The 51,900-nt window shown below is 62.9% G+C and carries 66 protein-coding genes (2 of these 66 cut by a window edge); 29 read left to right on the plus strand and 37 right to left on the minus strand.

The window, feature by feature from the left end:
* Positions 1-129 carry the 3' portion of a GNAT family N-acetyltransferase gene (locus KG722_RS02905; protein WP_213269302.1) on the plus strand. It extends 390 nt beyond the left edge of the window, so 129 of the gene's 519 nt are visible here — the last part of the coding sequence; the start codon falls outside the window, past its left edge; it ends in the stop codon at positions 127-129.
* Here KG722_RS02905 and KG722_RS02910 read toward each other — a convergent pair.
* A complete protein-coding gene (locus KG722_RS02910; RefSeq protein WP_213269304.1) occupies positions 111-1,907 on the minus strand; it encodes a bifunctional diguanylate cyclase/phosphodiesterase in 1,797 nt (598 codons plus the stop codon). The two genes, KG722_RS02905 and KG722_RS02910, sit on opposite strands and share 19 nt — an antisense overlap.
* Before the next feature lie 98 nt (positions 1,908-2,005).
* Here KG722_RS02910 and hisB point away from each other — a divergent pair, with 98 nt between their 5' ends.
* Positions 2,006-2,602, plus strand: a complete 597-nt coding sequence (hisB, locus tag KG722_RS02915) for an imidazoleglycerol-phosphate dehydratase HisB (RefSeq protein ID WP_213269306.1) — start codon at positions 2,006-2,008, stop codon at positions 2,600-2,602.
* 20 nt (positions 2,603-2,622) lie between these two features.
* Here hisB and KG722_RS02920 read toward each other — a convergent pair whose 3' ends face one another.
* The gene (locus KG722_RS02920; RefSeq protein WP_213269308.1) at positions 2,623-3,969 is read right to left on the minus strand and encodes a hemolysin family protein; all 1,347 of its coding nucleotides are present in this window, start codon (positions 3,967-3,969) and stop codon (positions 2,623-2,625) included.
* A gap of 60 nt (positions 3,970-4,029) precedes the next feature.
* Here KG722_RS02920 and hisH point away from each other — a divergent pair, with 60 nt between their 5' ends.
* From hisH to KG722_RS02935, 3 genes are read left to right on the plus strand one after another with little or no spacing between them, the layout of a single operon-like run.
* Entirely contained in the window at positions 4,030-4,662 is a 633-nt protein-coding gene (gene hisH, locus KG722_RS02925) for an imidazole glycerol phosphate synthase subunit HisH (RefSeq protein WP_213269310.1), read from the plus strand.
* The gene (gene hisA, locus KG722_RS02930; protein ID WP_213269312.1) at positions 4,659-5,387 is read left to right on the plus strand and encodes a 1-(5-phosphoribosyl)-5-[(5-phosphoribosylamino)methylideneamino]imidazole-4-carboxamide isomerase; all 729 of its coding nucleotides are present in this window, start codon (positions 4,659-4,661) and stop codon (positions 5,385-5,387) included. The genes hisH and hisA overlap by 4 nt, the downstream gene beginning before the upstream one ends.
* A 52-nt stretch (positions 5,388-5,439) precedes the next feature.
* Positions 5,440-5,721 (plus strand): hypothetical protein, encoded by a 282-nt coding sequence (locus KG722_RS02935; protein ID WP_213269314.1) that lies wholly within the window; start codon positions 5,440-5,442, stop codon positions 5,719-5,721.
* A 70-nt stretch (positions 5,722-5,791) separates the two neighbouring features.
* Here the strand turns inward: KG722_RS02935 and KG722_RS02940 are convergent, their stop codons facing one another.
* Entirely contained in the window at positions 5,792-6,553 is a 762-nt protein-coding gene (locus KG722_RS02940) for a GGDEF domain-containing protein (protein WP_213269316.1), read from the minus strand.
* A 100-nt stretch (positions 6,554-6,653) separates the two neighbouring features.
* The gene (locus KG722_RS02945; RefSeq protein WP_213269317.1) at positions 6,654-6,848 is read right to left on the minus strand and encodes a hypothetical protein; all 195 of its coding nucleotides are present in this window, start codon (positions 6,846-6,848) and stop codon (positions 6,654-6,656) included.
* Between the two features lie 151 nt (positions 6,849-6,999).
* Between KG722_RS02945 and hisF the strand changes: the two genes are divergently transcribed.
* Positions 7,000-7,758 carry an imidazole glycerol phosphate synthase subunit HisF gene (gene hisF / locus KG722_RS02950; RefSeq protein ID WP_213269319.1) on the plus strand — a complete coding sequence of 253 codons (759 nt, stop codon included), beginning with the start codon at positions 7,000-7,002 and terminating at the stop codon, positions 7,756-7,758.
* A 5-nt stretch (positions 7,759-7,763) separates the two neighbouring features.
* Here the strand turns inward: hisF and KG722_RS02955 are convergent, their stop codons facing one another.
* Positions 7,764-8,585 (minus strand): crotonase/enoyl-CoA hydratase family protein, encoded by an 822-nt coding sequence (locus tag KG722_RS02955; RefSeq protein WP_213269321.1) that lies wholly within the window; start codon positions 8,583-8,585, stop codon positions 7,764-7,766.
* 101 nt (positions 8,586-8,686) lie between these two features.
* Between KG722_RS02955 and hisE the strand changes: the two genes are divergently transcribed.
* Positions 8,687-9,049 carry a phosphoribosyl-ATP diphosphatase gene (hisE, locus tag KG722_RS02960; RefSeq protein ID WP_213269323.1) on the plus strand — a complete coding sequence of 121 codons (363 nt, stop codon included), beginning with the start codon at positions 8,687-8,689 and terminating at the stop codon, positions 9,047-9,049.
* Between the two features lie 85 nt (positions 9,050-9,134).
* Here the strand turns inward: hisE and KG722_RS02965 are convergent, their stop codons facing one another.
* Entirely contained in the window at positions 9,135-9,869 is a 735-nt protein-coding gene (locus KG722_RS02965; RefSeq protein ID WP_213269325.1) for a DUF6065 family protein, read from the minus strand.
* 62 nt (positions 9,870-9,931) lie between these two features.
* Between KG722_RS02965 and KG722_RS02970 the strand changes: the two genes are divergently transcribed.
* Positions 9,932-10,429 carry a prolyl-tRNA synthetase associated domain-containing protein gene (locus KG722_RS02970; protein ID WP_213269327.1) on the plus strand — a complete coding sequence of 166 codons (498 nt, stop codon included), beginning with the start codon at positions 9,932-9,934 and terminating at the stop codon, positions 10,427-10,429.
* Between the two features lie 70 nt (positions 10,430-10,499).
* On the opposite strand, the gene KG722_RS02975 is transcribed toward KG722_RS02970, so the two are convergent.
* On the minus strand, positions 10,500-11,534 hold the full coding sequence (locus KG722_RS02975) for an aspartate-semialdehyde dehydrogenase (RefSeq protein WP_213269329.1): 1,035 nt from the start codon (positions 11,532-11,534) through the stop codon (positions 10,500-10,502).
* Between the two features lie 125 nt (positions 11,535-11,659).
* Here KG722_RS02975 and KG722_RS02980 point away from each other — a divergent pair, with 125 nt between their 5' ends.
* Positions 11,660-12,031 carry a nuclear transport factor 2 family protein gene (locus KG722_RS02980; RefSeq protein ID WP_213269331.1) on the plus strand — a complete coding sequence of 124 codons (372 nt, stop codon included), beginning with the start codon at positions 11,660-11,662 and terminating at the stop codon, positions 12,029-12,031.
* Here KG722_RS02980 and KG722_RS02985 read toward each other — a convergent pair.
* From KG722_RS02985 to KG722_RS03050, 14 genes are all read right to left on the minus strand, one after another.
* Entirely contained in the window at positions 12,028-13,218 is a 1,191-nt protein-coding gene (locus KG722_RS02985; protein ID WP_213269333.1) for an amidohydrolase family protein, read from the minus strand. The genes KG722_RS02980 and KG722_RS02985 overlap by 4 nt on opposite strands.
* Positions 13,219-13,299: 81 nt before the next feature.
* Entirely contained in the window at positions 13,300-14,352 is a 1,053-nt protein-coding gene (leuB, locus tag KG722_RS02990; RefSeq protein ID WP_213269335.1) for a 3-isopropylmalate dehydrogenase, read from the minus strand.
* Positions 14,353-14,365: 13 nt separating this feature from the next.
* Positions 14,366-14,632, minus strand: coding sequence for a hypothetical protein (locus KG722_RS02995; RefSeq protein ID WP_213269337.1), 267 nt, complete (start codon positions 14,630-14,632; stop codon positions 14,366-14,368).
* A gap of 32 nt (positions 14,633-14,664) precedes the next feature.
* Positions 14,665-14,985: a hypothetical protein gene (locus KG722_RS03000; RefSeq protein WP_213269339.1), complete on the minus strand. Its 321-nt coding sequence runs from the start codon at positions 14,983-14,985 to the stop codon at positions 14,665-14,667.
* Between the two features lie 95 nt (positions 14,986-15,080).
* Entirely contained in the window at positions 15,081-15,401 is a 321-nt protein-coding gene (locus KG722_RS03005; RefSeq protein ID WP_213269341.1) for a hypothetical protein, read from the minus strand.
* A gap of 125 nt (positions 15,402-15,526) precedes the next feature.
* Positions 15,527-16,159, minus strand: coding sequence for a 3-isopropylmalate dehydratase small subunit (leuD, locus tag KG722_RS03010; protein WP_213269343.1), 633 nt, complete (start codon positions 16,157-16,159; stop codon positions 15,527-15,529).
* An 11-nt stretch (positions 16,160-16,170) separates the two neighbouring features.
* Positions 16,171-17,019 (minus strand): VOC family protein, encoded by an 849-nt coding sequence (locus KG722_RS03015; RefSeq protein ID WP_213269345.1) that lies wholly within the window; start codon positions 17,017-17,019, stop codon positions 16,171-16,173.
* A complete protein-coding gene (locus KG722_RS03020) occupies positions 17,016-17,654 on the minus strand; it encodes a glutathione S-transferase family protein (RefSeq protein ID WP_213269347.1) in 639 nt (212 codons plus the stop codon). The genes KG722_RS03015 and KG722_RS03020 overlap by 4 nt, the downstream gene beginning before the upstream one ends.
* Positions 17,655-17,745: 91 nt before the next feature.
* Positions 17,746-18,729 carry a cysteine synthase A gene (gene cysK / locus KG722_RS03025; protein WP_300998203.1) on the minus strand — a complete coding sequence of 328 codons (984 nt, stop codon included), beginning with the start codon at positions 18,727-18,729 and terminating at the stop codon, positions 17,746-17,748.
* A gap of 93 nt (positions 18,730-18,822) precedes the next feature.
* Entirely contained in the window at positions 18,823-19,785 is a 963-nt protein-coding gene (gene bioB / locus KG722_RS03030; RefSeq protein ID WP_213269348.1) for a biotin synthase BioB, read from the minus strand.
* A 27-nt stretch (positions 19,786-19,812) separates the two neighbouring features.
* Positions 19,813-21,210, minus strand: coding sequence for a 3-isopropylmalate dehydratase large subunit (gene leuC, locus KG722_RS03035; RefSeq protein ID WP_213269351.1), 1,398 nt, complete (start codon positions 21,208-21,210; stop codon positions 19,813-19,815).
* 123 nt (positions 21,211-21,333) lie between these two features.
* Positions 21,334-21,879, minus strand: coding sequence for a 50S ribosomal protein L19 (gene rplS, locus KG722_RS15350; RefSeq protein ID WP_213269353.1), 546 nt, complete (start codon positions 21,877-21,879; stop codon positions 21,334-21,336).
* Positions 21,866-22,621: a tRNA (guanosine(37)-N1)-methyltransferase TrmD gene (gene trmD, locus KG722_RS03045; protein WP_213269355.1), complete on the minus strand. Its 756-nt coding sequence runs from the start codon at positions 22,619-22,621 to the stop codon at positions 21,866-21,868. Before trmD ends, rplS begins: the two co-directional genes overlap by 14 nt.
* 31 nt (positions 22,622-22,652) lie before the next feature.
* The gene (locus tag KG722_RS03050; protein ID WP_213269357.1) at positions 22,653-24,458 is read right to left on the minus strand and encodes a monovalent cation:proton antiporter-2 (CPA2) family protein; all 1,806 of its coding nucleotides are present in this window, start codon (positions 24,456-24,458) and stop codon (positions 22,653-22,655) included.
* 154 nt (positions 24,459-24,612) lie between these two features.
* Between KG722_RS03050 and KG722_RS03055 the strand changes: the two genes are divergently transcribed.
* The gene (locus KG722_RS03055; protein WP_213269358.1) at positions 24,613-25,362 is read left to right on the plus strand and encodes a glycosyltransferase family 2 protein; all 750 of its coding nucleotides are present in this window, start codon (positions 24,613-24,615) and stop codon (positions 25,360-25,362) included.
* A gap of 10 nt (positions 25,363-25,372) precedes the next feature.
* On the opposite strand, the gene KG722_RS03060 is transcribed toward KG722_RS03055, so the two are convergent.
* The 9 genes from KG722_RS03060 to KG722_RS03100 all read right to left on the minus strand — a co-directional run bounded on the left by KG722_RS03060 (position 25,373) and on the right by KG722_RS03100 (position 34,667).
* Positions 25,373-26,971 (minus strand): beta/gamma crystallin-related protein, encoded by a 1,599-nt coding sequence (locus tag KG722_RS03060; RefSeq protein ID WP_213269359.1) that lies wholly within the window; start codon positions 26,969-26,971, stop codon positions 25,373-25,375.
* Positions 26,972-27,065: 94 nt separating this feature from the next.
* Complete coding sequence (gene rimM / locus KG722_RS03065) at positions 27,066-27,605, minus strand: ribosome maturation factor RimM (RefSeq protein WP_213269360.1); 540 nt, start codon at positions 27,603-27,605, stop codon at positions 27,066-27,068.
* Positions 27,606-27,615: 10 nt separating this feature from the next.
* Positions 27,616-28,479: a beta/gamma crystallin-related protein gene (locus KG722_RS03070; RefSeq protein WP_213269361.1), complete on the minus strand. Its 864-nt coding sequence runs from the start codon at positions 28,477-28,479 to the stop codon at positions 27,616-27,618.
* Between the two features lie 175 nt (positions 28,480-28,654).
* Positions 28,655-29,068: a 30S ribosomal protein S16 gene (rpsP, locus tag KG722_RS15355; protein WP_213269362.1), complete on the minus strand. Its 414-nt coding sequence runs from the start codon at positions 29,066-29,068 to the stop codon at positions 28,655-28,657.
* A 38-nt stretch (positions 29,069-29,106) separates the two neighbouring features.
* Positions 29,107-29,418 (minus strand): chorismate mutase, encoded by a 312-nt coding sequence (locus KG722_RS03080; protein ID WP_213269363.1) that lies wholly within the window; start codon positions 29,416-29,418, stop codon positions 29,107-29,109.
* Positions 29,415-30,902 carry a signal recognition particle protein gene (gene ffh / locus KG722_RS03085; RefSeq protein ID WP_213269365.1) on the minus strand — a complete coding sequence of 496 codons (1,488 nt, stop codon included), beginning with the start codon at positions 30,900-30,902 and terminating at the stop codon, positions 29,415-29,417. The genes KG722_RS03080 and ffh overlap by 4 nt, the downstream gene beginning before the upstream one ends.
* 172 nt (positions 30,903-31,074) lie before the next feature.
* Positions 31,075-31,671: a GNAT family protein gene (locus KG722_RS03090; RefSeq protein WP_213269366.1), complete on the minus strand. Its 597-nt coding sequence runs from the start codon at positions 31,669-31,671 to the stop codon at positions 31,075-31,077.
* Between the two features lie 103 nt (positions 31,672-31,774).
* Positions 31,775-33,874, minus strand: coding sequence for a prolyl oligopeptidase family serine peptidase (locus KG722_RS03095; protein WP_300998204.1), 2,100 nt, complete (start codon positions 33,872-33,874; stop codon positions 31,775-31,777).
* A 193-nt stretch (positions 33,875-34,067) separates the two neighbouring features.
* Positions 34,068-34,667, minus strand: coding sequence for a hypothetical protein (locus tag KG722_RS03100; protein WP_213269368.1), 600 nt, complete (start codon positions 34,665-34,667; stop codon positions 34,068-34,070).
* A gap of 116 nt (positions 34,668-34,783) precedes the next feature.
* On the opposite strand from KG722_RS03100, the gene KG722_RS03105 reads away from it, so the two are divergent.
* From KG722_RS03105 to KG722_RS03120, 4 genes are all read left to right on the plus strand, one after another.
* Positions 34,784-35,926, plus strand: coding sequence for an AGE family epimerase/isomerase (locus KG722_RS03105; protein WP_213269369.1), 1,143 nt, complete (start codon positions 34,784-34,786; stop codon positions 35,924-35,926).
* Between the two features lie 75 nt (positions 35,927-36,001).
* Entirely contained in the window at positions 36,002-36,715 is a 714-nt protein-coding gene (gpmA, locus tag KG722_RS03110; RefSeq protein ID WP_213269370.1) for a 2,3-diphosphoglycerate-dependent phosphoglycerate mutase, read from the plus strand.
* Positions 36,712-37,161 carry a riboflavin biosynthesis protein RibD gene (locus KG722_RS03115; protein ID WP_366909972.1) on the plus strand — a complete coding sequence of 150 codons (450 nt, stop codon included), beginning with the start codon at positions 36,712-36,714 and terminating at the stop codon, positions 37,159-37,161. Before gpmA ends, KG722_RS03115 begins: the two co-directional genes overlap by 4 nt.
* Positions 37,162-37,290: 129 nt before the next feature.
* Entirely contained in the window at positions 37,291-38,316 is a 1,026-nt protein-coding gene (locus KG722_RS03120; protein ID WP_213269371.1) for a glutathione S-transferase family protein, read from the plus strand.
* Positions 38,317-38,368: 52 nt separating this feature from the next.
* Here KG722_RS03120 and KG722_RS03125 read toward each other — a convergent pair whose 3' ends face one another.
* Positions 38,369-38,854: an Hsp20 family protein gene (locus tag KG722_RS03125; RefSeq protein WP_213269372.1), complete on the minus strand. Its 486-nt coding sequence runs from the start codon at positions 38,852-38,854 to the stop codon at positions 38,369-38,371.
* A 174-nt stretch (positions 38,855-39,028) separates the two neighbouring features.
* Between KG722_RS03125 and KG722_RS03130 the strand changes: the two genes are divergently transcribed.
* Positions 39,029-39,931, plus strand: a complete 903-nt coding sequence (locus KG722_RS03130; protein ID WP_300998205.1) for a hypothetical protein — start codon at positions 39,029-39,031, stop codon at positions 39,929-39,931.
* Between the two features lie 129 nt (positions 39,932-40,060).
* Here KG722_RS03130 and KG722_RS03135 read toward each other — a convergent pair whose 3' ends face one another.
* Positions 40,061-40,231, minus strand: coding sequence for a hypothetical protein (locus KG722_RS03135; protein ID WP_213269373.1), 171 nt, complete (start codon positions 40,229-40,231; stop codon positions 40,061-40,063).
* Between KG722_RS03135 and KG722_RS15360 the strand changes: the two genes are divergently transcribed.
* The 10 genes from KG722_RS15360 to ppa all read left to right on the plus strand — a co-directional run bounded on the left by KG722_RS15360 (position 40,197) and on the right by ppa (position 45,538).
* Complete coding sequence (locus KG722_RS15360; protein ID WP_366909974.1) at positions 40,197-40,319, plus strand: TetR family transcriptional regulator; 123 nt, start codon at positions 40,197-40,199, stop codon at positions 40,317-40,319. The genes KG722_RS03135 and KG722_RS15360 overlap by 35 nt on opposite strands.
* 31 nt (positions 40,320-40,350) lie before the next feature.
* Positions 40,351-40,962 carry a 2OG-Fe(II) oxygenase family protein gene (locus KG722_RS03145; protein ID WP_213269375.1) on the plus strand — a complete coding sequence of 204 codons (612 nt, stop codon included), beginning with the start codon at positions 40,351-40,353 and terminating at the stop codon, positions 40,960-40,962.
* Positions 40,963-41,007: 45 nt separating this feature from the next.
* Positions 41,008-41,361, plus strand: coding sequence for a metalloregulator ArsR/SmtB family transcription factor (locus tag KG722_RS03150; protein WP_213269377.1), 354 nt, complete (start codon positions 41,008-41,010; stop codon positions 41,359-41,361).
* Positions 41,362-41,385: 24 nt separating this feature from the next.
* The gene (locus tag KG722_RS03155) at positions 41,386-41,850 is read left to right on the plus strand and encodes an ArsI/CadI family heavy metal resistance metalloenzyme (RefSeq protein WP_213269379.1); all 465 of its coding nucleotides are present in this window, start codon (positions 41,386-41,388) and stop codon (positions 41,848-41,850) included.
* Between the two features lie 6 nt (positions 41,851-41,856).
* Complete coding sequence (gene arsB, locus KG722_RS03160) at positions 41,857-42,882, plus strand: ACR3 family arsenite efflux transporter (RefSeq protein ID WP_213269381.1); 1,026 nt, start codon at positions 41,857-41,859, stop codon at positions 42,880-42,882.
* Between the two features lie 11 nt (positions 42,883-42,893).
* Positions 42,894-43,307, plus strand: coding sequence for an arsenate reductase ArsC (locus KG722_RS03165; protein ID WP_213269383.1), 414 nt, complete (start codon positions 42,894-42,896; stop codon positions 43,305-43,307).
* 10 nt (positions 43,308-43,317) lie between these two features.
* Entirely contained in the window at positions 43,318-43,746 is a 429-nt protein-coding gene (locus tag KG722_RS03170; RefSeq protein ID WP_213269385.1) for an OsmC family protein, read from the plus strand.
* Positions 43,743-44,162: an arsenate reductase (glutaredoxin) gene (arsC, locus tag KG722_RS03175; RefSeq protein ID WP_213269387.1), complete on the plus strand. Its 420-nt coding sequence runs from the start codon at positions 43,743-43,745 to the stop codon at positions 44,160-44,162. The genes KG722_RS03170 and arsC overlap by 4 nt, the downstream gene beginning before the upstream one ends.
* Positions 44,155-44,877, plus strand: a complete 723-nt coding sequence (gene arsH, locus KG722_RS03180) for an arsenical resistance protein ArsH (protein WP_213269389.1) — start codon at positions 44,155-44,157, stop codon at positions 44,875-44,877. Before arsC ends, arsH begins: the two co-directional genes overlap by 8 nt.
* A gap of 121 nt (positions 44,878-44,998) precedes the next feature.
* Positions 44,999-45,538 carry an inorganic diphosphatase gene (ppa, locus tag KG722_RS03185; protein ID WP_213269390.1) on the plus strand — a complete coding sequence of 180 codons (540 nt, stop codon included), beginning with the start codon at positions 44,999-45,001 and terminating at the stop codon, positions 45,536-45,538.
* Positions 45,539-45,616: 78 nt separating this feature from the next.
* On the opposite strand, the gene KG722_RS03190 is transcribed toward ppa, so the two are convergent.
* On the minus strand, positions 45,617-46,240 hold the full coding sequence (locus KG722_RS03190; protein ID WP_213269391.1) for a carbonic anhydrase: 624 nt from the start codon (positions 46,238-46,240) through the stop codon (positions 45,617-45,619).
* A gap of 154 nt (positions 46,241-46,394) precedes the next feature.
* On the opposite strand from KG722_RS03190, the gene KG722_RS03195 reads away from it, so the two are divergent.
* Both KG722_RS03195 and KG722_RS03200 read left to right on the plus strand, forming a co-directional pair.
* Positions 46,395-47,003 (plus strand): TetR/AcrR family transcriptional regulator, encoded by a 609-nt coding sequence (locus tag KG722_RS03195; protein ID WP_213269392.1) that lies wholly within the window; start codon positions 46,395-46,397, stop codon positions 47,001-47,003.
* Between the two features lie 25 nt (positions 47,004-47,028).
* A complete protein-coding gene (locus tag KG722_RS03200; protein WP_213269393.1) occupies positions 47,029-47,880 on the plus strand; it encodes a hypothetical protein in 852 nt (283 codons plus the stop codon).
* Positions 47,881-47,894: 14 nt separating this feature from the next.
* Here KG722_RS03200 and KG722_RS03205 read toward each other — a convergent pair whose 3' ends face one another.
* Positions 47,895-48,437, minus strand: a complete 543-nt coding sequence (locus KG722_RS03205) for a DUF1465 family protein (protein WP_213269394.1) — start codon at positions 48,435-48,437, stop codon at positions 47,895-47,897.
* Positions 48,438-48,505: 68 nt separating this feature from the next.
* Positions 48,506-48,691 (minus strand): DUF1192 domain-containing protein, encoded by a 186-nt coding sequence (locus KG722_RS03210; RefSeq protein ID WP_213269396.1) that lies wholly within the window; start codon positions 48,689-48,691, stop codon positions 48,506-48,508.
* Positions 48,692-48,797: 106 nt separating this feature from the next.
* Here KG722_RS03210 and KG722_RS03215 point away from each other — a divergent pair, with 106 nt between their 5' ends.
* Positions 48,798-49,772, plus strand: a complete 975-nt coding sequence (locus KG722_RS03215; protein ID WP_213269398.1) for a zinc-binding dehydrogenase — start codon at positions 48,798-48,800, stop codon at positions 49,770-49,772.
* Between the two features lie 138 nt (positions 49,773-49,910).
* Positions 49,911-50,582: a cell cycle transcriptional regulator TrcR gene (locus KG722_RS03220; protein WP_213269400.1), complete on the plus strand. Its 672-nt coding sequence runs from the start codon at positions 49,911-49,913 to the stop codon at positions 50,580-50,582.
* 55 nt (positions 50,583-50,637) lie between these two features.
* On the opposite strand, the gene KG722_RS03225 is transcribed toward KG722_RS03220, so the two are convergent.
* Both KG722_RS03225 and KG722_RS03230 read right to left on the minus strand, forming a co-directional pair.
* The gene (locus KG722_RS03225) at positions 50,638-51,168 is read right to left on the minus strand and encodes a Smr/MutS family protein (protein ID WP_213269401.1); all 531 of its coding nucleotides are present in this window, start codon (positions 51,166-51,168) and stop codon (positions 50,638-50,640) included.
* A 4-nt stretch (positions 51,169-51,172) separates the two neighbouring features.
* Positions 51,173-51,900, minus strand: the 3' portion of a protein-coding gene (locus KG722_RS03230) for an MltA domain-containing protein (RefSeq protein WP_213269403.1). Its footprint extends 499 nt past the window's final position; only the last 728 of its 1,227 coding nucleotides appear in the window; its start codon lies off the right edge, out of view; it ends in the stop codon at positions 51,173-51,175.

Here is a 51,900-nt window from a genome sequence, read left to right on the forward strand (position 1 = left end):
TCAAGCTGCTGTGTAATCGATCCGGGTAATTCCGCTTCCCGCAAGGTGGCTGAGAAGATCGGCTACCGGCACACGGGCGATACCCTGCTCGCCGGCTTGCCGGTCAATACCTACCGGCGCGGAGCCTGATAGGCTTCCGGGCTGCCGGTTTCGTCATTGGCACCCAGCGGCTTCCACGCGCGCAGAAGTTCAAGGAAGGCCTGATCGGGCAGGCCGGGACTGTAGAGGAAACCCTGCGCCATGGTGCAACCACGGCGGCGCAGGAAGTCGGCCTGCTTGGTCGTTTCCACACCTTCGGCCACCGTCTTCAGCCCGAGCGTTTCGGCCATGGCGAGAATCATTTCGACAATCGCAGGCGCCTGACGATCCGTCTCCAGCGCCGAGACAAACTGCCGGTCGATCTTGAACACATCGAAGGGAAGCTGGGTCAGCGTGGCGAGGTTTGAATGGCCGGTGCCGAAATCATCAATGGCGAGCTTCGTGCCCATGGCCCGCAGCGGCGAGATGAACTCAGCCACCCTCGCGGGGTCAGACACCGCCATGCTTTCGGTGATCTCCAGCTCCAGCCGGCGGGGATGAAGGCCGGACCGGCGCAGCGCGCCCATCACGGTTTCGGTAAGGTCGTTGCGCTGGAACTGGCTGGGCGAGACATTCACCGCGACCGTTACGTCATGGCCTTCCAGCTCCCAGGTGCGCGCAGCTTCACACGCTGCTTCCAGGATCTGCTTGCCGATCTCTTCGATGAGCCCTGCTTCCTCCGCCACCGGAATAAACGCGGCAGGCGAGATCAGCTTTCCGTTTGAGCGCCGCCAGCGGGCGAGGGCTTCGGCGCCGACAATCCGGCCGGTGGCAAAATCGATCTTTGGCTGGAACACCGCCTTGAACTCGCGGTTCTCCACGGCGTCGCGCAGCTCTGCCTCAAACCGGTAGCGCCCCTGCACGATGCGGGTCAGGCGCGGGGTAAAAAAGCGGAAACCAGACTGCGATTCGTTCCTCACAAGGCGCAAAGCGAGCTTGGCATTCTGCATCAGCTTCTGCGGGGAATCGGCGTCTTCCGGGGCCATCACGATGCCCCCCGACAGTGACATGGTGACCGGGCGGCCAAGGATCGTGAACGGCTCATTGAAAGCGTTGCGGATGGCGCGGGCAATGGCGATCACATGTTCGCGGCTGCCAGCGTTTGGCATGAACAGAGTGAACTGGTCAGCCGTCAGCGCCGCGAGCATCGAACCGCGCAGGGCCGAGGCGGAGGGATCGGGCACATCGCTTAGCGCCTTGGCGATGCGCTGGGCGGCGGCGTGGATCATCACTTCGCCATGACCAGAACCCACCTGCTCCACCAGATGGGCGAAACGGTCGATATCGAGCAGGATGAAGGCGGCTGGTTGTTCGAAGCTCGCCGCCGGCAGCGTCTCCACGATGCGCTTCTCGGCGGCCACAGCATTGGGCAGGCCGGTGCGGCTGTCGCGGTAGGCGATCTTGCGCAAATGGTCGTTCTCCCGCCGCAGCTTTCGCACGGTGCGGGTCGTCGCCACGCGCAGACGGCGCAGTTCCGGAAATTTCAGCGAATAGAGATCCGCGTCGGCGTCGCCGCGGGTCGACATCATGTAATCAGTAAAGCGCAGGAATACGCCTTGCAGCGGGCGGGCGAGATAATAGCAGACCGTAGCGGTGATCAGGACCGTGCCCACCAGCATGCCTGCGATCACCGGGACCGGCACGGAGAAGCCAACGGGTGTTTCTTCAGAAGATGTCCGGAAGATAACCTCTATGGCGACCAGGAGCGCAAACAGGAGAATGGATAAAAGCCCGCCTGCAATCCCGGCGAAAGCCGGAATGGAAAGGCTGCCGGTCAACCGGCCGATGAGGCTTCCCTGCTTCAATCCATTGCCCACTCGAATACCCAACCTAGGTAAATCCCGCAGAAACTGCCCTATATATGTTTAGGAATCCGTGAACATTGATGCGCTAGCTGTAGCGCTTCCTGCAGCTTATATGGCCTCCCATGACCCAGAACCGCACCGCAGACGTCACCCGCACCACAAAGGAAACCGAAATTTCGGTGTCCGTTAACCTTGATGGCACCGGCAAGGCCGACATAGAGACCGGGATCGGCTTTTTTGACCACATGCTGGACAGTCTGGCGCGCCATTCGCTGATCGACCTGAAAGTGCGCTGCAAGGGAGACACCCATATCGACTTCCACCATTCGGTTGAAGACACCGGCATCGTCATCGGCCAGGCCATCATGAAGGCGCTTGGCGATTTTGGCGGAATCACGCGCTTTGGCCATGCCTATATCCCCATGGACGAGACGCTGACCCGAGCCTCCATCGACCTCTGCAAGCGCCCCTACCTGATCTGGAAGGTGGAGTTCCGGCGCGACAAGATAGGCGAGATGGATACCGAGCTCTTCAAGGAGTTCTTCCATGCCCTTGCCGGCAATGGCGGCATGTGCCTGCACATCGAGAACATCTATGGCGAGAACAACCACCACATCGCCGAAAGCTGTTTCAAGGCAACTGCCCGCGCCCTGCGCACGGCGATCACGGTAGACCCGCGCCTCGGCGGCAAGCCTGCCAGCACCAAGGGCAGCCTCTAGGGGCTGCACCCTTCCCTGCCTTAGCCGGTCGGGTCTTCATCTTTTGGCGCAACGCGCGAGACGAGCACCTTGTCGAGGCGCCGCCCGTCCATGTCGAGCACCTCAAAGATCCAGCCATTGACGGTGACCTTGTCGGCCAGCGCAGGCACGCGCTGAAGATGGTGCATGACGAGACCGGCAACGGTTGAGAACGGATCGTCATCCGTGCCGATGTTTGACGCGCCAAGCATGATCTCGATATCTTCGACCGCCATGCGGCCATCGATAAGCCAGCTGCCATCCTCACGGCGCTGCGGGCGGTCGAGACCATCGGCGAGCGAGAACGCCACATCACCGGCAATCGCGCCCAGCACATCGGCCGCCGTGACAATGCCTTCGACATGGCCAAGTTCATCGACCACCAGCGCCATCTGCACCGGGCTTGCCTGCAGGCTTTCCAGGACGCTCAGCACACTCATCGTTTCCGGCACGAACATCGGCGGATGACCCGCCTCTTCAAAATCGGGAACGGAAACCCCGCGCGAGCGCGCCAGGAGATCCTTGGCCTGAACAAAACTGATCACGTCTTCCAGATCGCGGCGCGCCAGGGGGAAGCGGGAATGTCCACTCTCTGCGATCTCTTTGAGAAGCGCGTCGGGCTGGTCATCAAGGTCCAGCCAGACAATTTCATTGCGCGGCGTCATGATCGAGCGCACGTCGCGGTCTGCCAGGCGCATCACACTTCGGATCATCGTGCGCTCGCCGGCATCGATGGCGCCGCTGGCGGCGCCCTCTTCAATCATGCTTTCGATTTCTTCCTCGGTGACGCTGTCATTGCGCGTCTTGCCAAGGCCAAGCAGCATCAGGAGAAGATTGGTCGAACCCCGCAGGATGAACACGACGGGAAACGCAATCTTCGACAGCATCGCCATCGGCGGGGAGACCACGGCGGCAAACGCTTCTGGGGCGGCGAGCGCGATGCGCTTGGGTACGAGTTCCCCGATGATCACCGACAGGTAAGTCGTAAAGACGATCACCACACTGAAGGATATCAGCGCCGCGTGTTCGGCAAGGCCGGGCGCAACCGATAAGATCATCGGCTCGACATCCTCGGCCAGCGCCGTGGCGCCATAGGCGCCCGCGATGATGCCGACCAGCGTGATGCCGATCTGCACGGTGGAGAGGAAGCTGGAGGGGTCGTCCTGCAGTTTCAGGGCGGCGCGGGCGCCAACATTTCCTTTGTCAGCCATAAACTGCAGCCGCGCGCGGCGGGACGAAACAACGGCAAGTTCCGACATCGCGAAAACGCCGTTAAGCGCAATCAGCGCCAAAAGGATAAGGAGGTCCATGGTGGCGCTGGATATGCCGTAAACAGCAGGTTTCGCCAAGCGACTTTTCTGGCCGCCGCTTAATTGCCATGGCCCCCTCCCCCCGCTAAGAGCGCGGCCATGACCCGCCTTGCCCTCATCGATTACGGCTCCGGAAACCTGCACTCCTGCGCGCGGGCGCTTGCCGCTGCCGCAGAGGATACGGGCAAGGTGATGGTTACCGCGCGGCCCGAGGATATCCTTGCCGCCGAGCGCATCGTGCTGCCGGGCGTTGGCCACTTTGCAGACTGCGCGGGCGCCTTGCGCGCCATTCCCGGCATGGTCGAGGCGCTCGAAGAAGCCGTCTTGCGCAAGGGCGCGCCTTTCCTCGGCATCTGCGTCGGCATGCAGCTGATGGCAGACCTTGGCCTGGAAGACGGGGAAACACGCGGCCTTGGCTGGGTCCACGGCGTCGTCGAGGCGCTCCAGCCTGCGCCGGGCCTGCCGGTGCCCCATGTAGGCTGGAACGAGCTGATGATCCCCTCGCCCCATCCGGTGCTCGAAGGCCTTGGCGAGACGCCCCACGCCTATTTCACCCATTCCTACGTCTTCCGCCCGGAAGAAGAGGCGGATGCCGCCGCCTGGTGCGACTATGGCAGCCCGTTTGCCGCCGCCATCGCCCGCGACAACCTCATCGGCACGCAATTCCACCCCGAAAAGAGCCAGCGCCTCGGCCTGACGCTGCTCGCCAAATTCCTGAAATGGAACCCATGACCTTCACCCTCTATCCCGCTATTGACCTGAAAGACGGCGCCTGCGTGCGCCTGCTGCGCGGGGAGATGGACGCCGCCACAGTGTTCAACACCGATCCCGCCGATCAGGCCGCCGCCTTTGCGCGCATGGGCTTCGCCCATCTGCATGTGGTCGACCTCAACGGCGCCTTTGCCGGCGCGCCGGTCAACCGCGCGGCGGTCGAAGGGATCCTCAAGGCAACGCCTGCACCGGTGCAGCTCGGCGGGGGCATCCGCACGCGCGCGCAGATCGACGCCTGGCTGGAGGCGGGCATCTCCCGCGTCATCCTCGGCACCATTGCCCTGCGCGATCCGGAACTCGTAAGGACCGCCGCCCGCGCCCTGCCCGGCCGCATTGTGGTGGGCATCGACGCAAAGGATGGAATGGTGGCCGTGGAAGGATGGGCCGAGACCAGCGACATGAAAGCCACTGAGCTCGCCAAGGCATTTGAAGGCTGCGGGGTCGCCGCTATCGTGGCCACCGACATTGGCCGCGACGGCCTGAAAACCGGCGTCAATGTTCCGTTCACGGCAGAGCTCGCAAACACCGTCTCCATCCCCGTCATCGCCTCAGGCGGCGTGCGCGACGTAAACGACATCCGCGCCCTGAAGGCCTCGGGCGCTCCGATTGCGGGCACGATCTTAGGGCGCGCACTCTATGATGGGGATATTGTGGCGAGTGAGGCGATTGGAGCCGCTTCAGCATAAAGGCAACTGCGTGATCGAAAGCGGAGATGATTTTCTTCCCGAAATCCGTTGATTGCTCGCGAGCATTGTCATCATCGCTGTTTGCATGCCCTTTAAAGTGCCAGTGATCTCAAGATTTACACTGGAAATCGGTGCCATCCTGTACGTCTCGCTGCACCTCATCTGGCGGCCGCTTTATGTCAACACCGGCATACTCTCCGATCCGCCATCTCAGGTCATGACTTTTGGAGAGGCCTTACAGAAGAGCCCTGCAGAGGCGGTTGATGTGGGCGTCGGGATGTTCGGGTTCGTTCTTATTGCAGCAGTCAGCATGCTGGTCCGGTCGGCGCGGTAAGCGCTGAGTCGCTAGCGGGAGAGGGTGCGTTGCACTTAATGCACCCTGCGGGGTAGGCGGAAAACCGCCCCTAGCCCACCCGCGCCAGCGGCGGCATCGGGCCGTCCCCGAACACCATCACGCGGTTCTTGCCCGCCCGCTTGGCCCAGTAGAGGGCTTCGTCGGCGCGGCTGAGGAGGGCGGAGAGACTTTCCTGTCCGGTTTCGCGGCAGAGACCGAGGCTGATGGTGACCGGGCGCGTGAGGCCCAGCGCCGAATGATCCGCGCTCGCCACCGCGCGCACCAGCGCTGCGCAGGCCGCCTGCGCGTCTTCGGGGCTGGCGAACACGCCGGCGAGAGCAAACTCTTCTCCGCCGAGACGCGCTACAAGCCCGCCGGGCGGAGCGAGCGCGCGTAATACTCCGCCCACGGAGATAAGAACGCCATCCCCGGTTTCATGGCCGTGCTCGTCGTTCACGCGCTTGAAATTGTCCACGTCGGCAATCGCGCAGTAAAAATTTCCCTGCCCTGCATCGCCCTGCATCTGCAGCACGCTGGCGGTGGCAAAGAAGGCACGCCGGTTGGGAAGGTCTGTCAGCTCGTCCACATTCGCCAGCCGGTGATTTTCCTGCGCCAGGCGCTCTGCCCGCATCTGCGCGCGCAGCAGGAACCAGCTGCAGGCGGGCGCAATGATCATCGGAAGAACGATGCAGGAGGCATACACAGAGGAAATATCGATAACCCCGTCGATCTGTATCCAGATGTAAACCGGCACAAACGAAAAGAACACCGCCGCCGCCGTGATGATCACGCAGGTGCGGATGGCCTTCTGAATGTCGTTCGATTGCTGCATTCGCCCCGTCCAAAACAAGGGGCAACACTAGCCTGACATGCTTAAAACGGCCCCCGGAAGACCTGTCAAATTTCACCGATCCCGGAAAGCCCTAGCGGCGTCATCGCGCCGAGGAGAGCGGTCGTCGCAGGCGCCGCCGTGTGCGCAGGGCATGGGCCATGTCGGTTTCATCGCCGCCCGGGGCGCCTTGGCCCGCGTCCAGCTTCGACAGGCCCGCCGCCAGGCGCGCCAGGGTTTCGGCTTCATCCTTCTGCAGGCGCGCGGCGGTTGCCTGCTCCAGTCGCTTCATGTCCATATGTCTCATCTCCCTTGGCTTACTTTTGAAGTTCGCGTGTTCGAGATCAGCCGCCCAGGCTGCCAGTATAATCCAGATTGGGCCCCCTTCCCACCCCGCCCCCCTTACGGATAATTTGCATTCGCGCGGCTTTGGCGGCAAAGGAGCGCCCATGCTGAAAACCCGCATCATCCCCTGCCTCGACGTGAAAGACGGGCGCACCGTGAAGGGCGTCAATTTCGTGGACCTGAAAGACGCCGGTGACCCCGTCGCCCTTGCGCGCGCCTATGACGCGGCGGGCGCCGACGAGCTCTGCTTCCTCGACATCACCGCCAGCCATGAAGGCCGCGGCACGCTGCTGGAGACCGTCAGCCGCACGGCAGAGGCCTGCTTCATGCCGCTCACCGTGGGCGGCGGCGTGCGCTCGGTGGAGGATATGGTGGCGCTGCTGCGCGCGGGGGCAGACAAGGTCGCCATCAATTCGGCCGCCGTGGCAGACCCGGCTCTGATCTCCGCCTGCGCGGCAAAGGCCGGACGCCAATGCGTGGTTGTGGCGATTGATGCGCGCGCGATGGGCGACACCTGGGAAATTTTCACTCATGGCGGGCGCAACGCCACCGGCATCAACGCGGTGGAGTTTGCCCGCGAGGCCGCCAAACGCGGCGCGGGCGAAATCCTCCTCACCTCGATGGACCGGGACGGGACCAAGTCTGGCTATGACATTCCACTGCTGAAGGCGGTCTCGTCGGCTGTTACCATCCCGGTTATCGCCAGCGGCGGCGCGGGCAGCGTGGCAGACTTTGCCCCCGCCGTGCTCGAAGGCGGGGCGAGCGCGGTGCTTGCCGCCTCCATCTTCCATTTCGGCGAAGCCACCCTGGCTGAGGCCCGCGCGGCGCTGGCAAAGGCGGGCGCCCCCGTTCGCACGGTCTGAGCGTATTACTCCGCAAACACCGGTTTGCGCTTCTGCATTTCCGCCATCACCGCTTCCATCTGGTTGGCGGTGCGCATCACCTTGTTCTGCTCGTCGCTTTCCATCTGCAGCAGCTCTGCGTCGGTTGCGTCCTGCATCGCATTGAACAGGCGCTTGGCGCCCTGCATCGCGGCGGGATGCTTGTTTGCAATCACGCGAGCGAGCGCCAGGGCGTCGTCCAGCGGGTTTTCACTCACATGCGTCGCAAAGCCCAGCACCTGGGCCTCCGTGCCCCTGAATTCGCGATTGGTGTAGGTCAGCTCACGGAGCACATCATCGCGCACATTGCCGCGCCAGAGCGGATAACCCGCCATGTCCGGCACGAGGCCCCACTTCATCTCCATGATCGCGCAGCGCGTCTCGGGATGTATGAAGCGGATGTCGGCGCCCGACAGGATCTGGAAGCCCCCGCCAAACGCCACGCCATGGGCGGCCGCGATCACCGGCACGTTCAGTTCGCGCCAGCCCCAGGCAACATATTGGGCAAGGTTGGCGATACCATGGCTGCGTCCGTCCAGATTGCTGGTGGCGTTGCCCTTCTCGGCTTTCTTCTCGCCACTGCCTGCGCCCCCGCCGGTAAAGTTAGAAAGATCGAGCCCCGCGCAGAACGCGCGCCCCTCGCCGGAGAGCACCACCACGCGCAAGCTCTTCATGGTTTTCAGCTTGTCGATCGCCTCCGCAACCCCGGCAAACATGGCGGGGTCGAGGGCATTCATCTTGTCGGTGCGGTTGAGGCGCACATCGGCAATGCCGTCTTCAAGCATCGTGATCAAAACGCGGTCGTTCATCTGGGTCGTCCTCCGGAACTTTGAAGGGAAACTGGCGCCCTTCCGCTGGGGACGTCAAGCCGCCCCTTCTCGCCCTGCGCCGAAGAAGCTAAAGGTTCCCCATGACCGCCAAAGCCCCCCTCGCCTCGCCTGACCGTCTCGCCGCTGCGCTCGCTCATCTTGCCGGCACCATCGACGCGCGCGCCCTTGAGGGCGACGCGGCTTCCAGCTGGACGGCCAAGCTGCTCGCCAAGGGCCCCGACGCGGCCGCCGCAAAAGTCGCCGAAGAAGGCGGAGAGCTGGCGCAGGCTGTTCGCGCCGAAAGCGATGAGCGCGTGGCGAGTGAAGCGGCCGACGTGCTCTATCACGTCTTCGTCGCCCTCCGGTCGCGCGGGGTTGCGCTTGATGCTGTCGCCGCGGCGCTCGAAACACGCCAGGGCATTTCGGGCATCGCCGAAAAGTCCGCGCGGACCGCGGAGGACTGAAAGAATTCCAACGGCGTTCGAGTTTATGGCCCCGCCGTTGAAGCTTTTTTGGAGCTTTTATCCACGGGATAGGCCGCAACAGACCTTACATGTCTTTCGGGGGTTTCAGGCGGCGCTTGGTCTGGTGGGTGTCCACCTTCTCGCCGTCGGGCTTTTCCCCGCGCATGTAATGGCGCTGCCAGCGCGCCTTCATGGCGTTTTCCTCGCCGGATTTGAGGCGGGTGTTGAAATCGGCCCGGCTGTCGCGCCAGCCTTCATACTCCTTCACCAGCTCCTTGTTGGACCTTAGCGCCTTGCGCTCCGGGGTGATCTCTTCCAGCCGCTTGTGTTCCATAAGCGTAATGAAAGCAAAGGGTTCGCCCTTCTTGAAGACCACCTCGCCCGGCCGGGTCATCTGCCAATTCATGGTGAAGGGAAAGGGCAGCCAGTCTGTTTCCACAAGGCCCGTGAGGGGGGCAATCCCGTCCTTCGGCCAGTTCGGCGGGCCGGTCACCCAGACGCCCCAGCCCGGCGGCGTGCGGAAGAGGTGGCCTGTGTGGAAGGTGACGATGCCGCGCATGAAATGGCTGTCGGCAAAGCTCGAAATCGCGTTCGGGTCGCCCCGTGTCAGAAGCTGAATGTCTTCGTTGCGCGGCCCGCCATTCCATTTGATCTTGATGTCCATCGGGCAGAGAATTTCCCAGCCCGTCGAGTTCGCCATGGTCAGCGGCAGGCAGCGATAGGGATGGCGATCAACGAACGCATCCATCCATTCGCGGTCAGACCGGGCAGGCACGATTTCCGGCGCAACATCGTAAATCTTATAACATTCAAGGCGCATGGGGTGGCTTTCCGCTTCCTGGCTGCTTGACGGGCAGGCAAAGTCCTGCCCCAAAGGGGGCCATGCCTGCAAGCCCTGATGACCTCTTCGCCTATCTCGACCAACTTGGCATCGCCCACGCCACCACCTGGCATGAGGCCATGTTCACGGTCGAGCAGTCCTCCGCCCTGAAGGCAGACATGCCCGGCGCCCACACGAAAAACCTCTTCCTGAAGGATGCCACCGGTGATCTCGTCCTGATCTCGGCCGAGGCCCACCACCCCTTGAAACTGAACCAGCTTCACCGAAAGATCGGTACAAAGCGTCTCTCTTTCGGCGCGCCGGAGCTTATGACGGAGGTGCTTGGCGTCACGCCCGGCTCCGTCACCGCCTTCGCGCTGATGAACGACCGTCCGCCCCGGGTGCGCTTCCTTGTCGATGCGATCCTTGCGGGCTCCGGAACCGTGAATTTTCACCCGCTGACCAATACCGGCACCACCGCCATCAGCCAGGCCGATTTCCGCCGCTTCGTCGAAGCGACTGATCACGGCTTTGAAATCGTGGACTTTTCCGAGCTCTAGAAACAAAAATCCCGGCCAACGCTTGGCGTGGCCGGGATCTTCAATCGCTCAGTTAGGAAAAGCCCTGCGCCTAGGCGTCGACTTTCTCCGGCTTGATGATGCCGCGATTGAGCAGCTCTTCGGCAATCTGCACAGCATTGAGGGCAGCCCCTTTGCGCAGGTTATCCGACACGCACCAGAAGGCCAGGCCATTGGGCGTGGTGGGGTCATGGCGGATGCGGCTGATATAGGTAGCCCACTCGCCCACGCACTCTTTGGGCGTGATGTAGAGGTCTTCCTTGGGATCATCGACCACCATGAGGCCGGGGCTTTCCCGCAGGAGGGCGCGGCATTCATCCGCCGACATGTGGCCGATGGTTTCGATGTGAACGGCTTCGGAGTGGCCGACAAAGACCGGCACGCGCACGCAGGTCGCGACCAGCTCGATGCTCTCGTCGACGATTTTCTTCGTCTCCATGCGCATCTTCCACTCTTCTTTCGTGTAGCCGTCCTCCATGAACACATCGATCTGGGGGATCAGGTTGAAGGCGATCTCCTTCTGGAAGACCTGGGGGGCGGGCTCGTCATTGACGAATATCCCGCGCGTCTGGTTCCAGAGCTCGTCCATGGCTTCCTTGCCGGCGCCGGAGACCGACTGATAGGTCGCCACAACGACCCTTCTGATGCCGACGGCATCATGGATCGGCTTTAGCGCCACAACCAGCTGCGCAGTCGAGCAGTTCGGATTGGCGATGATGCCCTTCTTATTGTAGCCCATGACGGCGTCGGCGTTCACTTCCGGAACGACCAGCGGCACATCCGGGTCCATCCGCCATTGGGACGAGTTGTCGATGACAATGGCGCCCGCCTTGGCGATCTTCGGCGACCACTCTTTTGAGACCTTGCCGCCGGCCGACATCAGCACGACATCGACGCGGCTAAAGTCAAACTGCTCCAGATCGTGGCATTTGAGGGTGCGATCTCCATAGGAGACTTCCTTGCCAATCGAGCGGCGCGAGGCGACTGCGAAAACTTCATCGGCGGGAAAGAGTCGCTCGTCCAGAATGTTGAGGAGTTCCCGCCCGACATTACCTGTGGCGCCGACAACCGCGATGCGTGTGCCCATGTTTATCTCCTCTGATGCATGTTCGGGGGCTATATGGCCCATCTCGTGTGTATCTTAAAGCGGCTTGTGCAATTCCCCCGCGTCGGGCAGGACTGCCCCGGACTTAACAGGGCGGAGCAGCGACCATGCTCGACGAGATCATCCGCAAATACATCGCGGCCTATAATGAGCGCGATATCGACACGATGCTGACCCATGTGACCGAAGACGTTGTCTTCGAGAACATCTCCAATACCGGCCAGTCAATGCGCCTGGAAGGCAAGGAGATGATGCGGCAAGTGGCCGAAGTGTCCGGCAACGCCTTCTCCTATCGCCGCCAGCGGCTGATCAATTTGGTCTCCGGCGCGGGCAAGGCAGCGGCAGAGATCGAATTTGAAGGCCGCGCCGCCGTAGACCTGCCGACCGGCGTCAAGGCGGGCCAGTCGGTCAAGGTGCGCGGGGCGAGCTTCTTCGAATTTCGCGGCCCCCTGCTCTGCCGGATTGCAGATTACAGCTAGGCGCTTGCGCGCGTCGCCGGCCGCCGCAGATTGGCCGCAAGGCCTTCGCCCATAAGGTCGATAAAGTTCTCCGAATAGAAGCACTCGACCTGTCCGGGCGTGCATCCGGCAAGGGTTTCATCGAACCGCTTGAGCGGATTCCGGCCGCCTTCGACATGGGGATAGTCTGAGGAGAAGAGGCAGATCTCATCGCCTGTATTCCGGATGATCCAGCCAGCATCCTCGTGCGGATAGGGCGCGGCGCGGAACTGGCGGCGGACAATGTCGGAAGGTCTGGCGGAGAGCTTTTGCAGGCGCTCCTCACTGCGCCCGAAGGCATGGGCCGCCGAATCCATGGACCGCATCCATCCTGGAACCCACGACGCGCCGAGCTCGATGGCGCCCCATTTCAGCTTCGGAAACCGGTCGAATACACCGTCGAAGATAAGCGTGGCAAGCGTCTGCATCGCGGCATTCGGGATCGGCATATAGGAGACGGAAGTGAAGTTATCGTCGCCGCCATGGAAATCCTTGACCGGCGGCAGGCCGTTTTCCTTGTAGACGGGGTTGAGCTTCTCCTCCCCGCCGACATGCAAGAGGATTGGCAGGCCCGCCTCCTGGGCCACGCGCCAGACCGGATAGAGCCCGATATGGCTGGGCGCGTGCTTCTGCGGGCAGATCGAGGGCACCATGAGCGCCTTGGCGCCGAGCTTTATGGCGAGCTTCGCGGTTTGCTCTGCTCTCGGAAAGTCTTCCAAAGGCACATAAGCAACTGGCAAAAGCCGCCGGTCAACCGAGCAGAAATCCGTCATCATCCGGTTGTGGGCATCTGCCGCCGCATAGCAGAGCTCCATGTCACCGGATTGGTCGAGCCCGAAATTTCCGAGGCAGAATGTGGTGAAGACAAGCTGGCTTGCAAAGCCGAGCCGGTCCATGACCGCCGGGCGGTCTTCCCGGCGGAATGATCCGAGTGCTTCATAATTCTTCTTCAGGAGGATCGCGTCCCCAGCTGCGGCGCGATAGGCCGCGTCTTCGTGCCGGGCGCGCTCCTCATTCATCCAGTGGGCGTGGGAGTGTTTCCATTTGAAGACTGGCAGATCATGGTATCGCGCCAGAAGACGCGCCTCGAAATAGGGATCGAGACAATCGGTCATCTCCATCAGATGACTGTCGGCATCATGGATCAGCCGCCCGGCAGCATACGACATAGCTTGTTTCCTCCGCTATTGTTTTGAGCGGAGGATGTCACAAGGCTGTCTGCTTGTCCAAAGCCGCGCTTCTGGCGGCGACTACAGCGCGGAGATAATCGCGTCGGCCATCTGGCGGGTTGTCAGCTCTCCGCCGAGGTCGCGCGTACGGGCGCCGCGGTCGAGCGCCTTGCCGACGGCCGCAAAGAGCGTATCGGCGGCCTTTTCTTTGCCGAGTGACCAGCGCAGCGCCATTTCCAGAGACAGAATTGCGGCGCAAGGGTTTGCGATGCCCTGCCCGGCGATGTCCGGCGCAGAGCCATGCACGGGCTCATAGAGCCCCGGCGTGCCCGGTGTGCCGAGCGAGGCCGATGGCAGCATACCGATTGAACCCGTCAGCATGGCAGCTTCATCCGAGAGAATGTCGCCAAAGAGGTTGTCTGCCAGGATCACGTCGAACTGCTTGGGCGCGCGGACAAGCTCCATCGCGCAGGCATCGGCATACATGTGGGAAAGCTCAACGCCGCCACCGAACTCGGCATGGGCGAGGGTGACTTCCTGACGCCAAAAGAGGCCCGATTCCATCACATTTGATTTTTCGACCGACATGATCCGGGACTTGCGACCGCGGGCAATCTCGAAAGCGATGCGGGCAACCCGCTCGATCTCCGGATGTGTGTAGACGGCGGTGTCATACCCCCGGCGCAGGCCGCCTTCCTCATCGATGCCGCGTGGCTGACCGAAATAGACCCCGCCCGTCAGCTCACGGACGATCATGATATCGAGGCCCTCAACCCGGTCCCGCTTAAGGCTGGAGGCGTCCACCAATGCCGGAAAGCAGAAGGCGGGGCGAAGGTTGGCAAACACATCGAGCCCCTTGCGCAGGGCAAGGAGGCCAGCCTCCGGACGCTTGTCACGGGCGGCCGCGTTCCATTTGGGACCTCCGACAGCGCCCAGCAGTACGGCGCTCGCCTTGCGGGCGCGCTCGAGCGTCTGTCCGGTCAGGGGCATGCCATGGACGTCATAGCTGGCGCCGCCGACAAGCCCCTCCTCGATCTGAACATCGGGAATGAGGGCTTCAGCGATACGCCGCGCCTGGGCGACAACTTCCGGGCCGATACCATCGCCCGCAAGCAGGAGGAGTGTCTGTTTCATTTATGGTTTGTGCCTACTTCGGCATTGAAACGCCGCTGCCCCGATTGGACGAGCGGTCGAGGAGGCTGCGCGCATCAGCGTTGGTTTCCTTATCCACGGCTTCCCATTCCTGCTTGGACAGGCAGATCCGTTTCGGGAAATTGGTCCCCATCTCTTCAACGCGGCGGCAAACTTCCGGGCTGTCAGCATTTGCCAGCTCAGTGGTGTCTGAAGACGTCGTTGTGCAAGCAGCAACGCCAACCAGGGCGGCGACGGCCATTGCGGAAAAATTTGCTTTCATGTCTGGTTCTCTCTTAACAGACCAGGGGAGGATCAGCAGCTGCCTTCGGCCTGGGTTGAACAGCCTGTGTTCAGTCGCTGGAAGCCGTCTACAGCTGATTTTGCATTCTCGGCCATGAGCTTGTCAAATTCTTCCCAGGCTTTTTCCGACTTGCACTCTTTTGCCGGAAAGCGGGTTCCGGTCACCTGCATCGCGCGGCATTTGATGATCGTGCCGTCGTCAGCTGTGTTGCCTTCCATCGCGGTCGTGATCCTGGCATCCGCAGAAAGCGGGGCGCCGGCTGCCGACGTCGCGCAGGCGGCCATGGCGAAGGTCGCGGCCACGCCGGTCAGCATCTTGAGTGAATTCAGCATTCTGCTTTTCCTGGAGCTCGGGGGTCAATCGATTGGCAAGCGTCTTGAAGCCGCCTTTACGGGCCGACCCGGTTTGTGGGTGACGGTGATGTGGGTCAGCAGGTGCCGGTAGTGGAACAGCCCGTATTCACACGCTGGAACTTGTCGGTCTCATTCTTGGCATTCTCTGCCATCAGCTGATCGAATTCCTGCCAGGCCTTTTCAGACTTGCAGTCTTTCGCCGGAAAGCGGCTGCCGGTGACCTGGATGGACCGGCATTTGATCAGGGTTCCGTCCGGCGCGGTCTGGCCTTCGATGGCGGCACGGACTTTGTCTGCTCCCGCGGCCGCAGAGGCGCCTGACGTGGTTGTCGTGCAGGCGGTCATTGCAACCACGCCAAACAGCGCAACAAGGTTGGTTCTGTGGGCAAGTGCCATTTGGCAACTCCGTTTGGGGTGTCTTTCGATAGCAAAAGCTATGGCAGCGGTTTCTGCGCGTTGCAATTGAATATCGATAAAGTTTTGTCCCTTGGAACCGTGTGCGCCAATTGCCAACGATCCGCCTAATTGCGGGCGGGTTCCAACCAGGGAGTAGCCAGGCGCCGCTGATCTTCAAACCGGTCTATGTCAGAGGCCGCCGTGAGCGATGCGCCGATCTCGTCGAGCCCGGCCATCAGATTGGATTTACGGCCGGGATCAACTTCGAAGGCATGGACTTCGCCAGACGGTGCGGTCACGGTCTGCGCCTCAAGGTCCACCGAAAAGAGGTGGTTGGGGCCACCCGCTTCAGCCGCCAGTTTTTCGCAGACGCCTGCCGGCAGGCGGACCGGGAGTATGCCGTTCTTGTAGCAATTGTTGTGGAAGATGTCGGCAAAGGACGGCGCGATGATGCACGTAATGCCCTGATCGGCGAGCGCCCATGGCGCATGCTCGCGGGAGGAGCCGCAGCCGAAATTATCTCCGGCAATCAGGATGCTCGCCTTGGCATATTGCGGGCGGTTGAGCACGAAACCGGGATCTTCAGACCCATCCGCCCGTGTTTTCAGCTCATAGAAAAGGCCCTTGGCGAGCCCGGTGCGTTCGGTCGTTTTCAGGAACTGTTTCGGAATGATCATGTCAGTGTCGACATTGGACATGGGCTTGCCCTTGTCCATAAGCGGCGCGGCGGTTCCGTCGAGGCGAATGAAAGGTGTCATGGGATCGGCTTTTAGACTGCCTCATGGGCGATGAACAAGGTCGGCACATTCATCGCGCCGTTGCGGACTGTAAACACGCGGCTTCCAGGCTTGCGGCCCTTGCGGATCTCCGAAACGTCAAACCCGGCTCCGGTCAGACGGCGGCGCGCCGCTTCGATATCCACGACCGCCCAAGTGAGGCCCCATAAACGATCCGGCTTCGCGGTGTCTTCCGGGTCAGAAAGCCGCTTCGCAATCTCGATGGTCAGGCTGCCAGTGCGGAAGAAGATGAGGCGGACACCCCAGTCCGGATTGGTCCGGTCCATCGCCAGGCGCAGCCCGAGCTTGGCGCCATAGAAAGCAAGTGCCCGATCCGGCGCGGCCGTGTTGATGACTGCATGATCGAGCCCGGCAACCGCATCGGCGGCGGCAGGCTGGGGCGTGAGCACCCCTTCCCCCGGCTGGACAACAAAGACCTTTATCCCGCCCGCCTTGTCATCGGGAATTCGGAGGCCCTGCCAGTCGCGCAAGGCGCCTGTCTGAGCATGGGTGGACCTGCCCGCAGCAATCGCGCCAGGCGCCAGCCCGCGGCGCGTAAAGGTCTCATGATCGGCCGCCACGCTGTCGCTGCCAAAGGCAAGCGTCGTCAGGCCGGGGCCATCGGCCTCGATGATCGCGGCGAGGCGCTCGGCCAGCGGTCCCTCCCCTGCCGGGGCAAGAAGCTCCAGCGATGTATTGCCGAGGCGGAAGAGCGCAGCCGCCCCGCCACCTTCTACCCGCGCAAGCCAGTCTGCCGTGCGTCCAAGGAGTTTTTCGTACACTGCCGTCCCGGATTGGATCTCCGGGCAGACGAGCACCAGATGGTCGAGCCCTGTGATCACGCCGCTTTCACGCTGGCCTGCGGAAGGCAGTCCTGCGGCCCCTTGAAGCCTGAAAGGTCTTCCACCCGCGCCATCCATTTGCGGACATTGCCAAAGGCCTGAAGGTCGATCTGTGCCTGGCCCGCATAGCTGACGATGCCATAGATATCGATGTCAGCAATCGTGGCGCCGCTGCCGACCAGCCAGCTGCGCCCGGCCATAAGCCCGTCGAGTTCCTTCAGCGCCCCGAGCGCAGACTGCAGGTTTGCTGCTTCCACATCTGGCGGAAACTTGAAGAAGCCCAGCCTCACCGCGCGGGTCCGGTAGATACCCGTAGCCAGCGGGCCGGCGCCCCAGAACTGCCATTCGCGGGCCCGCAGGCCATCTGCGCGGTCCTTGCCACCGAACCGGCCTGTTTCATCTGCCAGATAGTCGAGGATGACCGAGGACTGGGAGAGGCAGATGTCCTGTTCGTGATCTTCCAGCACCGGGACCTGCCCATACCGGTTCTTGGCAAGGAACGCGTCGGCCTTGTGGGCGCCCGAACGAAGGTCGACATGCTCATAATCGTGCGGCGTGCTGGTCAGACGCAGCATCAGGCCGACCTTGTAGGTCGGTCCCGACGGCCACATTCCATGCAGTGTGTATCGGGTCATCGGTTTCCTCCAGTGATCTGTCAGGCGGAGGCACTTATCCACCAGCTCCTGGAGATTGGCGAGCCCTGCCGCTGCGAAGCCCCTGGGCCGGTCAAACCCCGTCGAAAAGGGCGGTCGAAAGGTAGCGCTCGGCAAAGCTCGCGAGGACAACGACAATGGTCTTGCCCACCATGTCCGGCCGTTTGCCGATTCGAACAGCGGCGGCAGCGGCGGCGCCGGACGAGATGCCGCCCGGGATACCTTCGGTCTTGGCGAGTTTGCGGGCCGTCTCGAACGCCTCATCGTTGGAGACCTTCACGATCTCGTCGATCAGGCTGGTATCGGCATTCCCCGGAACGAAGCCGGCGCCGATACCCTGGATCATGTGCGGGCCGGGCTGGCCACCGGACAGAACAGGCGAGGCTTCCGGCTCGATCGCAAACATTTTAAGGCTGGGCTTGCGCGGCTTCAGGACCCGGCCGAGGCCGGTGAAGGTGCCCCCGGTGCCGATGCCGGAAATGATGGCATCAACGCCGCCGGCGGTATCGGCCCAGATTTCCTCGGCAGTGGTCTTTTCATGGATCGCCGGGTTTGCCGGATTATCGAATTGGCTGGGGCTGACCGCGCCCTGAATTTCGGCAAGCAGTTCCTTAGCGCGCGCAATGGCGCCGCCCATGCCCTTCTCCTTGGGTGTCAGCACCAGCTCTGCGCCGAGGTAAGCCAGCATCTTGCGCCGCTCTATGGACATCGATTCCGGCATCGTGAGAATGAGGCGGTAGCCCTTGGCGGCAGCCACGAAGGCAAGGCCGATGCCGGTATTGCCCGAGGTCGGCTCGATCAGGACGCCGCCTGGCTTGAGCTTGCCCTCCGCCTCAAGACCGAGGACCATTGCAAGGCCGATCCGGTCCTTTACGCTGGCGAGCGGGTTGAAGAATTCGAGTTTGAAGAGGATGTCGGCGCTTACGCCTTCGGCGTTGGCGAACTTTTCGGCGCGCACCAGCGGCGTGGAGCCGACCGTTTCAAGGATCGAGCCATAGATCCGCCCGCGGGGGCCATCGAGCGTTACGTCGCCCTCAAGCTTGACTGTTCCGGCCATGACTTTCTCCCTTCAGATCTTTTCTGAAGGGAGAATATCGGACCCCACGGCCAGAATGGCAACCAAGGCAGCGTTTAGCAGACCTAAAGGACCTCAGCAGGTCGTGCAGCTGCCACCGACGGATTCCAAGAGGCGGGCGTCCTTGTCCATCGCCGGGTTGGCAGTTGTCAGCAGACGGTCGCCCACAAAGATCGAGTTGGCGCCTGCCAGGATGCAGAGCGCCTGGCCTTCAGGGCTCATGGTTTCGCGACCCGCCGAAAGGCGCACCCAGCTTTTCGGGAACACGATGCGGCAGACGGCAATGGCGCGGGCGAGCTCCAGCGTGTCGAGCTCTTCACTGTTTGCCAGCGGCGTGCCTTCGATCGGCACCAGCTTATTCACAGGTACGCTTTCCGGATGCGGGCTGAGCAGGGCAAGCTCATGGATCAGGCCGACCCGGTCAGAGCGCGACTCGCCCATGCCGAGGATGCCGCCGCAGCAGAGCTTGATGCCTGCCTGACGCGCGCGGCCAAGCGTTTCGATCCGGTCGTCAAAAGTCCGTGTCGTGACGACCTTGCTGTAATACTCGCGGGAAGTGTCGAGGTTGTGATTGTAATAGTCGAGGCCCGCTTCCTTCAGTGCTTCGGCCTGGCCCTCTTCGAGCATGCCGAGCGTGACGCAGGTTTCAAGGCCTTCGGCTTTCACCGCCGAGATCATCTCGGCCACTTTTGGCAGGTCGCGGTCTTTCAGCGAGCGCCAGGCGGCGCCCATGCAGAAACGGTCAGCGCCATTGGCCTTGGCGCGGCGGGCCGCATCGACCACCTCTTCAACCGGCATCAGCTTTTCAGCCTTGAGGCCTGTCTTGAAGCTTGCCGACTGGCTGCAATAGCCGCAGTTCTCTGCGCAACCGCCGGTCTTGATCGAGAGAAGTTGGGATTTCTGGACCTTTCCATCAGCCCAGTGCGCAGCCTTGACGGCAAGCGCGCGAGCGAACAGCTGGTCCAGCGGCAGGTCATAGAGCGCTGCGATCTCTTCGCGTGTCCAGTTCTGGCGGGGAGTAAGGTCTGCAGACGTCATGTACGCGTTTCCTGGTTCGTTGACGGATTATCCGAGCATGCCGTTGATGGCAGCCCGGGCGGCCAGCGCGGGGCTCATGAGATGGGTACGCCCACCCCTGCCCTGCCGGCCTTCAAAATTGCGGTTGGAGGTTGAGGCGCAGCGTTCGCCTGGCGAGAGAATGTCCGGGTTCATGCCAAGGCACATAGAGCAGCCCGGCTCACGCCATTCAAAGCCTGCTTCTATGAAGATGAGATCAAGTCCCTCGGCTTCGGCCTGCGCGCGGACGAGGCCGGACCCTGGCACCACCATGGCGCGCACGCCGGACGCGACCTTGTTGCCTTTGGCGACTTCCGCAGCCGCGCGCAGGTCTTCAATCCGGCTGTTGGTGCATGAGCCGATAAACACGCGCTGGACCGGTGTGCCCGCAATCGGCTTGCCGCCTTCAAGGCCCATATATTCCAGCGCGCGCTGGCACGCAGCGCGCTTGACCGGATCGGAAAAATCTTCCGGCTTCGGAATAAGGCCGGAGAGTGGAATGCCCTGCTCCGGGCTGGTGCCCCAGGTCACTGTCGGCTCGACCTCTTCACCCTTGATGCGCAGGATTGTGTCGAACACGGCGTCATCGTCCGAATAAAGCGTCCGCCAGTGTGTCTCGGCGAGCTCCCAGGCCCCGCCCTTGGGCGAGGACGGGCGGCCCTTCATATAATCAAACGTCACCTCATCCGGCGCGACAAGACCAGCGCGCGCCCCGCCTTCGATGGAGAGATTGCACAGCGTCATGCGCCCTTCCATGGAGAGGGCGCGGACGGCGTCTCCGCGATACTCGATCACATGACCAGTGCCGCCGGCCGTGCCGGTAATGGCGATGACATGCAGGGCGAGGTCTTTCGCCGTCACCCCGTCGCGCAGGCGGCCAGAGACCTCAACCGCCATATTCTTCATCTTGCGGGCGCGCAGGGTTTGCGTCGCCAGAACATGTTCGACTTCAGATGTGCCGATGCCGTGGGCCAGCGCGCCAAAGGCGCCATGGGTGGATGTGTGGCTGTCACCGCACACGATGGTCATGCCGGGCTGGGTGCGCCCCTGCTCCGGGCCGACGACGTGGACGATGCCGTTATTGATATCGCCCATCTGGAAGAACTGGATGCCGTATTCGGCGACATTGCGCGTCAGTGTTTCGAGCTGGTTCCTCGCTTCGGAGTCTTTGACGCCAGCAAGGCCGAGGGCCTGGTTTTCCGTGGGGGTGTTATGATCGGCGACGGCAAGCGTCAGCTCAGGGCGGCGCACCTTGCGTCCAGCCGCTTTCAGGCCAGCGAAGGCCTGCGGGGTCGTGACCTCATGAATGAGGTGGAGATCGATATAGAGGAGGCTCTCACCCGACTGCGCATCGGTGTGAACGACATGGGTGTCCCAGATCTTGTCGTAGAGCGTCTTTGCGGACATTTCGGCCTCTTGCTTTTGCGGCGCACAATAGCGCTGGCGCGCACATAGGGAAGCCTTGCCCATGCGAAAACGCCCTCCGCGGAGGGAGGGCGTTTACATGGCTGGTATGCCGGAAGGGGAAGCTTACGCTTCGCCGCCCTCTGCAGGAGCTTCAGCAGCAGCGGCCGCCTCGGCTGCAGCAGCTGCGTCAGCTTTTGCCTTGTCGGCGCGTGCCTGGGCAGCAACTTCCTTGCGGTTTGCCTTCTCGGCATCCTTCTGGCGGCGGCGCTCGGTTTTCGAGACGGTAATTTCCTGAGTCTCGATGCCGTGGCCCGTGGTACGTTCGGCGATACGGGCGCCTTTGCCCCGCAGGTCTCGCAGATAATAGAGTTTCGCGCGACGCACACGGCCCTTGCGGATCACTTCAACCGACTCGATCATCGGCGAAACCAGCGGGAATACCCGCTCCACACCTTCACCGAAGGAAATCTTGCGAACCGTGAAGCTCTCATTGATGCCACCGCCCGAGCGGGCAATGCAGACGCCCTCATAGCGCTGGACGCGCTCACGGTCGCCTTCCTTGATCTTCACGTTCACGGCGAGGGTGTCGCCGGGCGAGAATTGCGGGATTTTCTTGTCGCCAAGTACGCGCGCGATTTCAGCGGTCTCAAGCTCTTTAATCAGGTTCATCGCCAGTCTCCGGCGCAGTAGGGGTCGGGGTTTCGGAGTAAGCGGCGTATAAATCGGGGCGGCGATCAAAAGTCAACGCCTTTGAGCGGCTGATTCGCCACTCTTCTATCCGACCGTGGTCGCCAGACAGCAGAACCGGGGGGGTCTCACGCCCTTCCCACTCCCTGGGCAGAGTATAATGGGGATATTCGAGGAGGCCGTTCTCGAAGGATTCCCCTGCAATCGACGCAGAATTGCCCGCCACACCGGGGAGGAGACGAATCGCCGCCTCCAGCATGGCCATGGCCGCGACATCTCCGCCCGCCAGCACAAAATCACCGAGGGAAACTTCCTGCATGTCCCGCGCCTCTATGGCGCGTTCATCCAGTCCCTCAAACCTTCCGCAGAACAGGATGACACCCGGCCCGGCGGCCCATTGCCTTGCCATTTGCTGGTCAAACCGGCGTCCGCGCGGCGACAAATAGATGACAGGCCGTGCCAAACGGGTGGACCTTTCGGCCAAACCCGTACAACTACGGACAGAATCGACAGCCGCTGCGGCCACATCCGGACGCAAAACGAGCCCTGCACCGCCGCCGGCCGGTGTGTCATCGATCTTGCGATGCTTGCCCAGACCGAAGGTGCGCAGATCGACCGTTTCGAGATCCCAGATGCCTTCGGCCTGCGCGCGTCCTAGGATGGAGGCGCCGAGCGGACCCGGCCAGGCTTCCGGAATAAGGGTGATGGCAGTGGCCTTGAACATGGGCGGGGTTTAGCGCGGCCCGGGGGCCACGTCACCCACCCGCTGGTTCGACATCGGTTTCGGGCTTGCCCGCATTGAGCGGCACAGCGCCCCCTCCATTGCCGAACATCAGCTCGCGGCCTGCGAACATGCCGCCGGTGAGCTGGAGAGCGAAGCGTTCCTCGTCGCGGCGGCGGACTTCGTCGATGGCGTCGGTGATCGCGCCTTCGGGCTCCCCCAACCTGTCGAGGGCCGCATGGGCGAACTTGAGGGCGGATTCGAAGGTTTCGCGAACGGGATAGTCTGCCCCTGCCTTTACCAGCTCGAGGCCGTGGTCCCGGTCATAGGCGCGGGCGAGCAGGAGGGCGTTTGGAAATTCGTGGCGGACAAGCTCCACGATCTTGGTGGCGGCGGCCTGATCGTCGACGCAGACGAGCACCAGTGAGGCATGATGGGCCCCGGCAGCATGAAGAATGTCGAGCCGGGCGCCATCGCCGTACCACACCTTGAAGCCGAACTGCCCGGCGACACGGATCATCTCGGGATCATTGTCGATGGTTGCGATCGTGTAGCCGCGCGCGAGCAGCGGCTGGCTGACGACCTGGCCGAACCGGCCGAAGCCGATCAGGAGCGCGGTGCCGCGCACATCATGGGGGGTTTCGACGCCGGAGGCATCGACCTCGGCTTCGGGCATCAGACGGTCATGGATGATGACAAACAGCGGCGTCATCAGCATCGAGACGATGATGATGGCCGTGAGCATGGCGCTGCCTTCAGGCGTGATGATGCCGACCGCGAGCGCGGCGGCATAAAGGACGAAGGCAAACTCGCCGCCCTGCGTCATCAGGACCGTGCGTTCGACGGCTTCCCGGTGATTGGCCCTTAAAGCGCGGGCGACACCGTAGACGCCCGCCGCCTTGAGCAGGGTGAAGGCGACGACGCTGATGGTGATGATCTGCCAGTTGGCAACGACCACATTGAGATCAAGAGACATGCCGACGGCGAGAAAGAAGAGCCCGAGGAGGATGCCCCGGAAGGGTTCGATGTCAGCTTCCAGCTCATGCCGGTAGGAGGATTCCGACAGGAGCACGCCGGCGAGGAAAGCGCCCATGGCGGTGGAAAGGCCGCCGAGCTGCATCCACCAGGCCGCGCCCAGAACGAGCAGCAGGGAGGCAGCCGTCATCACTTCGCGCGCGCGGACGGCGGCAAGAATGCGGAAAGCCGGGTTGAGCAGGTAGCGCCCCGCCAGGACGAGGCCGAGAATGCAGCCAAGGGCGATTGCGACGCCCTGCAGGCGCTCCATGAGGGTGACGTCCCCGCCCCCGGGCGAGAGGAAAGCGACCAGCGCCAGCAGTGGCACAATAGCGAGATCTTCAAACAGCAGGATCGACACCATCTTCTGGCCGCGCGGCTTGGCAAGGTCGCCCCGTTCCTGAAGCATCTGCATGACGATGGCGGTCGAGGTGAGGACAAAGCCTGTGCCTGCGATCAGCGAGGTCTGGGCCGAGTAGCCGAGCGCGACCCCTACCCAGGAGAGGAGCAGCATGCAGACGCCGACCTGAACGAGGCCAAGCCCGAAAATGTCCTTGCGCATCGACCAGAGCCGCGAGGGCTGCATCTCCAGCCCGATGATGAACAAGAACATCACGACGCCGAGTTCAGCGATATGCAGGATGGATTCAGGCTCAGTGAATACGCCGAATCCGAAGGGGCCGATGACAAGGCCAGCGGCGAGGTATCCCAGCACCGAGCCAAAGCCGATCTTCTTGAACAGGGGCACCGCCAGCACGGCCGACCCCAGAAGGATGACGATCGGGGCAAGGTCGAGCGCGTGAGACGCGTGCGATTCTGCGGCCATCGGGTTCCCCTGCGGTGAGCATTACGCACACTCTTAGAAAGTTTACCCGCTTTCGCAAACCCGCACCTTCTCCGGCAGGCGGCGTCAGCGCTCGGCGGCTGACACGGCCCCCGAAATGCGGTTAAGAGGCTAACCATACAACAAGGCCCTCCCCATGAGCCCAGCGCCTCAGCTTTCCGTCCTGATCCCCTTCTTCAATGAAGCCGGCAACATCCATCCGGTGATCGAAGAGGTGCGCACGACGCTTGCCGGCATCGATTTCGAGATTGTCTGCGTCAATGACGCCTCGGGCGACGCAACCGGGGCTGAACTGGCCGAGGTGAAGGCGAAATATCCTGATCTGATCACCGTGCTCACGCATCTGCAGCGGCGGGGAAAATCAGCCGCGCTGTTCACCGGCCTCAAATCGGTGCACGGGCAATGGGTGCAGCTGCTGGACGGGGACGGGCAGAATGACCCGGCCGACACCGCGCGCCTCTGGAACGAAATCATTGCGCCCGGCGCCCCGGCGCGGCTCGGCATCATTGCGGGCAAGCGCAACAGCCGGAACGATTCCGGCTTCAAATGGGTCCAATCGCGCATCGCCAATGGCGTGCGCCGGTTCGTGCTGCAAGATGCCGCGAAGGATACAGGCTGTGGCTGGAAACTGATCCGGACAGCTGCGTTCCGGGACCTGCCCTATTTTGCGTCCATGCACAGGTTCTTCCCGGCCCTGATCAAACGGGCCGGATGGGACGTGCGCGAGGAACTGGTGAACGACCGCCCCCGCCTCGCCGGGCAATCCAAATACGGATTCCTCGGACGCCTTGGCGCGGGGATATTCGACCTGATCGGCATGTTCTGGCTGATCCGGCGCGGCGGCTATGGCATCGCCGCCGAGTGGAATGATGCGCGCGCGGACTGACCCTTGAGGATCAGTCCTGGCTGCTGCCCGGACGCCGGCCACCGCGGCCGCCGCCTTCGCCGCCGCCCCTGCCCCGGCCGCCTTCGACGCGGGGCGCTGGAGCTGGACGGGCAACCGCCGTCTGAGGCGCTGCCGCTGGCGGAGGCGTGTAGGATGGCGCCGACGCGCCGCGCCCACCACCGCCATCACCGCCGCCGCCACGGCGTCCGGAGTCTCCGCCGCCACGCCAGCTGTCGCCGCCGCTCCCACCGCGCGGAATGTCCGCCGCAGGCGGCGCGCCGCCCGGGCCGCCGAGCAACCTGCCTTCGCCGCGCCGTCCACGGCCATCGCCGCGCGGGCTGTCACCGATGGAACGGTCGATCGAGGGCGGCGTACGGGGCGGCGTTGTCACGGCGGGGGGGCTGGAGGGAACCGTACCGAAGCCGGAGCGGCCTTCGCCGCGCTCCCGGCCGCCACGGCCGCCTTCACCCCTTGATCTGTCACGGTCACCGCCGCGCCAGTCCCGGCTGCCCCTGTCGCGGCCGGAATCGGCCGGAGGGGTTGCTATTGTTGCGTCACTGACCGGGCTGCCGCGCCACTCGCCGCGGCCGCCGCCTTCGCCGCGGCGCGGATCTCTTGGAATGGAGCTGTCGCCGGTTACAGGAAGACGGGTGCGATCCGTGCGCGGACCATCGCCGCCGCGCCGGTCGCGGTCGCCCGCGCCCCAGGCCCGGTCACGGTCGTCCGTGCGGTCACGCGGGGAGATGGCGGCGTCACGGCCACTCCCGCCCCGTCCCGGACGCCCATCGCCGGGGTCGCGGTCTCTATCCCGGTTCCAGTCGCGATCACGATCACGGTCCCAACCGCCATCACCCCGGCCCCGGCCACGATCATCATCGCGACCGCGCCAATCGGGCTTCTGCCGCCAGTCATCGCGGTGACCCCGGCGTTCCCAGTGCTTGTGGCTCTTGCCCCAATGCTTCTTCCAGTAGGTGTTGATAACGACCGGACGCGGATGAACGCGGTAGGTATAGGAGACATAGCGCGGGCCGCCATAGGGGCGCCAGGCGAAGCCGTAGGGGTCGTAACCCCAGCGGGGGTCGTAATATCCAAAGCGCCAGTAGTCGGGCGAATAACCGTAGTGCTGGACACTCAGACGGACGGAGCTGGAGTATCCGTAATTCCAGGTGTCATAGCCATAGGCTTCGTTGTGGGCGTAGCGGATGTAGCCATGGTCGTCGCGCGTAAACATGAGGCCGTGCTGGGCCTCGGTGTATTCAAAGATCGGACGGATGGAGGAGATGCGGCCTTTGAGACCGAACCAGGCGAGGTCTGCCACATCCTCGCGGACGAAGACGCAGCGGCCGGTGAAGTTTACGTGCTCGCAGAGCTCCCACTGGCCGGCGAGGACGGCGACGGAGCGCGCGCGGTCGTTGAAGGCAAGATCGTGCATGGAGACGAAGGGGTCGAACGCCTCGCGGACATCGCCGTAGAAGTTTTCCGAGGTGAAGAGAGCGATGGCAGCCGGGGGCTGGCCATCATCATAGTAGGCCTCCTGGGCGAAAGCCGGGGCTCCGGCCGCTGCCGGAAGGGTGAGGGCTAGCGCAAAGCGCCGGATCGAGACCCGCATGAGGGCTCCTTTCGTCCATTACACCCTCAGAATGACACGCGCCACCTGAACGGCCCGCAACAAACTGCAATTTGCGTGCAGAAAGCGCGCCGGCTCAGGCGTCGTCGTCGGGATTCGCCCAGAGGGAGAGTTCCGGAATAACGATGCGCCGGGCGGCCATGTCGATGACGGGCACGTCGGCGCGGGTGAGCGGAACATAGACCGTGGCCGGGGCGCCTGGGATCTCGATCTCGAGGAGATCATCGGAGCCGAAATTCTGCACCGCGCGGACGCGGCCCTCGGGCGCGTCGCCGACTGTAAAGACGGGCATGCCGACCAGGTCCTCGATATAGAACTCGTCTTCCTCGGCTTCCGGGAGGCGGTCGCGGGCGACGTGAAGGAGGCAGCCGCGCAGGGCGTCCCAGTCTTCCTTCTGCAGGTTTTCCTTCGGGCGGACGATGAAATGGTCCTTGCCCGGCCGCGCGGTGATCGGCGTGAGCAGCACCTTGCCGGCTTCATCCGTGAGGGGTCCATATTTAAAGAGGGCGTCCGGATCGGCGGTGAAACTCTTCACCCGGACCTCGCCGCGAACACCATGGGCGCCCTTCAGGACGCCCATGGGAATTAGTCGTTGTGTCTTGGTGTCTGCGCTCATGGCGCGCTTGTTAGCGGCAAACGACGTCGGAGAGAACAGGGCCGGGCGCTTTGTAAGCAGCTTCATAAAAGCCCATACTCTGGCAGAAGCGGGTGGCGGCGCCCGAGCCGTCATTGATGCGGCGGCCATTATAGGTGGGCGCGGGGAAGAACACCGACTGCTCACCCTCAAATCCGCTGCGCGTATCGCGGATCGGAGCCGGGGCCGGCACTACCGGGCGGCGCCAGGGGCCTTCACGGCGCACATTATAGCGGCGGAAGGAGGTGATCTTGTCGTTGAGGCCGATAGCGGCGAGGTTGCCGGTGGAAGCGTCCAGCAGTTCGCACTGGCCGCGATAGTCGGCGTCCTCGCACACGAGCCAGGTGCCGCGATTGACCATCACCGAGCTGGCCGTGTCGTTGAACCGAAATTTAGAGAAGTTCGCCTCGCCCTCGTCAAAGCCAAGGAAAGGGCCGGAAAAATTTCCGTCGGCGAAGAAAGCGATATCATAGCTGCGCGGGCCTTTGTCATAGGGAACGCGCTTGGCCGAGGATATGGCGCCGGAAAGTCCGATTTCGCCGAGATTACGCACTGTCCGGTCGATGTATTCGCACTGGCCGCGATAGTTGCCATCCGAGCAGACAAGCCAGACGCCCCCGCGCACCTCGATGCTGCGGGCATGGTCGTTGAACCGGATGGTGTTGAAATTGGGCTGGTCGCCGGTGAGCTCGACGGCGGCGCCGCGCAGGTTCGTATCCGAATAGAGCGTGATGCCCGCCGGACCCGATGGCAGATCCGGGCGCCCGCCGCCGCGCTGGGCGAGGGCAACCGGGCTGAGAGCGGCAGCCGCAAGGCCAGCAGCCAGGAGCAGGCGGGAGAAAGCGGGGGTGAACATGAGCTGCGCTCCTTTCAATCTTCGGAGGCCCGTCTGCCATGACCGGTCTGAACAGTGTGTGCAGCCACTGTTGGCCGTTGTTCAGATTGAAGATTTTTGGACCCCGACATGAAAAGACCGGCGCCTCATGGAGACGCCGGCCGTTTCAGGAGAGGCCTTCAGAAGCCTTTAAAACTCAACCTTCACTGGTTTCCTCGGCCGGGGCAGCAGCCGCCTCAGCGGCGGCAGCTTCCTTGGCAGCGGCCTTATCAGCGCGCTCTTTCGCGCGTTCCTGGGCTTTCTTGCCGGGCTCGGCTTTCTTCGGGTTGTTGCCATGGGTCCAGTTAGTGACCGGCTTGCCGTTGACTTCGACTTTCGAGAGGAAGCGGGCGACGCGGTCGGTGGGCTGGGCGCCTTTCTTGATCCATTCGGCAGCTTTTTCAGCGTCGACCTTCACGCGCTCGCCGGAGTCTTTGGCAAGGCGCGGATCATAGGTGCCGATTTTCTCGATGAAACGGCCGTCGCGCGGGGCGCGGGCGTCAGCAATGACGATCGAGTAGAAGGGGCGTTTTTTCGAGCCGCCGCGGGCGAGCCGGATTTTGAGTGACATGGGGATCTCCTGTAAGTCTTGTCTCTCGAGGGTTTTGTTTACTCGGCCTCCTGGCCGCGAATCTGCTCATGGTGGCGGATGACTTCCGCCACGATGAAATTGAGAAATTTCTCGGCAAAGGCCGGGTCAAGCCCGGATTCCCTTGCAAGATGGCGCAGGCGCTCGATCTGCTCTGCCTCGCGGGATTTGTCCGCAGGCGGCATATTGTGCAGCGCTTTCAGCTTGCCGACCTGCTGGGTCAGCTTGAAACGCTCGGCAAGCGTATGGATGAGGATCGAGTCCATATTGTCGATGGACGCGCGAAGCTGGCCGAGCTGGAACTGGGCGAGGGTCTGATCGGGGTTGGTCATTTCTTCTTGGTTCCCCCTGGAAGGCCGGGAAGCCCGCTGCCGGGCAGGCCAGGAAGGCCATTGCCGCTGAGGCCGGGCAGACCGCCAGGAGGCAGCGCCCCGCTGCCCATCTTGGCAAGGTCCGCCTGGGAAATGCCCGCCTGCTGCGCCATGCCGAGCAAGTTTTTCATGCCGCCCTTGCTGCGCATCTTCTTCATCATGGTGGCCATCTGAAGATGCATCTTGAGCACCTTGTTGACGTCCGACACATCCACCCCTGCCCCAGCAGCAATGCGCTTGCGGCGCGAGGCGTTGAGGAGGGCAGGCTTGCGGCGCTCTTCGCGCGTCATGGAGGAAATAATCGCCTCCTGACGTTTCAGGACACGGTCATCGACATTGGCGTTCGCCATGGCTTCCTTGGCTTTGCGTACGCCGGGCATCATGCCCATGATGCCGCCAATGCCGCCCATGCGCTGCATCTGGCGCAATTGCTCGGCCAGGTCTTCAAGGTCGAACTCACCCTTCTTGAGCTTGGCCGCCATGCGTTCGGCCTTTTCGGCATCGAACTGTTCGGCGGCTTTCTCAACCAGGCTGACAATATCGCCCTGGCCAAGGATGCGGCCAGCGACACGTTTGGCGTCGAAGGCATCAAGGCCATCGAGCTTTTCGCCGACACCAAGGAATTTGATCGGCAGGCCGGTGACCGCGCGCATGGAGAGCGCGGCGCCGCCGCGGCCATCGCCATCCATCCGTGTAAGGACAAGTCCGGTGAGCGGCAGGCGCTCATGGAAGCGGCGGGCAGTTTCCACTGCGTCCTGACCGGTGAGCGCGTCGGCCACGAGGAGAACTTCGGAAGGATTGGCAATCGCAGCGATCTCGGCCGCCTCGGCCATCATCTGTTCGTCAATCGACGTGCGGCCGGCGGTGTCGAGGAAGAGGACATCATAACCGCCGATCTTGGCGGCCTGCAGCGCGCGGCGGGCAATGTCAGCGGGCAACTGGCCCGGAATGATCGGCAGGGAGCTGACGGTTTCGCCGGCCTGCCCCGCAAGGATCGCAAGCTGCTCCATCGCCGCCGGGCGGCGCACGTCGAGCGAGGCGAGCAGGACCTTCTTCTTGCCGCGATCAGCAAGACGTTTGGCAATCTTGCCGGTGGTGGTGGTTTTGCCCGAGCCCTGAAGGCCCGCCATCATGACGACGGCGGGAGGCGTATCAACGCGGAGGTGGTTTTCCTCCTCGTCCGAACCCAGCATGTCGACCAGAGCATCATAGACGATCTTGATGACCTGCTGGCCGGGCCGGACCGAGCGGATGACTTCCTCACCGACAGCGCGAACGCGCACTTTTTCGACAAAATCCTTGACGACGGGGAGCGCGACGTCGGCCTCGAGCAGGGCCACGCGGATTTCACGCAAGGCTTCCCCGACATCCTTGTCGGACAAGGCGCCGCGGCCGGTGAGGCCGTCGAAGATACTGCCAAGACGTTCGCTCAGGGCGTCGAACATGCCGCTACTCCTCTTTTCGGCAAAAAACACGAAAGCCCCGCTGAGCGAGACATCGCCGGGCGGGGGGCCCCGCTAGCCTCCCGTTCCCATATATAGGAACTTGTGCCGGTCAGGGCGCGCTTCTGAGTTTGCGCGAAATGTGGGCGGCCTAAAGCACGGGGCTATCCACAGGTCAAGCCTGAGCGGCCGCCAGGGCGTCCACATGCTGGTGCAGGCTGTCGATCGTGCGGTCGATTTCCTGGCCAATCAGCGAGAACGCGGCCACATCGGCCCAGAGGCCATTGGCCGTGCGCATATAGTGGCGCAGCACCCCTTCCCGCGCCGCGCCGAACCGCTCAACCGCCGCGATGGCATCCTGATTGGCCACATTTACCAGAAACTCTATCCTCTGGAACCGGCAGTCACGGGCCCGCTGCATCAGCGCAAGCGAGGTGGCAGCAGATTCCAGCCCCCCGCGCAAATCCTCAGGATGCCACCGGTAACCAATCCGCAGGCGCCGGTGGAGGCGAACAATGTTCATGAAGGTTACCACGCCGCAGAACATTCCGTCCGACAGGCGCGTGATGGCGAAGGGCACCATCCGGCCTTCGCGGGCTTCCTGCAGGGTCTGGTCGAAATAGGCGTTGAAGCTGGTGCCTGTGTCCATCAGCGGCATCCAGTTCCACATCGCTTCGATGGCGCCGGAAGTCGCAAGGATTTCCCGGTGCACCTCGTTCACACGGTCGAGGCGCACGTTTGCCACCTCTAAACCGGGCGCATCGAGCTTCATTGACAGATTATGCCACAGGTGGGACGCCCCGGCAAAAGAAAGGACCGGCCAGCAAAGCCGGCCGATCCTCATATCTGCGGGAGCGGCGCAGTGGCCGCCGCCGTTATTCTTCAGCCGGTTTCGGGAATAGCTGACGGGAGAGATAGGTATATTCGAGGGCGGAGCGCTTGGCGCGCGCCGTCTGGTCAGCGGCGGCTGCATGGCCACCGTCCATGTTCTCGAAATAGTAAAAGGGCAGGCCCGCCTCCTCGAAGCGCTTGGCCATCTTGCGGGCATGGCCCGGATGGACCCGGTCATCCTTCGTCGAGGTGACGAAGAAGGGCGTGGGATAGGGCTTGGACGCATCGAAGTTCTGGTAGGGCGAGATGGTCTCGAGGAAGGCGCGCTCTTCCGGCACATCGGGTGATCCGTATTCATCGACCCAGGAGGCGCCTGCCAGGAGCAGGTGGTAGCGCAGCATATCGAGCAGGGGCACCTGCACCACGACCGCGTTCCAGAGATCCGGGCGCTGGTTGAGCATGACGCCCATCAGGAGGCCGCCATTGGAGCCGCCCATGATGCCGAGATGCTCGGGCGAAGTGATACCGCGGGACACAAGGTCTTCGCCGACGGCGATGAAGTCATCATAGATTACCTGGCGCTTCTGCTTCAGGCCCGCCTGGTGCCAGTTGGGGCCGAACTCGCCCCCGCCCCGGATGTTGGCCAGGACATACGCTCCGCCCTGTTCCAGCCAGAGCCGGCCGGTGACCGGGCTGTAAGTCGGGCCGTAGGAAACCTGGAAACCACCATAGCCGTAGAGGAGCGTTGGGGTTGATCCGTCCAGCGGCATGTCGGCCTTGTGGACGATGAAGTAGGGCACCTTCGTGCCGTCTTTCGAGGTGGCGAAGAACTGCTCGACCTTGAGGCCTTCGGCATCGAACTTGGCCGGAAGGGATTTGAGGCGCGTCACGTCGCCCGTCGTCACATCATAATTGAGGAGCGAATCCGGGGTAAGGAAGTCCTCATAGTTCAGGAAAACGGTTGTTTCCTGGCTGTCAGAAAAGGTAATGCCGACCTGGCCGGTGCCGGGCAGATTGACCGGGCTCGTCGTCCATCCGGCCTCGGACGGTTCGATGCGGAGCACCTTGCCGGCGACATTTTCATTGATCGAGAGAAGCGCGGCGCCCTTGGCGATGGCAACGCCATTGACCGCCTGGGTTTCCGATGGGCGGAAGGCAAGCGTGAGCGGTGGCAGGGTGCGGTTTTCAAGGAACATCTCGAGGTCAAACGCCAGCAGGTCGCCGGCCTTGAATGAGCCCTGGCCTTCAGGCGACCAGTCCTGCTCGGTGGTGAAGAGGAACTGGCCCTTGTAGATGCCGTTCATGGAAACCTTCGGCGGCAGCGGCCACTGCACTGCTTCGGTTTCACCTTCCGGGAACCAGAAGTATTTCGAGGTGAAGAAAGTCTCCGCCTGGACGGCGCCCTGCAGGACGCGGCCATCTTCAAGGCGGACCGCCATTGGCCAGACGCCGACATCGGTTTCTTTGCCGCGGATAAGTTCTTCGGCCTGCCCAACCGGTGTACCGCGCTGCCAGCGTTTGACGATGAAAGGATAGCCCGATTGGGTGAGCGTGCCTGCGCCCCAGTCGGTGGCGATCAGCAGGGTGTCCGTGCCGGCCCAGGCGAGGCCCTGCTTGGCTTCAGTGGTGACGAAGCCGCCATCGACGAAGGATTTGGTGGCGAGGCTGAACTCACGGATGATGACCGCGTCCTTGCCGCCATCTGAAAGGGACACGAGACAGCGCCACTCACTGCCTTCGTCCGGGCGGCGGCAGTCGGCGCCCTTGTAGACCCAGTTGGCGCCTTCCTCGGCAGCCAGCTTGTCGACATCGAGGATGGTTTCCCATTCGGGGACGTCGGCCGCGTAGCCGGCGAGCGGGGTGCGGCGCCAGAGGCCGCGGACATGTGTCTCATCCTGCCAGAAATTATAGACATAACCGTCGCGTACTGCGCCGTATGGAATACGTTCTGACGAGTTCAGGACTTCCAGCGCGCTTGATTCATAGGCGCTGTAGCGGGGGTCGGCCTGAAGTTCGGCGAGGGTGCGATCATTCTGAGCGGTCACCCAGGCAAGTGCGGCTTCGCCTTCGACTTCCTCCAGCCAGAGATGGGACGCTTCATCCAACGCAGTGGTTTTGGTATCGGCGGGCGTGTCGGGGGGCAAATTCGTCTCCGGTGGGGTGCCTGTCGCGCAGGCTGTGATAAGCAGGGCACTCAGCGACGCAAAAAGAGTGCGCATCTTGTCTCCAGTAAAGGTTTCAGGGGAAGGGTGAGTGGCCGGATAAAAGTTTCTCCCATGCGCGAGGAAACCAGAACGTTGATCCCTGCCAGAATCAATGCGCGCAATGACGCACCGTTCAGCTGCCGGTCGCTTCGGCGGCGGGCAATCGTTCAAGCACAATCTGCTCCACAATTAGGGCGCGAGACTTGTCCGGCACAAGAGGGCGGAAAGCGATATAGTCGACGCCCTGCTCACCCTGGAGCGGGGGCACGTCATACTCGAAGCTCACCTCGGAAAAGCCCGGCTGCAGATTGAGCACCTGCCAACCTGAATCCCCTGCCCGGCCGGTCGAGTAATTCAGCTCCACCTGTTCGGCGCCGCGGGTGTCAGCCGGGCGCACACGCGCCGTTACCCGGATGCGGCGGCCGGCAAACTGCGCCTCGATATCCGGCGCCAGCCGGAAATGCGGGCCCAGTTCCGGCGACGCTGCCAGCGCGTCCAGATCGGCTTCGACATAAAGATAGTAGGTCCGCTCGTCCCGGATCAGCTGGACCCGCGCGTCTCCGCCCGAGATGGCCTTGTTGAGATAGGGGCCCGCGATCTCGATCCGGTCGTAATTGAGCCCGTCCCCGGCGACAGCGCCATCGGGTAGACGGCCAATGCCTGGCTGGATCGCCAGGAAGACCATCATCACGGTCAAGAGCACCGCAAGGGGAAAGAAATACTTGTCGCGCATCGGCGCTCCTGCGTTGCCTGCCCGGCGCTGGCCAATCTGTCAGGCTCCTGTTAGCAGGTGGACCCGTAGATTGGCGAGCCAATTGCAGCGGACGAAACCGCAGGAGGCAAGGACGAATGTCGGTATTGGCCCTTCAGCGGCGCGCCCGGGAAGCCAGGCTCTGGCTGCTCGACAGCTGTTTCCCGCTCTGGGCTGCTCACGGCGTAAACGCCTCGGGCCTCTTTCCCGAAGCCCTGACCATGTCGCTGGACGAGGCGCCCTCTGACACAACCCGCGTGCGGGTGCAGGCACGGCAGACTTATGTCTTTGCCGAAGCCTGGCGCCTCGGATGGAAACGCGACACGGCCGCCCGGCTGGTGACCGCCGGGGTCGCGACCCTCGCCGGGCCAGCTCTAAATCAACAGGGGCTGGCCGGACGACTGCTCTCCACCGAAACGGGCAACCTCGCCGAACCGGTCTTCGATCTTTACGATACGGCTTTCACCCTGCTCGGTCTGTCTGAAGCCGCCCGTGGCCCCGGCCCGGCCGAACCGGCGCTGGCGACAGCGGGTGCCATTCTGGCAGCCCTCGACCGGGCGGCGCGCGATAGCATTCATGGCGGCTATGCCGAGACGCTTCCCCGGCCCGCTCAGCGGCAACAGAACCCCCACATGCACCTCCTGGAAGCCTGCCTTGCGCTGCATGCAGTCCAGCCCGGCGGCGGGCATATGGCGCGGGCGCAGGAATTGGTGGCGCTGTTCGAGACCCGGTTCACGGCCGGTGAAAACGGTTTGCTCGGCGAGTTCTTTGCGCCCGACTGGTCGCCCCTGCCCGGGGACGCAGGGCGCATCGTCGAGCCTGGCCACCAGTTTGAATGGGTATGGCTTCTGCATGCCTATGCGCGCCTGCGCGGAGAGCCGGTCTCTCCGGCCGCTCAACGGCTTTATACCTTTGCCCTGACGACGCTGGATGTAGACGGGCGCGCGATCCAGTCTGCCGCCCGGGGCGGCGCGCCGATCGATGCCTCGCGCCGGACATGGCCGCAGACAGAGGCGCTCAAAGCCCATCTGGCAATGTATGAAACCCGCCGGGACGAGCGCTTCGCCGAAGCCGCCTGCCGCAGCTTTGACGTGCTGATGGACGAATACCTGACCGAAGACGGCGGCTGGATCGATCATTTCGGCGCCGATGGCGCGGTGCTTTCGGGCAACATGCCCGCCTCTACGGGCTATCATGTGGTTCTCGCCTTTGCAGAGCTGATCCGCGTGATGAACGCTTGAAATTGCCGGGATTTGCGGGGAAGAGAGCCCAACACCCGATCAGCCGGGCCCGGCTGACCCAAACTGAGGAATGCCATGACCAAGCTCGCCCTGATCCGGCACGGCCAGTCCGCCTGGAACCTTGAAAACCGCTTCACCGGCTGGTGGGACGCTGACCTGACTGAGAAAGGTGAAGCCGAAGCCCGAAAGGCCGGGCAGATGCTCGCCGCGGTCGACGCTGATTTCCGCGTTGGCTTCACCAGCGTCCAGACCCGCGCCATTCGCACGCTCTGGCTTGCGCTGACCGAAATGAGGCGCGCCTGGTTGCCGGTCGAAAAGGACTGGCACCTCAATGAGCGCCACTATGGCGGCCTCACCGGGCTCGACAAGGCAGAGACGGCGGCAAAGCATGGCGAGGAGCAGGTGCGTGTCTGGCGGCGCAGCTATGACATCCCGCCTCCGCCACTTGAAGTTGGCAGCACCTATGACCTATCAAACGACACGCGCTATCGCGGCATCGATATTCCGGACACGGAAAGCCTGAAGACGACGCTTGAGCGTGTGCTGCCCTATTGGGAACAGCGGATTGCGCCGGAACTGATCGCGGGCAAGGACACGCTGATCGCCGCCCATGGCAACTCGCTGCGCGCGCTGGTAAAGCATCTTTTCAGAGTGCCCGACGAAAAGATCACGGGCGTGGAGATCCCGACCGGCAATCCACTGCTGATCGAGCTCGACCATAATCTCAAGCCGGTCTCCGTGCGCTATCTCGACGAGAGTCGGTCCCAGCCGCTTCCCGACCTGCCGTGAGCAAACGCCGTGACCGCCGGATGATGGGACGGGCTTTCCAGCTCGCCCGGCTCAATCAGGGCCTCACCGGGGAGAATCCTTCTGTCGGCTGTATCCTTCTGGATGCGGATGGTCATGTTGTTGGCGCCGGAGTGACCGGCATCGGCGGGCGCCCGCATGCCGAGGAAGTTGCGCTGGAAGAGGCCGCCAGAAAGGCGAAAGGAGGAACGGCCTATGTGACCCTCGAGCCCTGCCGGGAACGCACGAGCGGCGCGCAGTCCTGTTCCAGCAAGCTCGTTAACGCCGGGATCGCACGTGTGGTGGTCGCGATTGAAGACCCCCACCCTACGGCGCGCGACGGGCTCGCCGTGCTGCGCGCGGCCGGCGTGCGCGTGGAGACCGGTCTCGGCCAGCGCATGGGCGCGCGGCTCTATCGCTGGTTTTTCGCCGCCGGCAGCAAGCACTGAGCGGGGCCTCTGGCGCGTCCAGCAGCGTCGTCGTGTTGCAGCCGGGCTGCAGCGGCAGCGGCAAACTGTGCTTGGCAGCGGGGAATGAACTGCCTAGAGAGGCCCCATGCTTCCAGAGAGATTTTTCTGATGGCCGTTTACAGGCTTTTCGGCGCGGACACCTCGCCCTATTCGTTCAAGGTGCGCGCCGCGCTGCACTACAAGGGCCTCGACTTTGAATGGGTTGCGCGCTGCGCGGCCAATGAGGCCGAGTTCCGTGACCTTGCCCGGACACAGACCGTCCCGCTTCTGGTTTCGCCCGAAGGCAAGGTGAACCAGGATTCCACGCAGATCCTGGCGATCCTCGACAAGGCGCATCCCGAGCCTGCTATCCAGCCGGAAAACGGCGCGCTCGCAGCCCTCTCGCTGATCCTTGAGGATTATGCCGACGAGTGGCTGAACAAGGCGATGTTCCAGCAGCGCTGGGGCCAGATGCCCGACCGGGACGCGGCCTCCATCCGCGTGCTGGTGCAGATCAATGGCGGCAAGCGGCCCCGCGCCTACAAGACACCGGCCAAGCAGATTGCCGAGCGGATGCTGGCGCGGCTGCCGCTGGTTGGCGCCGAGGCAGACAATGCGCCGACGCTGGAAGCCTCCTATCGCCGGTTTGCGCTGCGCCTGAACGAGCATCTTAAAGAGCACCTGTTCGTGTTTGGCGGCCGTCCGTCGGCGGCGGACTTTGCGTTGGCTGCGCAGTTCCAGCAGATGCTGACCGATCCGACCCCGGCGGCCTGGCTGAACGACCGCGCGCCCTTCCTTGTGGCGTGGTGCGAGAACATGGCCGACCCCAAGGCGGGCGGGCCGTTTGCGGCGCTGGATGCGCTGGCGCCGACACTGGCGCCGCTGTTCACAACCGAGATTGCGCGCACCTTCCTGCCCTGGGCGAACGCCAACGCCGCGAGCGCGTCGCGCCAGAAGCACCGGTTTTCGGTGACCCTGGACAATGGCGTGTTCGAGCAGTCGACGCAGAATTATGCGGCCCGTTCGTTCCAGAAGCTACGCGACAAGGTTCGCGGCGCAGCCGATGCTGAAGGCCTGACCGGCTTTATGGAAGAGGCAGGCGTCGCTGATTTCTTTGCCGAGCCGAAGTCAAAGGAAAAGACCCCCGCGGCCTGAGGCTGCAGGGGCCTTCGTTCCGTCGCCTAACGGCAAACGCACTAAAGCTGGCTTAAGCTGCGTTGTCTGTGGCGGACTTCTTGCCGATCAGTTTCGGACCCTTTGTCTGGGGGCCGGTGCCGATTTCAATCTTGCGGGCTTTCTTCTCTTCGGGAATTTCGCGGATGAGGTCGATGCGCAGCACCCCATGCTCCAGATTTGCCCCGGTCACGAGAACGTGATCGGCCAGCTGGAAGCGCCGGATGAAGCTGCGCTGGGCAATGCCGCGATGAAGGAAATTGCGGCCATCGCCATCCTCGGATTCGCCTTTCTTGCCGGCGACCGTGAGGAGGCCTTCCTTGGTTTCGATCTCGATGTCGGCCTCGGTAAACCCGGCGACGGCGATCTCGATGGCGAAGGCGTTTTCGTCGACACGCTCGATATTATAGGGGGGATAGCCCTGCGTCCCGTCGAGGCGGGACGCCTGATCGATCATGCCGGCGAGACGGTCAAAGCCGACCATGGTCCGATAAAGGGGGGTAAGATCGATATTGCTCATTTGGACAGTCCTCTCAAAAGCAACTGTGGTTGGAGTTTTTCGGAAGGGAAGCGAGACCCCAGCCCGGTCGTGTGGCGCTGGCACTTCTTCCGGCCCCGGCCCGCTTGGTGGCACCGTGACAAAACCTATTTGGGTAGCGTAGGAGGGGTATCAAGTACCCTGGGATGGAGACATATGATGAGACACCTGATGCTGATGGCCGCTTCGGCCCTGATCCTTGCCGCCTGCGCGCAGGAGACCCCTGCCCCCGCCGCGGCTCCTGCTGACGCCGCAACGGAAGCGGCCGCAACCGAGGCCGCGCCCGCGGTCACCCTGGCCGATATAGTCAATGCCGACCTGCGCTCGGCCGAGGAAAAAGCCCGCGACGCCTGGCGCAATCCGGCCGAAACGCTGGAATTCTTCGGCATCGAGGCCAATGACAAGGTGGTCGAGATCTGGCCGGGCGGCGGCTGGTACACCAACATCCTCGCCCCCTGGCTCGCCTCGGGCGGCGGCACGCTGGTGGCAGCGGGTTTTGACCCGGCCTCGGTGGAAGACCCCGAGCGGCGTGCTCAGGTGGAAGGCCGGATCCAGGAATTCAAGAATTCCTATGCTGACCCGCGCTTCGGAACCATTGAATATTCAGCGTTTTCTGCCGTTTCCGGTCCGTTGACCGAGGCTGGCACGGCTGACGCGGTGCTCACCTTCCGCAACATCCATAACTGGATGTCGGGCGGCTACACTGAAAAATTCTTCACCGACGCCTATGCCGCGCTCAAGCCCGGCGGCGTGCTCGGCGTGGTGGAACACCGCCTGCCGTCCACAGCCATGCAGGACCCGACCGCCGCCAGCGGCTATGTGCATGAGGACTTCGTGAAGGGCCTCGCCGTGGCGGCCGGGTTTGAATTCGTGGAAGCCAGCGAAGTGAACGCCAACCCGGCTGACACCGCCGACCACCCCTTCGGCGTGTGGACCCTGCCGCCCAACAGTGCGACTTCGGCCCGCGACGGAACGACTATCGAAGGCTTTGACGCGGCCAAATACGCTGCCATCGGCGAGAGCGACCGGATGACCCTGAAATTTCGCAAGCCGGAATAAAGGCCCCTTCCCGCGACCCGTCAAAAGCCCGCCCGGACTCCCGCGGCGGGCTTTTTTCTTTGGGGGATAAGCGCTGCGAAAACTCCACCAGGGCCCCAAAAGCCCAATCTGCCAGAAACAGGCTTTAGACTATACCGACCGGCTGGTATATTTATCTTCAAGAGGCAAGGCTGCCATGGCCCGCACGGCAAATCCGCAGAGCCGCGACAATCTCATGTAGGCTGCTTTCAGGCTGGTCCGGGAGAACAGCTTAAGCGCGACGAGTGTGGACGAGATCTGCGCTTCGGCAGGGGTTTCCAAGGGGGCGTTCTTTCATCACTGCAGGAGCAAGGAAGAGCGGGCGGTAGCGGCGGCCGATCAGCTTGAAGCGCTGGCAAAGTCTCTGTAAGGGCGCCAGGAGCCTTCAGGAGCCCTGCACTATGCGTATACTGTTTGCGACCCGGATCGAAGAATTGCCGATTGGCGCCCCTGCCCTGCGCGAGGGGCTGGAGCGGTGTACCTGGTCGCTGGCAGCCGACGACGCGGCGGGGAACGCTTGGTGCGAGGCGGAGGGCTATGACGGGTATACCTCGTATGCCTCGCTCGACGACCTGCCCCAGCGCTTTCCCGAATTCGCCGAACTGAAGAAGCATCTCGACAAGGCAGCTGGGAAATTTGCCAAGGACCATCACTGGGACATGGAGGGGCTTTCCCTCAGCCTGGACGCGATCTGGGTGAACATCCTGGGCGAAGGGGGACACCATTCGGGGCACATACATCCCGGTAGTGTGATCTCGGGCACTTATTATGTAGCGGTTCCGGAAGGGTCGGGCCGCATCAAGTTTGAGGACCCGCGCCTTCCCATGATGATGGCAGCGCCGCAACTGCTGGCGGACGCGCCGGAGGAGGCACGGCGGTTTGTTTATTTGCAGCCACGCGAGGACCACTGCCTGCTCTGGGAAAGCTGGTTGCGGCATGAGGTGATGCCCAGCCAGACCGAGGAGGCGCGCATCTCGGTGAGCTTCAATTACGCCCTTAAGCGGACGGGCTGATTTTTACGCCTTGACTAATTCTATATTTCAACAACTATTGGAAATATGGAATTGAAAACCGCTCTCTCTCAATCGGCTGCATTGTCGCAACTCTCGGCGCTGGCCCAGGAAAACCGGCTGGCGCTGTTCCGGCTACTGATCAAGGCCGGGCCTGACGGTCTGCCCGCCGGGGAGATTGCCGCCGCGCTCGGTGTGCCGCCCAATACGCTTTCGGCGCAGCTGACGCTGCTCTCGAATGCCGGCCTTATCGAGGGCACGCGGCAGGGCCGCTCCATCATCTACAAAGCCCAGTATGAGGCCATCAGCAGACTGATCGTGTTCCTGATGGAGGATTGCTGCCAGGGACGCAGCGAGATCTGCGCGCCTGTGCTCGAGGCGGCGCAGTCGCGCTGCTGCTGAGATTCCGGGAAGAAAGGACCTCCCATGAAACGCCTGCATGTTCACATCGCTGTCGATGATCTTCCACGGTCTGTGGCGTTCTATTCCACGCTGTTCGCCGCACCGCCGAGCGTGATGAAGGACGACTATGCAAAATGGATGCTGGATGATCCGCGGGTGAACCTGGCGATCAGCGCGCGGGGCGCGGCAGTTGGTGTCGAGCATCTGGGTATCCAGGCGGAGACGGGCGAGGAACTGGCCGAGGTGTATGCGCGGCTGAAAGAAGCCGATGCGCCAGTGCGGGAAGAAGGCGCAACGGTCTGCTGCTACGCCCAGTCCGAAAAGAGCTGGGTGAACGATCCGGCCGGCGTTGCCTGGGAAGTGTTCTATACGGTCGGCGAAAGCGCCGTGTACGGAGGTGGCCCTGAAGTCGCGGACGGGCGGCTCGCCTCCACGCTGGCCGTTCCAGCACCTGCCCCGCAAGTGGTGCCCGCGGGTTGTTGCGGGTAAAGGGCGATGGGGGCGTTTGAAAAATATCTTTCGGTCTGGGTCGGTCTCTGCATCCTGGCGGGGATTGGCCTTGGCCTGCTTGTGCCGGGCGCGTTTCAGGCGTTGGCCGCGCTGGAATATGCGAACGTGAACTTTGCTGTGGCCGTGCTCATCTGGGCGATGGTCTGGCCAATGATGATCGGGGTGGACTTCTCCGCCATGCGCCGCGTGGGCGACCGGCCCAAGGGCCTGATTATCACGCTTGTGGTCAACTGGCTGATCAAGCCATTCAGCATGGCGCTGCTCGGAGTGTTGTTCTTCCGGCATGTGTTTGCCGGGCTGATCCCGCCAGAGGACGCGGAGGGCTATATCGCCGGCCTGATCCTTCTGGGGGCTGCGCCGTGCACGGCAATGGTGTTTGTCTGGTCGCAGCTGACGAAGGGCGACCCGAACTATACGCTGGTGCAAGTGAGCGTGAACGACGCGGTAATGGTGTTTGCCTTCGCGCCGATCGTGGCGCTACTGCTGGGCGTCACGGACATCTTCGTGCCCTGGGAAACGCTGCTGCTTTCCGTTCTGCTCTATGTGGTGATCCCGCTGATTGGCGGCGTGATGATGCGCAGCTGGCTGATTCGGCGCGGCGGAGCCGGGGCGGTTGACGCATTCACCCAAAGTATAAAGCCTCTGTCCGTGATCGGACTTCTGGCCACTGTGGTGCTGCTCTTCGGCTTCCAGAGCGAGACGATCCTTGCGTCCCCGCTGGTGATCGCGCTGATCGCGGTGCCTATCCTCATCCAGTCCTATGGCATCTTTGCCATCGCCTATGCGGCAGCTTGGGCGTGGAAAGTGCCCCACAAGGTGGCCGCGCCCTGCGCTCTGATCGGGACGTCAAACTTTTTTGAGCTCGCTGTTGCGGTTGCCATCAGCCTGTTTGGGCTCAATTCCGGCGCGGCGCTGGCAACCGTAGTGGGCGTGCTGGTGGAAGTGCCGGTGATGTTGACGCTGGTGGCGTTCGCCAACCGGACGCGCGCCGCCTTTCCGGCCGAGGACTAAAGGAGAGACCGGTGAAAATCCTCTTTCTGTGTGTTGCAAACTCTGCTCGCAGCCAGATGGCGGAAGGCCTGGCGAGGCGCCGATTTGGTATACGGGCCGACGTGGCCAGTGGCGGCTCGTCTCAGATGCGGCCGAACCCCTACTCAATCGAAGCCATGTCCGAACTCGGCATCGACATCACCGGACACGCTTCCAAATCCGTTGATGGCATGAACGCGGCGGACTTCGATTTCGTGATCACGCTGTGCGCCGAGGAGATCTGTCCCTGGCTGCCCGGCACCACTAAGCGGCTGCGCTGGCTGATTGATGACCCGGAAAGTGACGATCCCACCCTCACCCCGGAGGACATGCGCAAGCGCCTTGCGCAGGCCCGGGACGTGATGTCCACCAAGCTCGCAGAGTTTGAGGCAGAACATCTCAACTAGGAAATACGACATGCTGGAATATTCTGTTTCCGCCCACCGCGTGGACAGCCATGGCGGTGAGGCGCGGGCCAAGGACGCTGTGCTTATTCTCGACACGGATCTTGCTGGCCGGCCGGATGCGTTCAACCCGGCGGAGCTCTTTCTGGCGTCCATTGCCGCCTGCATGCTGAAAGGCATAGAGCGCGTAACGCCCCTGCTTGGCTTCCAGTTGAGAGGGGTATCGGTTTCCCTGCAGGGGGCCCGCCAGGACGCACCCCCAAAAATGCTGTCCGTCACTTATGACCTGGTGGTCGATACCGACGAACCCGACGCACGCCTCGACCTGCTGCACAAGAATGTGCGCAAGTACGGAACAATCTCCAATACCGTTGCCGCCGCGCTCGACCTCCAGGGCACAATCCGCCGCAAATCCGACAGTCACAATCTGGAGTCCAAATGATCGTCATTCATCACAACCCTGACTGCGGCACTTCCCGCAATGTACTCGCCATCATTGAGGCGAGCGGCGAAGTGCCGGTCGTGATAGAGTATCTGAAAGAAAGCTGGAGCCGGCCGCAGCTGCTGGGCCTGTTCGCCGCAGCCGGACTGACGCCGCGCGACGCCCTACGGGAAACAAAGTCTCCGGCAAAGCAAATGGGCCTGCTTGAACCGGGTGTCAGCGATGAAGAAATCCTGGCCGCGATGCTGGAGCATCCGGTTCTGGTAAACCGACCGATCGTCTGCAGCCCGAAAGGCGTGCGCCTCTGCCGGCCGAGCGAGCTTGTTCTGGACCTCCTGGAAAAGATGCCGCACGGCCCGCTCTACAAGGAAGATGGCGAGATGATCATCGACGAGAAAGGGCTGCGCATTGGCTGATACTGACACGTCCCTGCCCGCGCTCGAAGACACCAGCTTTCAGGAGATCGGCCGCGACGCACTCCTTGCGCCGCCCCTTTCGAGCCATGCCCCGCGCATTCTGCTGCTGCATGGTTCGCTGCGTGAGCGCTCTTTTTCCCGCCTGGCCAACGAGGAAGCCGCGCGCATCCTGCGACGGTTCGGCTGTGAAACGCGCCAGTTCGATCCTGAAGGCCTGCCGCTCGCGGACGGGGCACCGGATGATCATCCGAAAGTCCGGGAATTGCGGGAGCTGGTGATCTGGTCCGAAGGCATGGTGTGGTGTTCACCCGAGCGTCACGGGGCCATGACCGGGATCATGAAAACACAGATCGACTGGATACCTCTCGCCCTTGGCGGCGTGCGGCCCACTCAGGGCAAGACCCTCGCCGTAATGCAAGTCTGCGGCGGCTCGCAAAGCTTCAATGCCGTCAACCAGCTTCGCATCCTCGGGCGCTGGATGCGGCTGATCACGATCCCGAACCAGTCATCCGTGGCCAAAGCTTTTCTGGAGTTCGATGACGCCGGACGGATGAGGCCCTCCTCCTATTACGACCGCATTGTCGATGTGATGGAGGAGCTGGTTAAGTTCACCCTTCTGACCCGGGACCGGGCAGACTATCTTGTCGACAGGTATTCCGAACGCAAGGAAGGCGCCGCACAGGTCTCTCTGAGGGTCAACCAGAAGAGCATTTAAGCAACTTCTGACAGATCGCCGTAGACCCGATTAACGAAGCGGCCCTTGACCTGAAGCCCCGGGCAGTTCATCGGAGCGCCGAACTTTCCTGCCCTCCCACAGCGAAGGACGCGAGCGCCTCATGGACCTTTCCAAAATCTCCGCCGGCCAGAATCCGCCTGACGACATCAACGTGCTGATTGAGGTTCCGCTGGGCGGCGACGCGATTAAGTACGAGATCGACAAGGCCTCCGGTGCGATGTTCGTGGACCGCTTTCTCTACACCGAGATGCGCTATCCCTGTAATTACGGGTTTGTGCCCCACACGCTTAGCCTCGACGGCGACCCTGTTGACGTGATGGTGGTAGGTAACCGCCCGCTGGTGCCGGGCTCTGTGGTGCGTGCGCGCCCAGTCGGCGTGCTGATGATGACCGACGATAAGGGCCAGGACGAGAAGATCCTTGCGGTGCCCCACCCGAAACTGACGGGCTATTACGACAAGATATCGACCTATCACGACCTGCCGCAGACCTTGTGCGACAAGATTCAGCACTTCTTCGAACACTACAAGGATCTGGAAAAAGGCAAGTGGACCCGTATCGATGGCTGGCAGGGCGTCGAAAAGGCCCGCGAGCTGATCCGCGAAGCCGTGGCGCGCGAGCAGGCAAACCTGAAGGGCTGAACTGGCCCCGTTTTGCCGGATTTGGCCAGTTATGATCCGAGATGGCCCGGAAGGTGATCCCTTCCGGGCCTTATTCGTTCAGGGCGCGACAATCTCGAAGAGCTGGGAGCGCGGGTTCCGCCAGTGCAGCTCGCCATGCTTGATCGCAAACCAGGCGCCGTGGATCTCCAGCGTTCCAGACTCGACCTTTTCCCGCACGAAAGGGAAGCTCATGAGGTTGGCGATGGAGGTTTCGATACCCTCCAGCTCGAGGGCAAATTGCGGGTTGACCTGCTGAGTGGCAAGAACGCGCTCGCGGGCGTCGTCCAGCAGCTTCACCCAAGGGGCCACGAACTCGCCGATCAGCGGGCTGTCATTCTTGGTCAGCGAAGCGGTTATGCCGCCGCACCCGCCATGACCCATCACGACGATGATCTTCACCTTGAGGATGTTGACCGCAAATTCGAGAGCCGCTGAGACGCCATGCAGCCCGCCATTGGGCTGGTAGGGCGGCACGAGATTGGCGACGTTGCGGACCACGAACATCTGTCCGGGCGCAGCATTGAAAATGTCGGACGGCTCGGCTCGGCTGTCAGCGCAGCCTATCAGCATGATGTCCGGGTCCTGGCCCTCGCCCAACAGGCGGTAAAGCTCTGCCTGCTCGGAATAGACACCGGATCGGAAGCGCCGGTAGCCGGTGATCATATCATCAACGGTTTTCATCCCAGGCCTCCTGATTGCCGGAGGGGCGGATTGCGCAAATTCTGCTGCAGTGCAAGCAATTTTGAAACGAATTCTCCTTAACACGGAACGGTCAGTCTCGCCTAAAGGCCGAATCCGGTATAATCAAGGCGTGCTGCGCGATGGAGAGTCACCCATGACAACGCCCACCGAAACCCCCAGCACGCCTTCGCGCTCCCGCAAGGGCCCGACGCGCAGCGAGGTATCGAAAGCGGCGATCCTGGACGCGGCCCGCGACGAGATGGCCGAGAATGGCTGGCGCGGCTTCAGCGTCGATTCTGTCGCCAAGCGCGCAAGCGCCTCCAAGCAGACGATCTATCGCTGGTGGCCGTCGATCGGTGCGATGTGCGTGGATGCCGCCCTCGCCCTCATCCCCGACGCACCCGATGGCGGGCGTGACCCGCAGGAGCGCATCACAGCGTTGATCATTCCGCTGGAAGCGGCTGCCCGCACCGGCCACGGCCACGCGGTGCTGCGTGTCGCCTTGCTGGCGGCTGCCGATGACAAGGAAGCCGGCGAAGTATGGCGCGCCTGGGTGGGTCGCGACATTCGCCAGCCGCTGCGCATGCTGCTCGCCGAACTGGCTGGCAAGCGCGTGATCCGGCGTGACTTCGAGCTGGACGATGTTCTCGAACAGCTGCTCGGGCCGATCTTCCATCGGCTGACGATTTCGCGCGCGCCGGTCAAAGAAGGCTTCTGCGCCGAACAGGCAACGGCGTTCCTGCGGACTTATGCGGCGTTCTGAACGCGGCTCACCTCGAGCCGCGTAAATGCGCGGCCGGGCCCTAATCTGTCTTCTGACTGCGCTCCTTCTATTTCAGGGCTGCAGTGATCCGGAACGAGTTGACGAGGTTTCTCCTCCCCTAACCAATTCTTTCATGCTGCCTGGCTCAGGCGAGTGTATCGCTGACTCCGAAACGCTGCAGTTAAAGGCAGGCGACGCCGTTTTCTGCGGTCCGCTTGAGGCAGGCGCGGCAGAAAAGATCGTCGCCTCTTTCCGACAGTTCGAAGCGCAGAGACTTTATTTTTCATCGCCGGGCGGATTTTCAGAGGAAGCCATCCGCCTTGCCTCTGACCTCGACAACGCAGGCATTGCGCTACACCTGTTCGGTGAGTGCCTCTCTGCCTGCGCCCAGTTCCTGCTGTCTGGTGTAAATGACATTACCGTCGAGCCCGAAACACTGATCGGATTTCATCACACGGCGTCGGCTCACCTTGAGCTCCTCGACCGGTCGGGCCTGGCGGTTTCTCAGGAGGTTTCCGGAGTTCTGCTGCGGCAAAGCGGAATGGAAAACGCATTCTATCAAGCGCAAGGGATCGATCCGCAACTTCTCACTACGCCCTACCGGGAACTGGTGCCGGAGTGCATTGAAGATGTTTCAACAGCCCGGATCAGAGTGCGGGCCCGCTGGATCATGTGGACGCCGTCACGCGACTTTATAGACGCAATGCGCCCGGTACCGATTAAGGGTTGGTGGCCGAGTGACCGCTATGATCATCTTCGCACGGTTGCAGCGCGCTATCCGAGCGTGGAAATGCCCCAGTCTTTCAGGTTCCAGAATGATGCCGGGTTCGGAGCTGGCCGGAAGATGACGACCGTAGGCTGGTGCGACACCTGGTAAGCAAGCCGCGCCGATTACTTCGCGCGGCGCCAGATCATCAGGGGATCGAAGGCGCCGGTTTCGGCGGCTTTCTGCAGGGCCGCCATCTGTTCAGAAACAGGGTTGGCGGCGCTGGCGGCGCGCGGAGGCTGATAGAGCGCCTCATCCAGGCGGCAGATCTGCTCGAACAGGGCCTCGGCGCGCCCGACGAGTTCGAGGAAGCGCGGGGGCAGGCCCCTGCCCTCCTGCATGGCCGGGTCAAGCGCGGGTTCATCCCGTCGGATGCGGTACTTCCGGGCGCCGGCATCTTCGCGGCGCATATCGCCGTCGCGGACAGCCTTCTGCATCACGAGCCAGGACGCGGCCTGCATCAGGCGCGTGGTGAGCTCCATGCTCCAGGCCGCATAGGTGAGGCCGGCTTCGCGGGAGAGGTTTTTTGACTGATCGCGGCCGGGACCGTCGAGATAGGCAGCGGTTTCCTCAACCAGCGCCATGCCGCGGGTGAACACGGTGTCGAACAGCTTGCCGCCAGTAAAAGGCTCCAGCGACTGCGGGGAAGCCATATCGCGCTCTGCCATTACACCTCTCCACGTATTCTCGCGGCATTCCTTTGCAGGGGTTTAACCCGGAAGCTGTTTCGCGCGGCTTAACCGTTACCACCAAACAGGGCGTCTGCCGCGCGTTTCTGCGCTTTCTTTTTTTCGATCTCGGTTTCGCAGGCGGCAATCTCGGCTTTCAGCTGCGCGATGCGCGCTTCCAGCTCGTCCACCGACATCTGGTCCAGTCCCTGAGCCTTGCGGAAAAGGACAGGCTCTTCATCATTGAGCGCCATTGGTGTTTCTCCCGAGCATGTCTCCGTCTCATTGATTTCATCAAAGCAGAAAGCCGGGCTAGAAGCGACTCCGAGACCATCAATAGACGCGCAAGGAGTGCCCCCCGTGACCGCAACCATGACCGCCGCCCATGGCGAAACCGGCCAGCCGCTGACCCTGGTGGAGCGCCCCCGCCCTGCCCCGGGCCAAGGGGAGATCCTGATCGAAGTCGCCGCCGCCGGCCTTAACCGCGCCGACCTCGCCCAGCGTGCGGGCCGCTACCCGCCCCCGCCGGGCGCGCCCGACATTCTGGGGCTGGAAGTATCCGGCACAGTGGTGGGCGAGGGGCCCGGTGCGGCGCGCTTTCGAGCAGGTGACCGGGTATGCGCCCTTCTGGCAGGCGGAGGCTATGCCAGCCATGTGGCGGTGGATGAGGGCTCGGTGCTGCCGGTTCCAGACGGCATGGGCCTTGTGACGGCGGCCTGTTTTCCCGAAGCGCTGATGACGGCCTGGGCCAACGTGTTTGATCGCGCGGGCCTGAAGCCTGGGGAGGCCTTTCTCTGCCACGGCGCCACCAGCGGCATCGGGGTGATGGCAATCCAGATGGCGAGAGTGTACGGCGCCTCGAAGATTTTCGGCACGGCCGGGTCTGAAGAAAAATGCGCGCTGGCACGGGATCTGGGCGCAGACATTGCCATCAATTACCACGTGCAGGATTTCGAGAAGATCGTGAAGGAGGCCGGCGGCGCGGATGTGACCCTGGACATGGTGGGAAGCGACTACATCCAGAAGAATATCGGTGCGGCCAAGGCCGACGGGCGCATCATCAACATTGCCTATCAGAACGGCATGGTTGCTGAAGTGAATTTTGGCCTCGTGCTTATGAAGCGCCTCTCCCTGATGGCAACGACCCTGCGGGCGCGGCCGGTGCCGGAGAAATCGCGCATCCGGGCCGCCGTGGAGAAGGATTTCTGGCCGCATGTGGCCAGCGGAAAGATCCGCGCCGTGCTGGAAACCACCTATCCCCTGGCAGAGGCCGAAGCCGCCCTCGCGCATATGGAAAAGGGCGGCCATTCGGGGAAAATCCTGCTCACGCTCTGAACTGCTTCCCATGGGGGCTCAATTGGCCTATAGAGCGCTCCAAGGTTCACAGTTTGCCTGAAACCTCATCCGCCCGGCACTCGCGTGCCGGGCGGATGCATTTCAGGCCCCCAGTTTGGAAAGATACAGGAGACTTCCATGGCCGATGTCCTGATGCCCCGCGCCACCGCCGTCTGGCTCCTCGACAACACAACGCTGACCTTCGCGCAGATCGCGAAGTTCTGCGGCCTGCACCATCTCGAGGTGAAGGGCATCGCCGATGGCGACGTTGCCGAGAACATGCGCGGCGTCGACCCGATTGCCGGGGGCATGCTGTCGCGGGAAGAAATCGCCAAGGGCGAGGAAAACCCCGATTACGAGCTGCAGCTGGCGAAATCGAAAATCGCCCACATTCCGCAGCCCAAGCGCAAGGGCAGCCGCTACACGCCGGTCATCCGCCGTCAGGACAAGCCCGACGCTGTTGCCTGGTTCATCCGTAACCACCCGGAAGTTACCGACGCGCAGATCATAAAACTGATCGGCACCACGAAAACAACGATTAACAATGTTCGCGACAAGTCGCACTGGAATTCGCAGAACATCCGCCCGGTCGACCCGGTGACGCTTGGTCTCTGCAGCCAGATCGAGCTGGACGAGGTGATCTCCAAAGCCTCCGACCGCCGCCGCAAGATGGACGCCGAACGCGCCGCCCGCGGCGAAGGCCCGGGCCTTACCGAGACCAAGGACACGGCAGAAGAGTACAAGGTTGAGGAAGAGGACGTCCGCCGGAAGGACGTTTCCGCCGCCGACGTGTTCCGCGACTTCGATTAATCTTCTGCCTTCCGGCCAGATCGAAAAAGCCGGGCTTTTCATGGCCCGGCTTTTTTCATTCCTTCCGCCTGAGGAAGACATAGAACGCGCCGCTACCGCCATGCTTGGGGTGGGACTCGGCATAGCCGGAGATGAGCGCGCGGGCCTGAGGGTCTTCCAGCCAGATCAGGAAGTTGCGGCGCAGGACACCCTGCCCTTCCCGGCCCTTGCCGGTAATTACGAGAATACAGCGCGCGCCGTCTGCCTGCTGTGCCATCAGGAAGGCGGGCAACGCCCGCGCCGCGCTGACTTGCGTATGGCCGTGCAGATCGAAGGTGGCGGCGATATCGAGCTTGCCACGCCGGACGCGCTTTTCGCGGCCACGATCGGCCGGCGGAAAAGGCTGCTTTGGCGCCGGAGGAGGGGGCGTCTGTGCAAGCGGAGGGGATTTCTTCGCCGGCTTCTCATTTCGCAGTTCGGGCTCGCCCGCTTCCAGAGCGGCCTGAAAATCCAGGAGTGATGCCTCCTGCGGACCGATCCGTTTCACGGTTGCCGCGACGCGGGCCCAGGCGCGCGTTTCTTCCTCGCTGAGCCGGCGGCCTCTCACCGGCTCAGCCGGCGCCCGGCGCCTGGCGCGTCTCTGCAACGAGGCCTGCGCCCAGATCGCGGTAGAGCCGCTCGGCTACCTTGCGCGGCAGCAGCACCCAGAGACGGCCGGGCGCATTCATGGTGCCCGCGCGCTGGCCGGCATCAAAGCCCGTGCCGAAATAGATGTCTCCGCGCACCGGGCCCTTGATCGCCCCGCCCGTGTCCTGCGCTATTAGCAGGCCTGACCAGGACCCGCCAAGACCGGGCGCTGTCGTCTGCACGAACATCGGTACACCCAACGCGTGGAAGGCAGGGTCCACCGCCATCGAGCCCAAGGTGGTGAGCGGTACATTGTGCGCGCCTTTCGGACCAAGGCTTGCATCGCCTTCGGGCAGGGACTGGAAGAACACGAAGCGTGGATTGATGTTCATCGCCTGGCGCACTTCCTCCGCAGATGCACGGTCCATCCAAGCGCGGATGCCCTGCATCGAGCCTTCGGCGCGGGTGATGCGGCCAGTCTCGATCAGCCAGTTGGCGACGGATTTGAAGGGCTGGCCGTTGTGCGCGCCATAGGCAGCGCGCAAGGTCGTGCCATCGGGAAAGGTCAAGCGGCCTGATCCCTGAACCTGGAGGAAGAACACGTCCGAAGGATGGGCCCAGGCGATCGCCTGCCCGCCCCGGGCAGTTATTTCGGCGCGCGCCGGATAGGGCCGCGTCGTGCCATCCGGCAGGCGCTGGAGCGGCGCGTCGC

It is taken from the genome of Hyphomonas sp. (assembly GCF_018402285.1).
Lineage (GTDB): Bacteria > Pseudomonadota > Alphaproteobacteria > Caulobacterales > Hyphomonadaceae > Hyphomonas.

What these genes read in the sequence shown, in the direction of transcription:
- hisB (WP_213269306.1), top strand. Translation starts at nt 2,006, where the DNA reads ATGACCCAGAACCGCACCGCAGACGTCACCCGCACCACAAAGGAAACC.
- hisH (WP_213269310.1), top strand. Translation starts at nt 4,030, where the DNA reads ATGACCCGCCTTGCCCTCATCGATTACGGCTCCGGAAACCTGCACTCC.
- hisA (WP_213269312.1), top strand. Translation starts at nt 4,659, where the DNA reads ATGACCTTCACCCTCTATCCCGCTATTGACCTGAAAGACGGCGCCTGC.
- KG722_RS02940 (WP_213269316.1), bottom strand. Translation starts at nt 6,553, where the DNA reads ATGCAGCAATCGAACGACATTCAGAAGGCCATCCGCACCTGCGTGATC.
- KG722_RS02945 (WP_213269317.1), bottom strand. Translation starts at nt 6,848, where the DNA reads ATGGACATGAAGCGACTGGAGCAGGCAACCGCCGCGCGCCTGCAGAAG.
- hisF (WP_213269319.1), top strand. Translation starts at nt 7,000, where the DNA reads ATGCTGAAAACCCGCATCATCCCCTGCCTCGACGTGAAAGACGGGCGC.
- KG722_RS02955 (WP_213269321.1), bottom strand. Translation starts at nt 8,585, where the DNA reads ATGAACGACCGCGTTTTGATCACGATGCTTGAAGACGGCATTGCCGAT.
- hisE (WP_213269323.1), top strand. Translation starts at nt 8,687, where the DNA reads ATGACCGCCAAAGCCCCCCTCGCCTCGCCTGACCGTCTCGCCGCTGCG.
- KG722_RS02965 (WP_213269325.1), bottom strand. Translation starts at nt 9,869, where the DNA reads ATGCGCCTTGAATGTTATAAGATTTACGATGTTGCGCCGGAAATCGTG.
- KG722_RS02970 (WP_213269327.1), top strand. Translation starts at nt 9,932, where the DNA reads ATGCCTGCAAGCCCTGATGACCTCTTCGCCTATCTCGACCAACTTGGC.
- KG722_RS02975 (WP_213269329.1), bottom strand. Translation starts at nt 11,534, where the DNA reads ATGGGCACACGCATCGCGGTTGTCGGCGCCACAGGTAATGTCGGGCGG.
- KG722_RS02980 (WP_213269331.1), top strand. Translation starts at nt 11,660, where the DNA reads ATGCTCGACGAGATCATCCGCAAATACATCGCGGCCTATAATGAGCGC.
- KG722_RS02985 (WP_213269333.1), bottom strand. Translation starts at nt 13,218, where the DNA reads ATGTCGTATGCTGCCGGGCGGCTGATCCATGATGCCGACAGTCATCTG.
- leuB (WP_213269335.1), bottom strand. Translation starts at nt 14,352, where the DNA reads ATGAAACAGACACTCCTCCTGCTTGCGGGCGATGGTATCGGCCCGGAA.
- KG722_RS02995 (WP_213269337.1), bottom strand. Translation starts at nt 14,632, where the DNA reads ATGAAAGCAAATTTTTCCGCAATGGCCGTCGCCGCCCTGGTTGGCGTT.
- KG722_RS03000 (WP_213269339.1), bottom strand. Translation starts at nt 14,985, where the DNA reads ATGCTGAATTCACTCAAGATGCTGACCGGCGTGGCCGCGACCTTCGCC.
- KG722_RS03005 (WP_213269341.1), bottom strand. Translation starts at nt 15,401, where the DNA reads ATGGCACTTGCCCACAGAACCAACCTTGTTGCGCTGTTTGGCGTGGTT.
- leuD (WP_213269343.1), bottom strand. Translation starts at nt 16,159, where the DNA reads ATGACACCTTTCATTCGCCTCGACGGAACCGCCGCGCCGCTTATGGAC.
- KG722_RS03020 (WP_213269347.1), bottom strand. Translation starts at nt 17,654, where the DNA reads ATGACCCGATACACACTGCATGGAATGTGGCCGTCGGGACCGACCTAC.
- cysK (WP_300998203.1), bottom strand. Translation starts at nt 18,729, where the DNA reads ATGGCCGGAACAGTCAAGCTTGAGGGCGACGTAACGCTCGATGGCCCC.
- bioB (WP_213269348.1), bottom strand. Translation starts at nt 19,785, where the DNA reads ATGACGTCTGCAGACCTTACTCCCCGCCAGAACTGGACACGCGAAGAG.
- leuC (WP_213269351.1), bottom strand. Translation starts at nt 21,210, where the DNA reads ATGTCCGCAAAGACGCTCTACGACAAGATCTGGGACACCCATGTCGTT.
- rplS (WP_213269353.1), bottom strand. Translation starts at nt 21,879, where the DNA reads ATGAACCTGATTAAAGAGCTTGAGACCGCTGAAATCGCGCGCGTACTT.
- trmD (WP_213269355.1), bottom strand. Translation starts at nt 22,621, where the DNA reads ATGTTCAAGGCCACTGCCATCACCCTTATTCCGGAAGCCTGGCCGGGT.
- KG722_RS03050 (WP_213269357.1), bottom strand. Translation starts at nt 24,458, where the DNA reads ATGGCCGCAGAATCGCACGCGTCTCACGCGCTCGACCTTGCCCCGATC.
- KG722_RS03055 (WP_213269358.1), top strand. Translation starts at nt 24,613, where the DNA reads ATGAGCCCAGCGCCTCAGCTTTCCGTCCTGATCCCCTTCTTCAATGAA.
- KG722_RS03060 (WP_213269359.1), bottom strand. Translation starts at nt 26,971, where the DNA reads ATGCGGGTCTCGATCCGGCGCTTTGCGCTAGCCCTCACCCTTCCGGCA.
- rimM (WP_213269360.1), bottom strand. Translation starts at nt 27,605, where the DNA reads ATGAGCGCAGACACCAAGACACAACGACTAATTCCCATGGGCGTCCTG.
- KG722_RS03070 (WP_213269361.1), bottom strand. Translation starts at nt 28,479, where the DNA reads ATGTTCACCCCCGCTTTCTCCCGCCTGCTCCTGGCTGCTGGCCTTGCG.
- rpsP (WP_213269362.1), bottom strand. Translation starts at nt 29,068, where the DNA reads ATGTCACTCAAAATCCGGCTCGCCCGCGGCGGCTCGAAAAAACGCCCC.
- KG722_RS03080 (WP_213269363.1), bottom strand. Translation starts at nt 29,418, where the DNA reads ATGACCAACCCCGATCAGACCCTCGCCCAGTTCCAGCTCGGCCAGCTT.
- ffh (WP_213269365.1), bottom strand. Translation starts at nt 30,902, where the DNA reads ATGTTCGACGCCCTGAGCGAACGTCTTGGCAGTATCTTCGACGGCCTC.
- KG722_RS03090 (WP_213269366.1), bottom strand. Translation starts at nt 31,671, where the DNA reads ATGAAGCTCGATGCGCCCGGTTTAGAGGTGGCAAACGTGCGCCTCGAC.
- KG722_RS03100 (WP_213269368.1), bottom strand. Translation starts at nt 34,667, where the DNA reads ATGCGCGACAAGTATTTCTTTCCCCTTGCGGTGCTCTTGACCGTGATG.
- KG722_RS03105 (WP_213269369.1), top strand. Translation starts at nt 34,784, where the DNA reads ATGTCGGTATTGGCCCTTCAGCGGCGCGCCCGGGAAGCCAGGCTCTGG.
- gpmA (WP_213269370.1), top strand. Translation starts at nt 36,002, where the DNA reads ATGACCAAGCTCGCCCTGATCCGGCACGGCCAGTCCGCCTGGAACCTT.
- KG722_RS03120 (WP_213269371.1), top strand. Translation starts at nt 37,291, where the DNA reads ATGGCCGTTTACAGGCTTTTCGGCGCGGACACCTCGCCCTATTCGTTC.
- KG722_RS03125 (WP_213269372.1), bottom strand. Translation starts at nt 38,854, where the DNA reads ATGAGCAATATCGATCTTACCCCCCTTTATCGGACCATGGTCGGCTTT.
- KG722_RS03130 (WP_300998205.1), top strand. Translation starts at nt 39,029, where the DNA reads ATGATGAGACACCTGATGCTGATGGCCGCTTCGGCCCTGATCCTTGCC.
- KG722_RS03145 (WP_213269375.1), top strand. Translation starts at nt 40,351, where the DNA reads ATGCGTATACTGTTTGCGACCCGGATCGAAGAATTGCCGATTGGCGCC.
- KG722_RS03150 (WP_213269377.1), top strand. Translation starts at nt 41,008, where the DNA reads ATGGAATTGAAAACCGCTCTCTCTCAATCGGCTGCATTGTCGCAACTC.
- KG722_RS03155 (WP_213269379.1), top strand. Translation starts at nt 41,386, where the DNA reads ATGAAACGCCTGCATGTTCACATCGCTGTCGATGATCTTCCACGGTCT.
- arsB (WP_213269381.1), top strand. Translation starts at nt 41,857, where the DNA reads ATGGGGGCGTTTGAAAAATATCTTTCGGTCTGGGTCGGTCTCTGCATC.
- KG722_RS03170 (WP_213269385.1), top strand. Translation starts at nt 43,318, where the DNA reads ATGCTGGAATATTCTGTTTCCGCCCACCGCGTGGACAGCCATGGCGGT.
- arsC (WP_213269387.1), top strand. Translation starts at nt 43,743, where the DNA reads ATGATCGTCATTCATCACAACCCTGACTGCGGCACTTCCCGCAATGTA.
- ppa (WP_213269390.1), top strand. Translation starts at nt 44,999, where the DNA reads ATGGACCTTTCCAAAATCTCCGCCGGCCAGAATCCGCCTGACGACATC.
- KG722_RS03190 (WP_213269391.1), bottom strand. Translation starts at nt 46,240, where the DNA reads ATGAAAACCGTTGATGATATGATCACCGGCTACCGGCGCTTCCGATCC.
- KG722_RS03195 (WP_213269392.1), top strand. Translation starts at nt 46,395, where the DNA reads ATGACAACGCCCACCGAAACCCCCAGCACGCCTTCGCGCTCCCGCAAG.
- KG722_RS03200 (WP_213269393.1), top strand. Translation starts at nt 47,029, where the DNA reads ATGCGCGGCCGGGCCCTAATCTGTCTTCTGACTGCGCTCCTTCTATTT.
- KG722_RS03205 (WP_213269394.1), bottom strand. Translation starts at nt 48,437, where the DNA reads ATGGCAGAGCGCGATATGGCTTCCCCGCAGTCGCTGGAGCCTTTTACT.
- KG722_RS03210 (WP_213269396.1), bottom strand. Translation starts at nt 48,691, where the DNA reads ATGGCGCTCAATGATGAAGAGCCTGTCCTTTTCCGCAAGGCTCAGGGA.
- KG722_RS03220 (WP_213269400.1), top strand. Translation starts at nt 49,911, where the DNA reads ATGGCCGATGTCCTGATGCCCCGCGCCACCGCCGTCTGGCTCCTCGAC.